We start from the raw sequence: 55,486 nt of genomic DNA, 5'->3' as shown, positions 1-55,486 counted from the left end.
CGAGGGGATGCCCGACGACTTCCTCGACCGGTTCCGTGCCGCTCGGGACGCGCTCGACGCGTCGATCCGCGACCGGGAGGCGGCGTGGCTCATGCGCTCGACGGCGACGCTCGAGCTGAGCGAGTGCCTGCGGTCGTGCCGTGCGGCGACGGACCAGATCGACGCGCGGATCCGCGCGACGTACCGCCGCGACGAGGCGATCCTGCGCACGTGGAGAGAGGTGAAGCGCGTGGGGCGGCGCCCCGCCTCCAGGTCGGATCAGCTCGCCCGGATGTAGAGCGCCTGCTTCATCTGCTGGGCGCGGAGCACCGCGAAGACGCCGGAGGGTTGCAGGATCACGCCGGGAACGAGCCAGCGCTTGGCCTGCTCCTGCGCGACGGCCTCGGAGACCCGGTCCGCGTCCACGATCAGCGCCACCAGGTCCTGCAGGGCCACGTCGCACGCCAACGCCACGCCGCCGCGCTGGATGAAGTTGGGCAGGGACGAGGCTTGCATCACCGGCGGGAGTCCGTCGGTGTCGGTCATGAGGACCGGATTGCGGTCCGTCGGCGCGCCGGTCACCGGGTGCGTGACCGCGCGCGACTTGCCGATGCCGTACTTGTCCCAGAAGCCCTGCTGCATGGCGAGCACGATCGCGTTGTGCCGCAGCACGAGCGCGGTGGAGAGTTCGCTCGCGGCCATCCCGAGCACCGCCTGGTACTGCCGCGCCCAGACGGAGGCGCGCCAGACGCCGTAGCCGCTCTCGATCTCGGGCACGTCGAACACGGTGCGCACCGTGCCGGTGAGGCGTTCGTGCCAGCGCACGTCCCACGCACCCTGCGCGACGTCGCGGCGCAGGTCGGCGGGGACCGCATGGGCAGCGCCCCGCGGCGTCGGGAGCGTCCCGAGCGCGGGGAGCGTGGCGAGTGCCGACGCGCCGAGGGCGAGCGAGTCGAGGAAATCACGGCGGCTGGTGGTCATGTCTGGTCTCCGTGGGTGGGAGTCGGTCGGGCGAGGGATCGCCAGGGGACCGAACGCACCAAGTTGCATCGGCACGCCGTGTTCGGCGAGGCCGCCGATGCCCCGGGGTCGCGGACGATCGACGAGGTGAATCTGCCCGCGCGCCTGTTGTCCCGGTTTTCGTCGCGCCGCCGTTCGGCTAGATTGCGCATCATGGAACGAGTGATCCGTGTCTTTCCCTCACACGACGCAGCGGACCAGGCGGAGCACGACGAACTGGCCGCGATGTCGCCGCAGGAGCGCCTGGATCGGGCGCTGGCGCTGCAGACCCGCTACCGCGAGGCCCACGGTGATCCTGGACAAGGACTTGCGCGAGTTGCTCGCGTTGTTGAACGCCGCCGGGGTTGAGTTCCTCGTCGTCGGCGGTCACGCCGTCGCGTTCCACGGAAGGCCGCGCCTGACGGAGGACCTCGATCTCTTCGTGCGCCCCGAGCTCGCCAACGGTGAGCGGATCATGCGTGCCCTGCAGGCGTTCGGGTTCGGATCCCTCGGGATCACCGCCGCCGACTTCAGAGCCGACGACCGGGTGATCCAGCTCGGCCGTGCCCCGAACCGCGTGGATCTGCTGACCAAGCTCTATGGCGTGGACTTCGCCGACGCGTGGAGTCGCCGTGTGGCGGCGCGCCTCGATGATGCGGACGTCTGGATGATCTCGCGCGAGGATCTCATCCGCAACAAGCGCGAGACGGGGCGCACGCAGGATCTCGCGGACGCGGAGTTCCTCGAACGGTTCGGCAGCTGAACGCACCGAGGCCGACGCCTCTCCGGCGACGGCGCAGGACCGCTCCCTCGTCATCCGTATCGACCACGGCACTCGACCAGCCGCGCCTCCGGATGACCCCGGGGCGATCCAGACACTCGACCCTTCGAGGTGACCATGCGACGCGCGATGTCCGTGCTCATGCTCGCGATGCTCGGCCTGCAGGCCGCTCCGTGGAGCGCGGTCGGAGCGCAACGCACGACCGAACGGTCGGTCAGTGACTCGCTCCGGTGTCCTCGGTGCCGGATCGAGCGCACCGTCGAGGCGCGGCTGCATTCAACGGCGCTCGAAGGCGAGATCGATGAGATGCCGCTCGGCGTCCGGCGCAGTGCCCGCGGCGAGATCTGGGTGCTGTCCCAAGGACTCGGTCCGCGGACCTATGATCCACGAGGTGCCTTCACGCGCGCGATCGGGCGGACCGGACGCGGTCCGGGCGAGTACAGCGCAGTCGATGATGTGGTGTGGCTCCCGGGCGATTCGGTGCTGGTCGTCGACGGCATCAATCGACGCGCGACGGTGATCGCGCAGGATGGTCGCGTGCGGCGCACGATCCAGATGCCGACGACCGTCCTCAACCTCTTCGTGCTCGAGTGGCCCTCCCGCCTCTTCGGGTCGGCGACGCTCGCGACGCCGGACGCGGCGGGACATGGACTGCACCTGATGAACCTCGCCGGCGCCAGCGCACGGATCACGCGTTCCTTCTCACCGGGAGCGGGCGCCCAACGAGCGAGTGACCGCGTGACCACCTACCACTACGTCGCGGGGGCCGCGGGTGGTGGGATCCTGAGCGCGACACCCCATGCGTTCGCCGTGTACTCGTGGTCACCCACGGGCCAACTGAGGTCCGCCCTCGTTCGCCGCGGCCCGTCGATCCCGGACCGGGTGCCGGATCAGGATGTCGGCACCCCGAACGTGCCGCCGTCGGCGGCGGTGACCGGGTTGATGGTCGACGAGGAGGGGCTCATCTGGCTCTTCATCCGTGTCCCGGCGACCACCTGGCGCCAGGCGTGGGCTGCGCTGCCCCCGGGATCGAATGAAGCGTCGCGTCGCCAGATCGACTGGTCGCGACTCTTCAATACGCGCATCGAGGTGATCGATCCGGCGCGGGCCGAGCTGCTCGCACGCCTCGATCTCCCAGGTCTTGTGATCTCGACTCTCGGCTCTGCGCGCGTCGCGGTGTTCGGAACGTCCCCGCTCGGTGATCCCGAGGTGCGCATCGATCGGCTTCGGTTGCACAGGCCCACTGGCCGATAGGTAGCCCGGGGAACCGATCGGACCACTTCCTCCATACGACTACGCTCAGCCCGCCACCCGCGCATCCGCGAACACCGGCGCCATGAGCCCCGCCAGCGACCGACCATGCGGATCCTGCTTGGCGCGGATGTCGTTCACCATCTGCAACGCGGTCCGGTCGCACGGCGGCAACGCCGCGTCGCTGGTCCCCAGCGGCGTCGTGCGCGCGCCCCACTTCACGAGCAGCGAGCAGTAGGTGAGCCCGCCGCCGAACGCCGGCATCAGGATCCAGCTGTCCGGCTGCACGCGACCCAGCTCGAGCGCTTCCACGAGCGCCACCGGCACCGTCGCGGCGCTCATGTTGCCGTACTTCTGCACCGTCACGATCACCTTCTCCATGGGGATGCCAGCGTACTTCGCCACCGACTCGATGATCCGCAGGTTGGCCTGGTGCGGGATCACGAGGCTCACGTCCGCCGCGGTCACGCCGTGGTCGGCGAGCACCTTGGTGGACGCGCTCGACATCGCACCCACCGCGCGCTTGAAGATCGACTGGCCGTCGAAGTCCCACAGCGTGTCGCCGAGGGTCACGCCCACGCCGGAGTAGCCGCAGCCGAAGCCGCGCACGCGCAGCGTCTGCCGCGCCTCGGCGTCGCACCCCATCACCGCGCCGAGCATCCCTTCCTCGTGATCGGTCGCCTGGAGCACCACTGCCGCCGCCCCGTCGCCGAAGAGCACCGCGACGTTGCGGTTGCTCCAGTCCATGTAGCGGCTGATGAGCTCCACGCCGATCACGACGGCATTGCGGATGAGTCCGGTGCGGATCATCGCCGTCGCCGTCGCGAGGCCGTAGCAGAAGCTCGTGCAGGCGGTGTTGAGGTCGATCGCCGCCGCCTTCGTCGCCCCCAGCGAGAGTTGTACGCCGCTCGCGCTGTTGGGGCAGAGCTCCTCGTTGCTCACGCCGCCGTAGATGACGAGATCGAGGTCCTTCGCGTCGAGCCCGGCGCAGGCGAGCGCGCGGCGCGCGGCGACGGTCGAGAGCTCCACGGCGGAGACGTGCGAGACGCGGCGTTCCTTCATGCCGGTGCGCGACGTGATCCACTCGTCGGAGGTCTCGAGGAAGGTCGAGAGGTCCTCGTTGGTGAGGACCGCCGGGGGCATGCAGGAGCCCCAACCGGTGATGGCGGCGTAGGTCATGGCGGAGTAAAGTGCGGCGGCCGGGTCGCGGCCGCGAGGGGCGTGGCGCAAGTTCCCGGCTCAAGTTCCCGGCTCAAGGTCCCGGGCTCAAGTTCCCCGACGACCGGCCGATACTCTCGCCAGCATGCCCCATCCTCTCGGCACGACCCTGACGTGAACATCATCCTTGCGCTGTCGACGATCTCGCTGTCGTTCCAGGTCGCGGCCACGCTCGCGGCCCTCGCGATCGCGCGCGCGCCGGGCTGGCGGCGCGTGCGCATCGTCGCGGCGCTCGCCTTCACCGCGGGCCTCTACAGCCTCTTCGACCTGCTCGGCGCGCTCTACACGCGTGGCCTGGCGGCCCTCGCGTGGGTCACCAGCGCCAACCTCACGGTCGCCGCCGCCCACGTCGGCGTCTGGACCTGGTTCTCGTTCTCCGATCACGAGGGGAGTTGGCGGAGCGTCCCGCGGCGGCTGCGCCTCTTCGTGATCGTGCACGTCGCGCTGACCGCGACGCTCGCGCTCGCCGGCGGCGCGATCGACGACAGCCGCACCGACCTCGTGAGCGTGCCGGCGTTCCACGTGGAGTTCGCGCAACCGTACCTCACGCCCCTCGCCAGTCTCTCCGCGGCGGTCACGCTCGGCCTCGTGATGTTGAGCTTCGTGGCCCAGGTGCGCCAGGCGAGGGAGGGCGTGCGCGGCGCGAACTGGATCGCCGTCGGCTTCGTCATCTTCATCGCGTTCGGACTCCTCGAGGTCGCGATCGCCATGGGGCTCCTCGACTTCATCTACGTCGCGGAGCTCGGCTACCTCGCGCTCGTCATCCCGGTCCTCGCCCAGTTCGTCCGGCGCTTCACCGACGACGCCCATCGGCTGCAGGAGCTCACCGGACGCCTCGGCGAGGAGGTCTCGCGCAAGACGGCCGAGCTCGACACGGCGCGCGAGACGCTCGCGACCGAGGCGCGGTTCACCGCGCTCGGGCGCATGGCCGGCGGCGTCGCGCACGAGATCAACAATCCGCTGCAGGTGCTCACCGTGCGACTCGAGGAACTCGCCGAGGAGTTGCCGCCGGGGGCGTCGGAGGCGCGCGACGCCGTGGAACAGTCCATCGCCGCCACGGCGCGCATCGAGCGCATCGTCGAAGGGATGCGCGCCTACGCCCGACCGCCGGCGGGCGCCGCCGAGCGCGTCGCGCCTGCCGAGCTGGTGCGCGCCGCGATGGAGCGGGTGAGACCGCAGGCCGATCCGTCGCTCGAAGTGCGGTTCGCCCTCGACACCGCTCCCTATGTCCTCGTCGACCGCGACCGCGTCGTCGGCGCGATCGTGCATGCGGTGCTCAATGCCACCGTCGCAGTGACCCGCGCGGGCGCGTCGGGGCGCCGCGTCGACCTCGTGACGCGACGGGCGGGCAACGGCGATGCGCTGATCGAGATCCGCGACACCGGTCCCGGCTTCCCGCCCGACCTGTTGCCGCGCCTCGGCGAGCCGTTCCTCACCACGCGGCCCACGCAGCGCAGCGCCGGGCTCGGGCTCTTCATCATGCGCGGGGTGATCGACGCGCAGGGAGGATCGCTCGAACTCGAGAACGCGCCCGAGGGGGGCGCGGTCGTGCGGATCAGGCTCTCCCCCGCGATCGGCTGAGCCGCGGCCGCGCAGGGCACCGCCGCTCAGGGCACGACGGCCGTCGCCTCGATCTCCACCACCGCGCCCGGCTCCATCAACGCCGTCACCTCCACCGCGCTCATCGCCGGGAAGTGCTTCCCCAGCACCTCGCGATACGCCGCGCCGAGCGCGGGGCCGGCGGCGAGATACTCGGCCTTGCTCGTGACGTACCAGGTGAGCCGCACGAGATGCTCGGCGCGCGCGCCATCGCACGCCAGCACCGCGACGATGTTCTCGAGGGCCTGCCGCGCCTGCGCGACGAAGCCGCCGGGCACGATCCGCTGCTGCGCGTCCCACCCCACCTGACCGGCGACGAAGATCAACCGTCCCGCGGCGCTCACGCCGTTGGCGTAGCCGCGCGGCCGGGGCCACCCGTCGGGTTGCAGCGTGCGCTGGGTCATGTCGTCTCCTTGAGCCGGAAGCGTTGGAGCTTCCCGGTGTCGGTCTTGGGGAGCGCGGCGACGAACTCCACCACGCGGGGATACTTGTACGGCGCGATCGTCGCCTTCACGAAGTCCTGGATGCCGTGCACCAGCGCGGCGTCGCCCGTCGCACCGGGCTTGAGCACGACGAACGCCTTCACGGCCTGCCCGCGGTCCGCATCGGGCACGCCGACCACCGCGCACTCCGCGACGTCGGGGTGCTGCAGCACCGCCGCCTCGACCTCCGGTGCGCCGATGTTGTAACCGGACGAGAGGATGAGGTCGTCGGTGCGCGCCTTGAAGAAGACGTATCCATCGGCGTCCATAGTCGCGGCATCACCGGTCAGGTTCCATCCGCCCTGGACGTAGTCGCGCTGACGCGGGTCGTCCATGTAGCGGCAGCCGGTGGGACCACGCACCGCGAGGCGCCCGACCTCGCCCACCGGCAACGGGCGCAGCGCCTCGTCGAGGATCGCGACCTCGTAGCCGGGCACCGCGCGTCCGATCGCCCCCGGTCGCACCTCCGCCCCGGCGGCGGCGATGAAGATGTGGATCATCTCCGTCGCCCCGATCCCGTCGAGCATCTCGATCCCCGTGGTCTCGCGCCAGAGCGTGCGCGTCGCATCGGGCAGCGCCTCGCCGGCCGAGACCGACGCGCGCAGCGAGCGCGTGACGAAGCGCGCAGGCTCCTTCTGCATGGCGAGCGCCATCGCGCGATAGAAGGTGGGGGCGGTCCAGCTCACCGTCGCCTGCGTCGCCGCGATCGCCTCGAGGAGCGAGTCGGGCGTCGCCTTCTCCACGAGCACCGTGCTCGCGCGTGCCGCGAGCGGGAAGGTGAGCAGGCCGCCGAGCCCGAAGGTGAACGCGAGCGGGGGCGTCCCGATGCACCGGTCGTCGGCGCGCAGGCCGAGCACCTGCGACGCGAAGCCGTCGCTCATCGCCAGCACGTCGCGGTGGAAGTGCATGCATCCCTTGGGGACGCCGGTGGTCCCCGACGTGAACGCGATCAGGCAGACGTCATCGCTCGACGTCGCCACGGCCCCGAACGGCGCCGCGCGCTCGGCGGTGCGCCATTCGAGGGAGTCCTCGCCGCGATGCCCCCAGCAGCGGATCGCGTCGGCGCGGAGCGGGCCGTGCACCGCCTGCCGGAGCTCGTCCACGAGGCGCACGTCGCAGAGCGCCGCCGAGACCTGTGCGCGCTCGATGATCACGCCGAGCTCCTTGGCCCGCAGGAGCGGCATGGTGGTCACCGCGACGAGCCCGGCCTTGAGCGTCGCGAGCCAGGCCGCGGCCATCCAGCGGCCGTTGAAGCCGCGGAGCAGCACGCGGTTGCCCGGGACGAGGCCGAGGTCCTGCACCAGCACCTGCGCGAGCGCGTCCACCTGATGCAGCAACTCGCCGTACGTCACGTGCTCCCATCCGCCGTGCCCGTCGGCCACGACGAGCGCGATGCGGTCGCCATGGCCTTCGGCGATCGCGTCGTCGAGCAGGCGGGTCACGGCGTTGAGCCGCGGCGGATAGACGTACGGCGGTTCGGCGCGCATGACCGGCCACTCGGCGAGCGGCGGGAGCTGCTGGCGCGGCCAGAGGTCGAGATGCGCACTCGGCAGGAGGGACGCGTGCATCGCGTGATCCTCGCGGTCAGGCGGTGGCGGCGGCGTCCTTCGCCGCCTTGAGGGCCTCACGGCCGACGAGCAGCCGCTGCACTTCGGTGGCGCCCTCGTAGATCCGCAGGGCGCGGATGTCGCGATAGAGGCGTTCGACCACCTCGCCCACGCGCACGCCGCGTCCACCGTGCAGCTGGACCGCGTGATCGATCACCCGCTGCGCGAGCTCGGTGGCGCCGAGCTTGGCCATCGCCGCGACGCCGGTGGTGCGGCCGTCCTGCGTGTCGCGCTGCCAGGCCGCGCGGTAGGTGAGCAGGGCGGCGGCATCGAGGTCGGTCGCCATGTCGCCGATGATCGCCTGGGCGAGCGGCTGCGCGCCGAGCGTCGCGCCGAACATCCCGCGCGCCTGCGCGTGCGCGAGCGTCTCGGACATCGCGCGCCGCGCGAAGCCCACCGCGGCCGCGGCCACCGACGTGCGGAAGATGTCGAGCGTCCGCATGGCGAGCGCGAAGCCGGCGCCGGCCTCGCCGAGCAGGTGGTCGTCGGGGACGACGCAGTCGGTGAGCGTGAGCGTCGCGAGCGGATGCGGCGACATGACCTCGATCCGCGCGCTCGCGTCGAGTCCCGGCGTGGTGGCCGGCACGACGAAGCCGCTGATCCCCTTGGAGCCGCTGAGCGCGGCGTCGCTGCGCGCGAAGATGCAGTAGAAGTCGGCGATGCCGCCGTTGGAGATCCAGGTCTTCACGCCGTTCAGTCGCCATCCGCCGGCCACGCGCTCGGCGCGGCAGCTCAGTGCGCCGGCGTCGGAGCCCGCCTCCGGCTCGGAGAGCGCGAACGCGGCGATCGCCTCGCCGGCGGCGACGCGCGGGAGCCAATGCCGGCGCATGGCGTCGCTCCCGCCCAGCGTGATGGCGCCGGAGCCGAGTCCCTGCATGGCGAAGGCGAAGTCGGCGAGGCCGTCGTGCGCCGCGAGCGCCTCGCGCAGCACGCAGAGGGCGCGGGAGTCGAGGGCGTCGAGTTCGCCGCCCCACGCCTTGGGGACGGTGTAGCGGAGGAAGCCCGCGTCGCCGAGGGCGCGCACCCAGACGCGGCAGGCGGCATCGGTGTCGGTGTGCGCGATGTGCTGCGCGTGCGACCAGCGCGTCGCCGCGGCCGCGAGGTCGCGATGGGCGTCGTCGAAGAAGGGCCAGCGCAGGTGCGCGGGCGTGGCGGTGGCGGCCATCAGTTGCCCTCGAACGACGGGGTCCGCTTGGCGGCGAAGGCCTCGAAGGCGCGCCGGAAGTCCTGCGTGCCCATGCAGAGGGCCTGCGCCTGGGCCTCCATCTCGATCGCCTGTTCGACGGAGACGCTCCATTCCTGCTCGAGCATCCGCTTGGTCATGGCGTGCGCGAAGGCGGGGCCGTTGGCGAGGTCGCCGGCGCGCCGCGTCGCCTCGGCGAGCAGCGCGTCGGGTTCGACGACCGCGTTGTAGAAGCCCCACCGCTCGGCCTCGGCGGCGTCCATCGAACGGCCGGTGTAGAGCAGCTCGGCCGCGCGTCCCTGGCCGATGATCCGCGGGAGCATGGCGCAGGCGCCCATGTCGCATCCGGCGAGCCCCACGCGCGTGAAGAGGAAGGCCGTGCGGGTGCGCGGCGTGGCGAGGCGCAGGTCCGAGGCCATCGCGAGGATCGCCCCTGCGCCGGCCGCGACGCCGTCCACCGCCGCGATGATCGGCTGCGGGCACTGGCGCATCGCCTTCACGAGGTCGCCGGTCATCCGCGTGAACGCGAGCAGTTCCGGCACCGCCATCCGCGTGAGGGGCTCGATGATCTCGAAGACGTCGCCGCCCGAGCAGAAGTTGCCCCCCGCGCCGGTGAGCACGATCGCGCGCACGTCGGTGGCATAGGGCAGATCGCGGAAGAGGTCGCGCAGCTCGGCGTACGAGTCGAAGGTGAGCGGGTTCTTCCGCTCGGGGCGCGTGAGCGTGATGATGCCCACGCGTCCGTCCTCGGTGGTGGTCCAGTCGAAGTGCGCCGGCGTGCGGCCCGCCATCGGGCGGCGCATCGCGGTCATCGGGTCGGTGGGCATCAGGCGGTCCTCTCCAGTCTGAGATGCTGCTTCACGGAACCCAGCAGGGTGTGCATCGCCTTCCGCTCGGTGGCGGTCAGCGTCCCGAACAGATGCGCGACGGTGGCCTCGTGCTGCCGGGCCATCGCCTCGAAATGCCGTCGGCCGTTGGCGGTGAGGCGCACCACCGTCGCGCGCCGGTCGTCGGGCGCGGTGCGTCGCGTGACGTGCCCCTCGCCCTCGAGCGCCGCGACGAGCCAGGTGACGTTGCCGTTGGTCGTGAGCGTCGCCGCCGAGAGCTCGCCCATGCGCAGGCCCTCCGGCGCGCGATCGAGCTGCGCGAGGACGTCGAAGCGCGCGAGCGACGAGCCGAACTCGCGCTTGAGCATCTGGTCGATCGTCCGCTCCACCATGGTCGTGCAGGTGAAGAGGCGCAACCAGAGGCGCAGCGCCTCGTGGTCGTCGCCCTGCAGGCGCGTCTCCGGGTCGAGGACCGCCACGGTCATGCGAGTTCGCCCATCACCATCGTGTGCTCGCCCGTGACGGCGCAGTCGGGTACCGCGTAGTGCAGCACCGCCGCGGCGACCTCGTCCACCGTGGCGAGCCGCTTCTGCCCCGAGTCGCGGATGATCGTCGCGAGCGCCTGCTCGGCGGTGAGCTGCGTCTTCGCGACGAGCTTCGCGACCGCGTCGCGCACCATGTCGGTGTCCACATAGCCGGGGCAGACGGCGTTGACCTTCACGCCCTTGGGCGCGAACTCGATCGCCAGTGCGCGCGTGAGGCCCATCTCGGCGTGCTTCGCCGCGCTGTAGGCCGTGATGTACGGCCCGCCGGCGAGGCCGGCGATGCTCGCGACGTTCACGATCCGTCCGCCGCCGCGCGCGACCATCCCGGGGAGCACCGTCTGGATCGCGTGCAGGGGCGCGAAGAGGTGCACGGCGAGCATCCGCTGGAAGAGCGCGTCGTCGCTCTTGAGGAACGGCATCGTCTCGGCGGTGCCGGCGTTGTTCACCAGCGCCTGCACCGGCCCGAGCGCCGCCTCGGCCTCGGCGATCGCGAGCCGCAGCGCGGCGGCATCGGTCACGTCCGCCCCGACCACGCCGGCGCGGACGCCCATCGCCTGCACCTCGTGCACGAGCGCCATCGCATTCGCCGGCGTGCGCACGAGGAGCGTGACGTCGGCGCCTGCCTTGGCGAGTCGCCGGACGATCGCCGCGCCGATCCCGCGATTGGCGCCCGTGACGAGGGCATGCTGTCCTTGCATCGGCTTCACGTGAGTTCTCCCTTGGGCGGGGCGCCGGACGCGGCGGCGTTCGCCGCGCGTTCGCGCTCCATCAGTCGATCGAGTTGCACCTTCGCGGCGCGGTACTGCGCGGGCCAGAGCGGCGCCGTCCCCACGTAGCCGAGCTTCGCCGACTCGGCGAGCAGCCACGCCGGGTTGGCGAGGTGCGGCCGGCCGATCGCGACGAGGTCCGCGCGTCCCGACGCGATGATCCCGTTCGCCTGGTCCGCGTCGGTGATCGCGCCGACGGCGATCGTGGGGACCTCGCCCTCCTGGCGGACACGGTCGGCGAACGGCGTCTGCCACATGCGACCGAACACGGGGCGCTCGGCCTTCACCACCTGGCCGGCGGAGACATCGACGAGGTCGGCACCGGCCGCGTGGAAGATGCGGGCGATCCCGACGGCATCGTCGTCGGTGTTGCCCCCCTCGTGCCAATCGTGCGCCGAGATGCGCACCGACATCGGCCGGTCGGCGGGCCAGGCGGCGCGCATCGCGGTGAAGACCTCCAGCGGAAAGCGCGCGCGTCGCTCGACGTCGCCGCCGTAGGCATCGGTGCGGCGATTGGTGAGCGGCGAGAGGAACGCCGAGAGGAGGTAGCCGTGGGCGCAATGCAACTCGAGCCAGTCGAAGCCGGCATCCGCGGCGAGCCGCGTCGCGTGGACGAACTCGTCCCGCACGCGATCCATGTCGGCGCGGGTCATCTCGCGCGCGCGCTGCGAGATGCCGGCGAGGTACTCGGTCTCGGAGGGCGCGATGAGCGGCCAGTTGCCGTCGGGCAGCGGCTGGTCGATCCCCTCCCACATCCGGCGCGTCGAGCCCTTCGCGCCCGCATGTCCCAGCTGGATGCCGATCCGCGCCGGCGACCACTCGTGCACGAAGCGGACGATGCGAGCCCAGGCGTCGCGGTGCGACGCGGTCCACAGTCCGGGGCACCAGGGCGTGATGCGCGCGTCCGGCGCGGGGCAGGTCATCTCCGTCATCACGAGTCCCGCGCCACCGGTCGCGCGCGCGCCGAGGTGCACCAGGTGCCAGTCGCTCGGCGTGCCGTCGGGGTGCGCGCTGTACTGCGCCATGGGCGAGACGACGACGCGGTTGGGGAGCGTGACGCCGCGCACCTTGTACGGGGTCAACAACGGCGGGACCGGGGGATCCTCGCCGCCTGACCGGCCGACCGGGTGCGCGGCGCGGGCGTGCCTGCGCCGCCTCCTGCGCGGCGCGCTGCGCGAACCACCGCTCGAAGGCGCGCACGTACCCCGCGTCGCGCTCCCGCAGGTTCTCGTGCGAGATGCGCTGCGAGCGCGTGAGCAGCGAGTAAGCGAACTGTTCCGGCGCCAGCGATGCGTAGCGCGCGACCGACTCGAACCACTCCGTCGAGTTGCGCGCCGCATTGGTGAGCTTGAGCACCTCCACGCTGCGCTCGGCCTGGTAGCGCTCGAGCGCGCGGGGCGTGATGCCCCCTTCGGCGGCGAGGATCCGGTCGAGGGCGATCGCATCCTCGAGCGCGAGCTTGCTCCCCGACCCGATGGAGAAGTGCGCGGTGTGCGCCGCATCGCCGAGCAGCACCACGGGGACGCCGGCGCGGGCGGCCCCATCGGTGGCGATCCAGTGCACCCAGCTCTCGCAGGTCACGCGCGGGAAACGGATCCACGACGCCGAGCCGCGCAGGTGCCGCGCGTTGCTGAGCAGCGGCGCGCCGTCGAGCGTGCGGGCGAAGAGGCGCTCGCAGTACGCGATCGACTCCTCGGCGCTCATCTGATCGAGTCCGGCCTTCTCCCACACCTCGTACGGCGTCTCGACGATGAAGGTGCTCATCCCCTCGTCGAACTGGTACGCGTGCGCCTGGAACCAGCCGTGCTCCGTCTCGGCGAAATCGAAGGTGAAGGCGTCGAACCGGCGCGGCGTGCCGAGCCAGGTGTAGCGGCAGCGGCGGAGGTCGATCGCCGGCTTGAAGGCGCTGGCGTAGCGCTCTCGGATGCGGCCGTTGATCCCGTCCGACGCGATGACCAGGTCGAAGCGCTCGCGCGCGACGAGCGCCTCGAGGTCGGGCTCGATCTCGTGCTCGAAGCGGAGCACCACCCCGAGGGCGGCGCAGCGGCGCTGGAGCAGCGTGAGCATCGCCTGGCGTCCGACGCCGCTGAAGCCGTGCCCGCCCGAGCGCATGGTCTCGCCGCGGAAGTGGACGGCGATGTCGTCCCAGTGGTGGAGCGTGCGCGCGATCTCGTCGCCCGTCTCGGGGTCGGCGTCGCGGAGGTTGGCCACCGTCTGGTCGGAGAGCACGACACCCCAGCCGAAGGTGTCGTCGGGCCGGTTGCGCTCGTGCACCTCGACATGAGCGTCGGGGTGCCGGCGCTTGAGGAGAAGCGCCGCGTACAGTCCACCAGGTCCGCCCCCGACGACCAGCACGCGCACGGGAAAGCTCCGTTAGATAAGGGCAGGTTGGACCTGCCATTTGCTTCAAATATGAAGGAAACAAGGTGGAAGGAGGAAGGTGGAAGGCAGAAGCGCCCCGATCGCGGGCGCGTACCGGGGAATCCGACTAGATTCATGCGATGCCCGAACTCACCCTTCCCGCCCCTTCCTTATAGATGGCCACCTCCAAGCGGGGCAGCGGTCGGCGCCGTGGTGGCGCTGCGCGGCGCGGGAAGGGCGGGGGGGCGGCGAGTCGCCAGCCGCAGCTCACGTCGCAGCCGACGGGGCGCACGGCGTACGTCGAGACGCGGCGATGGCTGCTCGAGCGCCATGGCCCGGTCTGCGCCTACTGCGAGCGCACCGTCGCCGAGCGCACCATCACGCTCGACCATGTGACGCCGCGCCGCGGGCAGACCGCGTACGACCGGCGCGACAACCTCGTGCTCTGCTGCAAGGCGTGCAACGCCGCCAAGGCCGACACGCCGATCCTCGCCTTCCTGCTCCGCAACCGGGCGCGCGTGGTCGCGCTGTTCAAGTATGGGCAGCACCTGAGCCATCAGCTGGTCGAGATGGTGAAGGACCTCATCCCGCCCGACGAGTGGCCCGCGATCCCGCCGCCGCACTCGGCCAAGCATCCGCGCCGCAAGTCGTCGCGCGAGTTGTTCGGCGACGACGACGGCCCGTCGCCCTACCTCGACTGACGCGCGCGCGCCGCGCGAGGCCCGCATGTCCATCCGCACCGTGCACACCGCGGCCGCGCCGGAACCGGCCGGCCACTACTCGCAGGCGACCGTGCACCAGGGCGTCGTGTACGTGAGCGGGATGCTCCCGCTCGACCCGGTGACCCGCGCCGTGGTCCCCGGCGGCATGGAGGAGCAGCTCGTGCGCACGCTGGAGAACATCCGGGCCGTGCTCGAGGCCGCCGGCTCCGACTTCGCCCACGCGTTGCGCCTCACGGTCTACATCCCCGACATCTCGCTCTGGGGCGCGGTGAACGCGACCTACGCGCGCGTGATGGGCGACGCCCGCCCGGCGCGCGCGGTGATCCCCACGCGCGAGCTCAAGCCGGGGGTGCTCGTGGAGATCGACTGCGTCGCCGCGGTCCGTGAGTGAGCGCGTGACCGACCTCCACGCACTGCCGACGCCGAGTCTCGTCGTGGACCGCGCGCGGGTCGTGCGGAACGTCGAACGCATGGGCACGCGCATCGCCGCCCTCGGCGCGCGGCTGCGGCCGCACGTCAAGACGCACAAGGCCATCGAGGTCGGGCGGATGCAGCAGGCCGCGGGGATGCACGGCATCACGGTCTCGACGCTCGCCGAGGCGCGGGCGTTCGCCGCGCACGGCTTCGACGACATCACGTATGCGGTGCCGATCGAGCCGGGGAAGTTCGCCGCGGTCGCGGCCATCGCCGCCGCCGGCACGCGCCTCGCCGTGATCACCGATGACCTCGACGTCCCGGTCCCGCTCGCCGCCGCTGCCGCGAGCGCGGGGGTGACGCTGGACGTGTACGTGAAGGTGGACTGCGGCTACGGGCGCGCCGGCGTCGATCCGCGCGGCGCCACGCTGCCCGCGCTCGCGCAGCGCATCGGCGACCAGCGCGGGCTCCGCTTCGCGGGGATCCTCGCCCATGCCGGCCATTCGTACCAGGCCCGCGGCGCGGCGAAGATCCTCGAGGTCGCGCGCGCCGAGCGCGATGTCATGGTCGCCGCCGCGGCACGCCTCGCGGCGGCCGGGATCGCGGTGCCGACGGTGAGCATCGGGTCCACGCCCACGGCGTCGCACATCGACGACCTCACCGGGGTGCACGAGGTGCGCACGGGGAACTACTGCTTCTACGACGTGATGCAGGTCGCGATCGGGTCGTGCACGGCGGACGATGTCGCGCTGTCGGTCCTCGCGGCGGTCGTCCATCGCGATGCGCACAAGCTCATCCTCGATGCCGGCGGGATCGCGATGAGCAAGGACGCCGGCATCACCGATCCTGACGGCGTGACGCACTACGGGCGGGTCGTCACGCTCGAGGGCGAGGACCTCGGCCTTCGCGTGACGAGCCTCTCGCAGGAGCATGGCTGGGTGCCGGTGGCCGACGCGCGATTGCGCGAGCGGCTCGCCGTGGGGACGCGCGTGCGCGTGCTCGCCAATCATTCCTGCCTCACGGCGGCCCAGTTCGCCGAGTATCAGGTGCTGGACGGTACGCGCGTGACGGAGCGCTGGACGAACCATCGCGGCTGGTGAACCGGCGCCCCATGCTGAACACGCGGTCGCGCTCCTGCGTAGGACACCCGTGACCCTCCCCCTGGATCCGATGCGCGCCGTCGTCGCCGCCTGTGGCCTGATGCTCCTCCCGTGCCTCGCCTCGTCGGCGGTGGCCCAGGCCGCGGCCGTCGAGGGCGCGGTGCCCACGGCGCGAGCGGTGCGCACCAGCGCGCCCATCACGCTCGATGGCCGCGACGACGATGCGGTGTGGCGCACGGCGCCCGTCACGAGCGACTTCCGCCAGTTCACGCCGGGCGAGGCCGAGCCGGCGCGCTTCCGCACGGCGTTCCAGGTCGCGTACGACGACCGCACGCTCTACGTCTTCACGCGGATGTACGACCCGCGCCCCGACTCGCTGGTCGCCCTGCTGAGCCGTCGGGATGTGCGGACCCCGTCGGAGTGGATCAAGGTCGTGATCGACGGCTTCCACGACCGGCGGAGCGGGCTCCAGTTCATCGTCAACCCGGCCGGCGTGAAGCGCGACGCGACCATCTACTCCGATGTGCAGGAGGATGCGGCGTGGGACGGGGTGTGGGACGTCGCGGTGCAGGTGGACTCGCTCGGCTGGACGGCCGAGTTCGCGATCCCGTTCTCGCAGCTCCGCTACCAGCCGAGCGACGCGCTGACGTTCGGCTTCGGCGTGTGGCGCGATGTCGCGCGATTCGGCGAGCGCGACGCATGGCCCGTGTACCGGCCGAGTCGGCAGACCTTCGCCTCGCAGCTCGGCGATCTCGTCGGCATCGAGGGGATCGGTCGCAACCGCCGGCTCGAGCTCATGCCGTACGCGGTCTCGAAGAACTCCACGTTGCCCGCCGGCGCCGGTCGGTGGGAGCATCCGCAAGCGCAGAGCTTCGGCCTCGACCTGAAGGCAGGGCTCACGAGCAACATCACGGTCGACGCCACGATCAATCCCGACTTCGGTCAGGTCGAGGCGGATCCCGCGGTGCTCAACCTCAGTGCGTTCGAGGTGCGGTTCGACGAGCGGCGGCCGTTCTTCCAGGAGGGGATCAACCTCTTCCGGTGTCAGGGGCCCTGCGAGGGCATCTTCTACACGCGGCGCATGGGCCGCGCGCCGCAGCTCGCGACAAGCCCGCGCGACCCGCGCAGCAGCACCATCCAGGCCGCGGCGAAGGTCACCGGGCGCTTCGAGGGCGGGATGCAGTTCGGGCTCGTCGCGGTGCAGTCGGCGCGCGAGGAGGGGCAGGCCGGCCAGACGATCGAGCCGGCGACCACCACGCTCGTGGGCCGGCTCGTGCAGGACTTCCGCGGCGGCCGCTCGCAGCTCGGCACCATGCTCACCGGCTTCCGGCGCGATCTCGATCCGGGCACGGCGCCGCTGCTGCGTCGCGAGTCGTACACGGCGCTGCTCCAGGGCTATCACCGCTTCGCCGACCGCTGGGAGGTGAGCGGGTACGCCGGTCGTTCGACCGCGCGCGGCACGCCGGAGTCGATCGCGCGGACGCAGCTCTCGAGCGTCCACTACTTCCAGCGCCCCGACCATGAGCGCACCTACGATCCCACGCGCACCAGCATGGCCGGCGGCGTCACGTCGCTCTCGCTCAAGCGCTACGCGGGCCGCGTCCGGTGGGAGACGATGACGCGCTACGCCGAGGCGGGGACCGAGATGAACGATCTCGGCTTCGTCGTGCTGGTGAACGACGCACAGATTCGGAACCAGCTCTCGATCACGGCGACGCGCCCGACCTCGTGGTATCGCCGAGCGAACGCGGTGGTGAGCAGCGAGAACCACTGGACCACCGGCGGGGATCCCACGGGATCCGTGGCGCTCGCGCACGCTGCGGCGGAGTTCACGAACTTCTGGAGCGCGTCCTTCACCTACAGCGCGTCCGCTCTCGGCAACATGCTCTGCGTGAGCTGCGCTCGCGGCGGCCCGATGCTCCGCGTCTCGCCCTATCATCGTCTTTCGCTCACCTTCGACGGCGACGCGCGCCGGGCGCTCAAGCCGGGCATCGACGTGCGGGTCGCGACCGGCGACGAGGGCCGTTCGTGGGCGGCGCAGGGTGCCATCGGACTCGAGGGCCGCATCGGGACACGGACCTCGCTCGAACTCGGCGCCAGCTATGAGCGCCGCTCCGACGACACGCAGTGGGTGCGCAACTTCGGCGCGACCTTCAGCGACACGACGCACTTCACCTTCGCGGCGCTCGCCCAGGACATCCTCGGCATCAACCTGCGCGCGAACATGACCGTCACGCCGGCCCTCAGCCTGCAGCTCTACGCCCAGCCGTTCATCGCGAGCGGGGCCTTCACCGATTGGCGCGAGATGGTGGACCCGCGCAACCGGTCGTACGCGGCACGGTACGCCCCGTACGGCGGCGGCGCCGATCCCGCGGGCTTCAACCAGAAGCAGTTCAACTCCAACGCCGTGCTCCGCTGGGAGTACCGCCCGGGGTCGGTGCTGTTCGTGGTCTGGCAGCAGGGACGGTTCGACCAGCGCGATCCGGCGACCTTCGAGGCCGGTCGCGACCTCCGGAACCTCTTCTTCACGCATCCGGACAACACGCTCCTCGTGAAGCTGTCGTACTGGTTCAACCCGTAGGCGCGGGGCATATTCCGCCCCCATGCCCCTCCTCCAGGACACCACACGCGAAGCCCGCAAGGTCATCGTCGCCTCCTCGCTCGGCACGGTGTTCGAGTGGTATGACTTCTACCTGTACGGGTCGCTCGCGGGGATCATCAGCAAGCAGTTCTTCTCCGGGGTCAACCCGACGGCGGCGTTCATCTTCGCGCTGCTCGCCTTCGCTGCGGGGTTCGCGGTGCGCCCCTTCGGGGCGCTCGTGTTCGGCCGGCTCGGCGACCTCGTCGGACGCAAGCATACCTTCCTGATCACGATCCTCATCATGGGCGTCTCGACCTTCGTGGTCGGCGTCCTGCCGTCGTACGCGTCGATCGGGATCGCGGCGCCGGTGCTGCTGGTGCTGATGCGCCTCCTGCAGGGGCTCGCGCTCGGCGGTGAGTACGGCGGGGCGGCGACCTACGTCGCCGAGCACGCGCCGCCGGGCGCGCGGGGCGCGTACACCTCGTGGATCCAGACGACCGCGACGATGGGGCTCTTCCTCTCGCTCCTCGTCATCCTCGCCTGCCGCGTCACGCTCGGCACGGAAGCCTTCGAATCGTGGGGATGGCGGATCCCGTTCCTCGTCTCGCTGCTGCTGCTCGGGATCTCGGTGTGGATCCGGCTGGCGCTCGATGAATCGCCGGTCTTCAAGGCGATGAAGGCCGAGGGGACGCGGTCCAAGGCGCCGCTCACCGAGTCGTTCGCCGAGTGGGGGAACCTGAAGATCGTGCTGCTCGCGCTCTTCGGCCTGACCGCGGGTCAGGCGGTCGTCTGGTACACCGGGCAGTTCTACACGCTCTTCTTCCTCACGCAGACGCTCAAGGTCGAGACCTCGACCGCGAACATCCTCGTGGCGGTCTCGCTGCTCCTGGGTACGCCGTTCTTCGTGGTGTTCGGCACCCTCTCCGACCGGATCGGCCGCAAGCCGATCATCCTGCTCGGCTGCGCGCTCGCGGCGCTCACCTACTTCCCGCTGTTCCGGGCCCTCACGCACTACGCCAACCCCGCGCTCGAGGCGGCTCAGCTGAGCGCCCCGGTGGTCGTGACCGCCGATCCCGCCGAGTGCTCGGTGCAGTTCAATCCGGTGGGGACGAGCAAGTTCACCTCGAGCTGCGACGTCGCGAAGGCCGCGCTGGTGGCGCGCGGCGTCCCGTACACCAACGGCCCCGACGCGAGCGGTCCGGCGGTGATCCGCGTCGGCGAGGTCGCGATCCCCGCGTTCGATGCGGTCGCGCAGTCGGGCGAGAAGCCGCGGTTCGACGCCGCGCTCAAGGCCGCACTCGATGCCGCCGGCTACCCTGCCACCGCCGATCCCGCGGCGATCGACAAGCCGATGGTCGTCCTCGTCCTCTGGGTCCTCGTCCTCTACGTCACGCTGGTCTACGGGCCGATCGCCGCGATGCTCGTCGAGATGTTCCCCACGCGCATCCGCTACACGTCGATGTCGTTGCCCTATCACATCGGCAACGGGTGGTTCGGCGGATTCCTCCCCACCACGGCCTTCGCGATCGTCGCCGCACGCGGGGACATCTACTCCGGGCTGTGGTACCCGGTCATCATCGCGAGCATGACGTTCGTGGTGGGGGCGCTCTTCCTGCGTGAGACGAAGGACGTGGACATCCTCGATACCGGCCGAAGTGCGCGCCCCGTGCAGGGGTGACGGTGCGCGGACGGTGGACGGCGGGTCGCACGGCGTTCGGTGTGGTGCTCGCCATGACGGCGCTCCTGTTCGACGCCGCCACCGCGGGCGCGCAGTCCGAGCGACTCGACCCGCGCAATGGCGCGCTCGAGTTCTGGGGCGCGCTCAGCGGGCGGTCGCCGCAGTGGGGGATCCTCGGCGAGACCCCGCACATGCGCTTCGGCCAGCTCGCCGTGCGGCTCTCGCGCCCCATCGGCGCGCGCGCCGCGGAGGGCGAGTTCCCGACGCTCGAGTGGACGATCGACGTCATCCCGCTCGCGCGGCTGAGTCCGCCGCTCGTGAGCCTGCGCGGTGCCGGCGTGCCATGCCCGACCGCGGCGCTCTGCGTTCTGCCGCCCGATCCGGCGGACGGGAGCGGCCTCTTCCCGCCGGGTGCGCCGCTCGGCGCCGGTATCGCGCCGCTGGGACTCGTGCGCCGCTTCCATCGTCGCGGACCCGTCTCGCCCTGGATCGGCGTGTCGGGCGGGGCGTTGCTCTTCAGCGAACGCGTGCCCACCACGCAGGCCGCACAGTTCAACTTCACGGCGAGCGCGGAGGTGGGGTTGCGCTTCGGCCCGCCGACCGAGCGTGGCATCACGCTCGCCTACCGCTTCCATCACATCTCGAACGCGGGCACGGCCGGCGAGAATCCCGGCGTCGCCTCGCATCTCCTCATGGTCGGGATGCACCGCCCGCGGCGCTGAAGTCCGCGGCGCGATGCGTGACGCGCCCGCCCATCATCGTGAGGACCGGCTTCGCGCGCAGCAGCGCGGTGGGCGCCGTCCCGATGATCTCCTCCGAGAGCACGACGAGATCGGCGAGCATCCCCGGCGCGAGCGTTCCGAGCTCCTGCTCGCGGAAGGCCGCGTAGGCCGATCCGTGCGTGTAGTGCCGGAGCGCCGCCTCCACGTCGATCCGATGCTGCGGCTGCCAACCGCCCGCCGGTGAGCCGTCGGGCAGCTGGCGCGTCACCGCGATCCAGGTGCCGAGGAGCGGGTCCATGGGGAAGACGGGGTAGTCGCTGCCGAACGCCTGCATCGCGCCCGCGTCGTCGAGGGCCTTGAACGGCATCGCGTGCGTCTCGCGGACGGGCCCGAGCATCGGGACGTAGTTGGTCATCGTCGTCGCGTCCGGCGTGGCGAAGATCGCCTGCGTGGACGCGATCACGCCCAGCTCGCGGAAGCGCGGGAGGTCGGCGGGGTCGGGCACCTCGAGGTGCTCCACGCGGTGCCGACGGTCGCGCGGCCCGTTGCGCGCGGCCGCCGCGCCGAACGCATCGAGCGCCATCCGCACCGCGCGATCGCCGATCGCGTGCAGCTCCACCTGGATCCCCGCGCTGTCGTAGCGCGTCACGGCATCGGCGAGGTCGGCGTCGCTCCAGCGCGGGAGTCCGGTCTGCCCGCCGATCGCGTAGGGGGCGAGCATCGCCGCCGTCGCCGCATCGACGGTCCCGTCGAGCATCCCCTTCGCGATCCCCGTGCGCAGCAGCGGTCCCGACCACCGCTCCCCCAGCGCGCGCCAGGCCGCGAAGGCGGAATCGCCGGGGACCTGGATGAATGGCAACGCCACGCGGAACCGCACGAGCAGCGAGTCCTCCGTGCGCGCGCGATCGAAGGCCGCCTGCTCGGCGTCCCCGAGCGCGTTCGCCACCTGCAGCGCCGTCAGGCCGAGCGACGCGGCGCGATGCATCTCGTAGCGCAGCGCGGCATAGACCTCGTTCGCGTCGGGGTCGGGGAGCTCCTTGCGGACGAGTTGGCTCGCCGTCTCCTGCAGCAGTCCGGTCGGCGCGCCGCCCACATCGCGGATGATCGCGCCGCCCGCCGGCTCCGGCGTCTCGATCCCCACGCCGGCGATCGCGAGCGCGCGCTGGTTGGCGAGGGTCTGATGCCCATCGCGATCGGTGAGGAGGACCGGTCGGTCGGGGAACGCGGTGTCGAGGTACCGTCGATGCGCGGTGTTCCGCGGGAACATGTCCGGCGTCCACCCGCGCCCCGTGAGCCAGGCGTCGGCGGGGACGGAGTCGGCGAAGGCCCTGAGTCGCGCGATGATCTCCTCCGGATCCTTCGCGCCGACCAGGTCGGCGGAGCGCCGCGTGGGCAGGTGCCAGTGCGCATCGTGGAAGCCGGGGATCACGCGCCGGCCATCGAGATCGATCGCGGTGGTCCCGTCTCCGGCGAGTCGTCGCACGTCGGCATCGCGACCGATGGCGAGGATCCGGTCTCCCTTCACCGCGATCGCCGTCGCATCGGCGATCGTCGAGTCGCCGCTCCAGATACGGCCGTTGAACAGGATGACATCGGGGACCGTCTCGCGGCCGCAGGCGGCGGTGAGCAGGATCGCGCCGAGGATGACGCGGCGACGGAGGGCAGGGAGGTGGAGGCGCATCGGTGACAGGTAGCCCATGCCGGCGCAGGTCGCAAGCCGAGCATTTCCACGCGCGCGCCCACGCTGTATCGTCAGGGGACCCTCACCGACTCGCCATGCGTCCGCTCCGTCATCTCGCGTTCCCGCTCGTCGCGCTCGTCGCGCTCGTCGTCGTCGGTTGTGCCCGCGCCGCGGGCGCGGATGCGCAGGGCGGTCCGGCCTCGCCGCAGCCGGCGAGCCGGGAGGACGTCGTCCGCGCACAGACGTTCACGAGCGGCCTCGTGCACCCGTGGGCACTCGCGTTCATGCCCGACGGACGGTTGCTCGTGACGGAGCGGCCGGGGCGGCTGCGGATCGTGGGCGCCGACGGGATGCTCTCGGCGCCCCTCGCCGGCGTGCCGACCGTCTACGCCGAGGGACAGGGCGGGCTGCTCGATGTCGCACTCGACCCGCAGTTCGCGACGAATCGCACGATCTATCTGTCGTACGCCGAGCCGGAGGGCGGACTCGCGGGCACGGCGGTCGCCCGCGCGACGCTCGGTGACGCGGGACTCTCCGATGTGCGGGTGATCTATCGTCAGCGCCCCAAGCTCCGCGGGGCGGGGCACTTCGGTTCACGCCTCGTCTTTGCCGCCGACGGCAAGCTCTTCATCACGCAGGGCGACCGGCAGGGCTATCGCGATCGCGCGCAGGACCTGACGCAGGGGATGGGCAAGTTCATGCGCATCAACCCAGACGGGACGATCCCGCCGGACAATCCGTTCGTCGGCCGCGACGACGCACAGCCGGAGATCTGGTCCTACGGGCATCGCAATGCGCAGGCGGCGGCGCTCGATCCCGCGACCGGTCGGCTGTGGACCATCGAGCACGGCGCGCGCGGCGGCGATGAGCTCAATCATCCCGAGCGCGGCCGGAACTACGGCTGGCCGGTGATCACCTATGGTCGGGACTACTCCGGTGCGCGGATCGGGGAGGGCACGGCGAAGGAAGGGCTCGAGCAACCCGTCTACTATTGGGACCCGGTCATCGCGCCGTCGGGTCTCGCGTTCTACTCGGCCGATGCGATCCCCGGGTGGAAGGGGAGCCTGCTGATCGGCTCGATGACGCCGGGCGGGCTCGTCCGCCTCGAGCTCGATGGCGAGCGCGTGGTGAAGGAGGAGCGCTACCTCGGCGACCTTCGCGAACGGTTCCGCGACGTCGCGGTCGGTCCCGACGGCATGGTCTACGTCGTGACCGACAGTCCCAACGGGCGCGTCCTGCGCATCACTCCCATCACGCGCTGAGGCGCGCCGTTCCCTGCCTCGTCCGCCGCTCCCCCCGCGGCTCCTGGCCCCCCGGGCGCGCCCCCCCCGCGGCCCGCGCCCCCGTCCCCCCCCCCCGCGGGCGCCCGGCCGCCCCGCCCCGGGCCCGCGGCCCCCCCGCCCCCCGCCGGCGGCCCCGGGCCCGGCGGGGCCCGGGGCGGCCGGGGCCCCGGCCGGCCCGGGCGGGCGCGCGGCGCGGCGCGCCCCCCGGGCGGGGCGGGCCGGGCCGCCCCGCGCCGCCGGGCCCCCCGTCCCCCGGGGTGCCCCCTTGGGCGCGCGGGCGTGCCGGGGGTGGCGGGGGCCTCCGCCGGGGCTGGACCCCCCGCGGCCGCCTGCTCGGCCGCCCCGCGCGCCCTGAACGCGGCGCGACGCCTCACGTCAGGAAGACCGTCGCCAGCCCGAGGAACACGCCCATGCTCGCGACGTCGGTGGCGGTCGTGAGGAAGATGCTCGACGCCGTCGCCGGGTCGGCCCCCACCCGGCGCAGCGTGAGCGGGATGAGCGCCCCTGAGATCCCGCTCACCACGCAGCTGACCGTCATCGCGAGCGCGACGATCAGCGAGAGCCCGAGGCGGTCCGGGTTCCCCTGGACCGTGGCGACGATGAACATCCCCGTGCCCGCGGTGACGCCGACCAGCGCGCCGTTGAAGAAGCCGAGGAGCGCCTCCTTCGCGACGAGCATCCGCTCGGTCCCCGCCTTCAGCTCGCCGAGCGTGAGGCCGCGCAACGTGACCGCGAGCGCCTGACAGCCCGTGTTCCCCGACTGGCCGGCGAGCACGGGAAGGAAGAGCGCGAGGATGACCATGTTGTCGAGCGTCTGCTGGAAGAGGCCGACCACGCCCGCGGCGATGAACGCCGTGAGCAGGTTGAGCTGCAGCCAGGGATGCCGGAACTTGAGGCTGCGCGTCCACGGCGTGAGCAGCCGCTCCTCCTCGGCGACACCGACCATGCGGCCGGGCTGCGCGCTGATCTCGATCGCCTGCTCCTCGAACATCGCGCTGCCGCGCACCTGCCCCAGCAGCTTGCCGCCGGCGTCGGTCACCGGGTAGACCGGATAGTGCCGGTGCACCACGAGCTTCATCGCATCGGCGAGCGGCACGGCGGGCTGGAGCGCGAAGACGTCGCGCAGCATGAGCGACTCGAGTCGCGCGTCGTCATCCTCCGCCACCACGAGGTCGCGCATGGTGACCACGCCCACGAGCACGCCCTGCGCATCGACCACGAACAGGTAGGTGAGCATCACGCGCTTGGCGACCTCGCGCACCCGCTGCGTCGCCTCGCGGACCGTCTCGTGCGTGCGGAAGGTCGCCGGCGGCGGCTCCATCAACCGGCCGATGGTGTCGTCCTCGAACGAGAGATTGCGCGACCACTGCTGCGTGACGTCGTGGGGCACCTGGTTCATCACCGAGGTGCGACGGCCCGGCTCGAGCTGCGGGATGATGTCGCCCGCCCACGCCGGGTTGATCCGCTGCAGCACGTCGGCGACGATCGCATCGCTGTGGCGCTCGAGCGCGTCGGCGGCCTCGGCGGGGCCCAGCTTCACGATCTGCGAGGCAAGGGTCTCGGCCTCGCTGGCATGGTCGGACGGCGCCGGCGGGCGCGGCTTCCCTTCGGTCACGGACGGGCTCCAGGCGTGGGTCTTTCGCAGTCCTCAAGATGCCCTGCGCCGTGGGCGCACGACAGGGGACGCGTGCGGTCCGGCGGATGTCCGCTCCCACTCGCGGAGGGGCCCGGACGCGCCGAGATTCCTGCCATGCGTCCCGTCGGCAGGACCCTCCTCGTGGTGCTCGCGTCCGGTCTCGCCGCCGCGCTCGCCTACCTCGCGCTCTGGCCGGTGCCCGTCGACCCGGTCGCGTGGGCCGCGCCGCCGGACACGGGCTTCACCGGTCCGTTCGCCGCGAATACGCGCTTGGCCGACCTCGACACGATCCCGCTCGGCGCGCACGAGGGTCCGGAAGGCGTGGCGCAGGATGCGCAGGGACGCGTCTATGTGTCCACCCGGCACGGCGTGATCCTCCGCTTCACCGCCGACGGCACCGATCCCGTCGCGTGGGCCGATACGCAGGGCCGTCCGCTCGGCCTCGACTTCGACACGGCGGGAACGCTCTTCGTCGCCGACGGAGAGCGCGGGCTGCTCGCGATCGACACCGCCGGGACGGTGCGCCTGCTCGCCGACTCGGCCGACGGCACGCGCATCGAGTTCGCTGACGACCTCGCGGTGGCGGCCGACGGGATGGTCTACCTCTCCGATGCGTCGACCAAGTTCGGTGTGCGCGCGCAGAGTGACGAGCAGGCGAGCGTGCTCGACGTGATCGAGCATGGTGGGCACGGACGCCTCATCGGGTGGGATCCGCGCACCGGCCGCGCGTCGGTCGTCGCGCGGGGACTCCAGTTCGCCAACGGCGTCGCGATGACGCCCGACGAGCAGGCGGTGTTCGTCTGCGAGACCGGCGCGTACCGCATCGTGCGCGTCGCGGTGACCGGGGCCGCGCGCGGCCGCGTGACCCCGGTCCTCGAGGGGCTGCCCGGCTTTCCCGACAACATCTCGCGCGGCCTCGATGGGCGATACTGGGTCGCGCTCTTCGCGCCGCGCAACGCGCTGCTCGACGCGCTCTCGGCGCGTCCGTTCCTGCGGAAGGTCATCGTCCGCATCCCCATGGCCCTGCGCCCGCGCGCGGCGGAGTACGGGCACATCTTCGCGATGGACGCCGGAGGGCGTGTGCTCGACGACCGGCAGGACCCGAGCGGCGGGTTCCCCAAGATGACCGACGTCCTCGAGACGGAGCGCTGGCTCTTCATCGGGTCGCTGCAGGGCGGCACGCTCGCGCGGGTGGCCCGGTGACCCAGCCCGACACCGCGCGCTACGACGACGGATTCTACGCCGACCAGGTGGACGGCTCGGCGCGCGCCGCCGCCGTGGTGCTGCCGCTCGTGATGGGGCATCTCGCCGTGGAGCGCGTGATCGATGTGGGGTGCGGCCAGGGTGCCTGGCTCGCGGCCGCCGAGTCGCTGGGCGCGCGCGTGCTCACGGGGCTCGATGGTCCGTGGGTGGATCGCGCGAAGCTGCGGAGCGCGCGGATCGTGTTCCATCCGACCGACCTCGCGCAACCGCTCCCCGACCATGGTCGCCATGATCTCGCCATCTCGGTCGAGGTCGCCGAGCACCTGCCCGCGGCGCGCGCCGACGGTTTCGTCGCGGACCTCTGCCGCGCCGCGGACGTGGTCCTGTTCAGCGCGGCCGTGCCGCATCAGGGGGGCACCGAGCACGTGAACGAGGAGCGCGCGTCGCGCTGGATCGCGCGGTTCGCGGCGCAGGGCCACGACTGCTTCGACCTGGTGCGCGGCGCCGTGTGGGACGATGCGCGCGTGGCGTGGTGGTATCGCCAGAACCTCTTCGTCTTCGTCTCGCGCCGCTCCTCGCTCCATGCGCGGTTCGCGGGGGCGCCGTTGCCGCCGGCGCCGCGCGACGTGGTGCACCCCGAGGCGTTCGAGGCGAAGGTCGGCTGGCTCGAGGGTGAGCGGCAGCGCCTGCAGCGATGGACCGACCATCCGACGTTGGGGCAGGCGCTCCGGGTGCTCTGGCGCGCGCTCACCGGCGGTCGGCGCTAGACTTCGCCCGTCCTCCCCCGGATCCCCATGCCTCCCATCGCGCGCTCGTTCCTCTCCATCGTCGGCGGCATGGCCGTCGCGGTGCTCGTCGTCATCCTGATGGACAAGCTCGGGGCGATGATCCATCCGCTGCCGGCGGGCTTCGATCCGCGGGTGACGGCGCAGGTGAATGCGCACATCGCGACCGCGCCGTTCGGGGCGATGCTCGTGATGGTCAGCGGCTGGGTGCTCGCGCCGTTCTCCGGGGGGCTCGTCGCGACGAAGCTCTCCGGTCGCCCCGGCACGATGTACGTGTGGGCGATCATGCTGCTGTTCCTGTCGACGACGCTCGTGAACCTGGGGACCTACGTGCATCCGCCGTGGATGTGGCTGGTCGCGACCGCGGGGATCCCGGGCGCCGGGTGGCTCGCCGCGCGGCTCGTGTCGGGACCCGCGCCCGCCGCCTGAGTCAGGGCGCGGCGCGTCGCGGGTCGAGCCACGCGTCCAGTGCGGCGAACACGGGCGCGGCATCGCGCTCGTTCAGGATCTCGTGATACAGCCCCTCGAAGCACTGCGCGGTGACCACGCTGCGCGGTGCCGCCGCGGCGAAGGCGGCACTCCCCTTGGGCGACACGAGGTGATCGCTGCCCGCCCACATGAGCAGCGTGGGGACCGACCAACGCGGGGCGTGCGCGAGCACGGCCGCGCCGCCATCGACGAGCGCCTTGGCGAGTCGCGCCGTCACGCGGTCGTGCACCAGCGGATCGGTCTGGTAGCGCCGGACGACGTCGGGGTCATGCGAGATCCTCGTCGCATCGAGCTGGTTCCCCATCGGCAGGTCGGGGACGAGCGCCAGACCGATCGCGAGCTGGAGGCGTTGCGCGAACCCGAGCCCCGGATCGAGGGCCGGCGAGGTGATGACGAGCGCATCGACCGGCCGCCGCGACTCGGCGACGAACTGCGCCGCGAGGAGGCCGCCCATGCTGTGTCCGAGGAGCACGAACGGGACAGGCGCGGACGTCCGCGTGGCATCGACCACCGCGTCGAGGTCCGCGAGGAGGTCACCGTCCGCGCCGAGCACGCCCCGCTTGCCCGGGGCACCGCCGTGTCCCCGCTGATCGTACCCGACGACGTCCCAGCCGCGGGCGACGAGGTAGTCGGCCACATGCGCATACCGGCCGATGTGTTCGCCGAGTCCGTGCACGAGCAGGATCCGGCCGCGCGGCGCGGCACAGGGCCAGTGCCGGAGCGGGAGGTCGAGGCCGTCGCGGGTGCGCACGGTGGCCGGCGGAGCGGCGAGGAGGGGCATGCGAGTGATGGCTGGCGCCGCAGGGAGGAGATGATGAGCTTCCGGGGTATGATGGAACATGGTGCGGCACCGGTCCGTACCGACAGGTCGGGGGGCGCTCGCCCCCGACCGTTCACTGCCCCAGGAGACCGCGCGTGATCACGTATGAAGTCACCGCCAGCGTGCGCGACGACCTCCGGGGTCGCTACGAGGTCTATCTGCGCGAGCGGCACATCCCCGATGTGCTCCTGACAGGCCTCTTCGAGGGCGCGGATCTGCTGCGGGACGATGATGGGCGCTTCCGCGTCCGGTACGAGATGGCGGATCGCGAGACGCTCGAGCGTTACCTCGTCACCCACGCGCCGCGCCTGCGGGCCGACGTCGCGGCGCACTTCCCGGACGGGATCGTCTTCGAACGCGCGGTGTGGAGCGCGCTGATGGCATGGCCGCACTGACCGTCGTCCGGCGAAGCCTCCTCGCGCTCGGCTTCGTCCTCGCCGCCGCCTCGCCGCGCGTGGCGGCGGCGCAGGCCGATTCGCTCGCGCCGCGCGAGCTCGTCGTCGTCGCGCACGGCATGGGCCGCTCGCCCATGTCGATGTGGCCGATCAAGAAGGCGCTCGAGGCGGAAGGGTACGAGGTCCTCAACTTCGGCTACTCGAGCTACTGCTGCAGCATCGCCGAGATCGGCGAGAAGCTGCGCGCCGAGCTGGCGCGCACCGTCGGGCCGCAGCACACGCAGGTGCACTTCGTCGGGCACAGCCTCGGCAACATCGTCATCCGGTACGTGCTCACGCGCGACACGCTCCCGCCGCGCGTGGGGCGCGTGGTGATGCTCGCGCCGCCCAACCAGGGGGCGCATGCCGCGAACACCTTCGCGCCGTTCGCCGGCTGGCTGCTGCGGCCGGTCAGCGAGCTTCGCGCCGACACCGCGGCGACGGTGCGGAAGCTCCCACGCGTGCGCGACGTGCAGATCGGCGTGATCGCGGCGCGCGACGACCGGACGGTGAAGCTCCCCGAGACGCATCTCGCGGAGGAGACCGCGCACGTGGTGGTCGGCGGCGGCCACTCGTTCATCATGCGCCGCGAGGACGTGAAGCGGCAGCTCGTGGCCTTCCTGCGCAGCGGCCGCTTCGTGGCGGAGCACGAGGTCGTGGCCTCGCCGTGAGCGCGGGCCCGATCCTCCTGTACGACGGCGACTGCGCCTTCTGCGCACGTTCGGTGCAGTTCCTCCTGGCGCACGACCGGCGTCGGGGTGACGCGCGCTTCGCGGCACGGGAGGGGGCGGCCGGCCGACGGCTGCTCGCCGCGCATCCGCGCGCGGCCGCGGTCGATTCGCTCGTGTGGATCGACACCGAGGGCGGTGTGGAGCGCGCCGAGGTGCGGTATGCGGCGGTCCTCTCGATCGCGCGCTACCTCGGCGGGCTCTGGGCGCTGCTCGCCGGGTTCGGCTGGTTCCTCCCGCGCCCGGTGGGCGATGCCGCGTACGACTGGGTCGCGCGGCGCCGGCGGCGCCTGGCCGGCGGGGCGGATGCGTGCGTGGTCTTCACGCCGGCCGAGCGGGAGCGGGTGCTGGACTGAGGGTGGTCGGACGGGGTGGCGTGTCGGGACTTCCTTGACCCGACGCGACCCGTCTTGACGAGCGTTGTACCGGGCGGGAAGTTCGCGGCGTCCGAGCACCCCACCCGGCCATCATCCCGAGGTCCGCATGCGCTCGTCCGCCATCCTGTTGCTCGCCGTGCTCCTCTCCGCCCCGGTGCAGTCGCAGGCACGACTCGGCGCGGTGGAGCGTCGTCCGCGTCTCGCCGCCGACGCCGACACCAACGACGCCAACGCCTACTTCGCCCATGGCGCGCGGATCCTCGAGGAGAAGCCCGCCGAGGCGGCACAGGCGTTCTACTGGGCCGCGCGGCTCGATCCGAGCTCGGCGGATGCGCTCGACGGGCGTCGTGCCGCGATGATCATGCGGCGGCCGGCGACGCTCAAGATGCACATCGAGGGCGGACGCCGCGCGCGCGAGTCGAAGGAGCTCAAGGCGCTCGACTCGCTCGCCCTGCGTGCCCTCCGGCTCGATCCGCTCTACTACCGGAAGTACGACCACACGATGCTCATGACGTACTACCGGACCCTCATGCGCGCCGACTATCCGACCGCCTCGCCGATGGAGATCGATCGCGTGATCCGCGACTATCTCTATAGCGGGTCGGCGTACATGCGCGCGTGGGTGGCGTACGGCGAAGGGCGATTCCAGCCCGCCCTCGCCGACTACGAGCTCGCGATGAAGCAGAGCCGCACGCCCGGCTACATCCGGCTCGAGCGCGGTCGCGTGTACGCCCTGCAGGGGATGTTCCCGGCGGCCATCGCGGAGTTCCGGCTCGCGAGCGAGGCCCTCGCCAAGCGCGAGAACGACCGTGACGAGGACGTCGTGTTCTACAACTCGCGCGCGATGGTGGAGCACAGCCTGGCCCTCTCCTATGGGAAGAGCGGGCAGCTCGACTCGGCGCGCGCCGCGCTCGGGCGATCCATCGGCGAGGACCTGTCGTACTTCATGGCGCACGTCGAGCTGGGTCGCCTCGCGCTGGCAGCCAACGACACCGTGACGGCGGTGAGTGAGCTCGCGCTCGCCGCGGACCTCGCGGTCGATGAACCGTACGTCCACTACCTCCATGGGAGCGTGCTGCTCTCCGCGGGGCAGGCGGCCGACGCGATCGCGCCGCTGCGGAAGGCGATCGAGCTCGAGCCGCTGCACGCGGCCTCGCACTTCGAGCTCGCCCAGGCGCTGGAGCGTTCCGGCGACAAGGCGGAGGCGCGCGCGAGCTACCAGCGGTTCCTGACGATGGCCGCGCGGCGCGACGTCGCCCGGCGGAACCAGGCGACCGAACGCGTCGCCGGGCTCCAGCCATGAGCCGCGTCACCGGTCGCCGGGCGTACCCGCGGGGTGCGCGCCCGCTGCCTGCGGCGGCACTGGTCGTCGCGCTGACGGCCGCCGTCCCGTCGCTGGCCGCGCAGCAGCGCCTTCCGGCCGACACGGTGAAGGCGGCGCCGGCGATGACGCGGCCGCGCACCGTCGCCGAGGACCTGCAGCTCTTCTCGCAGGTCTTCAACCAGATCCGCGTCAACCATCCCGACTCGCTCGACTCGCATCGACTGTTCCTCTCCGCGATCCAGGCGATGGTGCAGGCCACCGACCCGCATTCGTACGTGATCCCGGCCGTCCGGCTCTCGCCGGGGAAGGAGGCGGAACTGCGCGCGGGGAAGCTCCATCCCGTGCCGGTCGACTTCACGATGTCGGGCGGTGCCGCGGTCGTCGCGCGCGTCGCGGCCGGGACGCAGGCGGCGCGGCAGGACATCCTGCCGGGTGACGAGCTCCTCGCGATCGACGGACATCCGATGCGCGCCGAGAGTCCCACCGAACTGGAGATCGAGCTCGCGGGGCCGCGCGGCACCACGGTCTCGCTCACGCTCGAACGTCGGCGCCCCGACGGGACGTACGCCACGCTCACTCGCGTGGTGAAGCGCGAACGGTTCGACGGGGAGACGGCGGTCCCCGCGGCGCTGTTGCTCGATGCGACCACGGGCTACATCCGCATCACGACCTTCGCGGCCGAGAACGTCGCGGCCGATCTCCGTGCGGCCGTGGACCGCCTCGAGAAGGCCGGGATGCGTCGACTGGTCCTTGACCTGCGCGACAACGGCGGTGGCAGCGTGGCCGAGGCGTCCGCGGTCGCGGGCGAGTTCCTTCCCGAACGGACCATCGTGTACACGTCGGAGGGACGTCGAGCGGCGGCCGTCGACACGGGGCGGGTCCGTCGATCGTTCTTCCGTGGCGACCGGAACTACCCGATCGTGGTGATGATCGACGCCGGCACGGCGAGCGCCTCCGAGCTCGTCGCCGGCGCGTTGCAGGACCATGATCGCGCGGTCATCCACGGGCAGCCGAGCTTCGGGAAGTCGCTCATGATGCAGGGCTTCCCGCTCTCGGATGGCTCCGTCATCGTGCTCGTGATCGGCCAGGTCCGGACGCCCTGCGGGCGCGCGGTGCAGCGGCAGTACCGGGACCTCACGAGCCGCGAGTACTATCGCGCGGCACGGGCGGAGCGCGACACGATCGGACGTCCGACGTGCAAGTCGGCGAGCGGACGGACGCTGTACGGCGGTGGGGGCATCTACCCCGACGTGCGCACGCCGCGTCCGGCGGACCCGCCGTCGTGGGTCGCGCGCGCCGCCGAGCTCGACCTGCCGATCAAATGGGCGAACACGTACGTCTCGTCGGCGGGCGCATCGCTCACGACCGCGGACGCGCTCGCCGCGGCCGGGCTCCCGGCCACGGCCTTCGCGTCGTTCCGCTCCCTCGCACGGGAGAGCGGCCTCAGCATCCCGGATGGTGCGGACGCGGACGCCCTGTTGCAGACGCGGCTGATGGAGGTGGTCGCGTACGTGCGATTCGGGAACGCGGGGCTCTATCTCGTGGAGGCGCGGACCGATCCCGCCGTGCAGGATGCGATGCAGCAGTTCGGGCGGTTCTCGGGTCGCCCCTGAGCGGGCGCGAACGGCGCGACCGACGAGGGGTAGATTGCGTCATGGGCCGCGTCGCTCGCCGGGTGCTCCTCGCAGGGTCGGCGATGCTCGCGTCAGCGAGCGTCGCCGGTGCGCAGACGCCGGCGCGCGAACGTCCCCCCGCCGCGCCCGACTCGATCCTCGCGCCCGGGCCCGCCGGGGGCGGCTTCCTCGAGTGGCGCACCTCGATCGCCGCGCGCGGGCGCACCGGCGCCTCGTATCTCGTGGACGGCGAGCGGTACCAGATCCTCGTGCTCACGCCGATGGCGGTGGACGCGCTCGCGCAGGATTCCTTGATCGTGAAGGCCACGCGGGGGTGTCAGCGCGCGCTCGCCCTGTCCGATGCGCAGGTCGCGTCGACCGACACGATCGATCCATGGGCCGCCTTCGACTCGGCAGCGCGGGCCCGGCCGCTGGTGGCCATCGCGATCTACCCGAAGGAGCAGCGGCGCTTCGACTGTCACGCGGGCGTCCTCGCGCGATTCGCGGCGCTCTCGCGCGGGGCCCTCTACGGCGCCTTCGGGCCCGTGCGCGCGTTCGAACAGGTCGCCAGCGCCGAGATGCGACGTGATGGGCTCGTCGAGCCGACGCCGCTCACGGGGCGCGCACCGGTCACGAAGGTGACGCGCACGCAACTCGTCGTCGACGGGAGCGAGCAGGTGCGCGTCTGGATCGACCCGCTCGCGTTCTCCCCCGATGCCGAGGGGCGCGTGCCGCGGCTCGAGGTGCACGTCTACAATCCGGTCGATCCCGAACCGGATGTGCTCCCGCTCCCCGATCGGCTCATCCGCGCGGTCTGGCAGCAGATGCTCCCCTGGCACGCGCGGACGCTCGACGCCGCGGACGCGTCGCTCGCCCTGCCGCCAGTCGAGTTCGCCGCACCGACCGACTCGTCGCTGCGCGTCGCGCACGAGGCCTTCACCCGCGGCGCGCTGGGTCTCGCGGCCTCGGAGGCGCTGACGCGGCTCATGTTCCAGCCGCGGCCGCCGCAGCACGAGATCCGCGATGCGATGCTCGCGTCGGCGGTCGCCTTCTCGCTGCGCGACCGGGATCCCGAGGCGCTCTCGCTCATCGCCGACGTGATGGACGTGTACCCCTGCCTGACGCTCGCCCCCGAGGCGCCGGCCTCGCTCCGCGACATGGCGGATGCCTCGCGGAAGCCGGCGCGCTGCACGTCGATCCCGCTGCCGGTGATCGCGCTCCGGTCGGTGATCCCGGGCTATGGGCAGGCGACCGGGCCGCTGCGTCGTCGGCTCGCGCTCACCGTGTTCGCGTCCACGGCGCTCACGTACACCGCGGCGGAGGGTGCGCGAGGATTCGCGCGGAAGTCGTACCGCGAGTACCAGGCGTACCAGGGCGGGGACTTCCCCGACGCGGTGACGCGCTACAAGCGGGCCCAGAACGCGCGCACCGCGGGGAACGCGCTCACCGTCGCGGCGGCGGGACTATGGATCGGGGCCGGCATGGAGGCCGTGTGGAACGAGTGGCAGCACGCGCGACGCCTCGCCGACGTGCGCGAGGTCGGACGGCCGCGCACGCGGCGCGTGGAGGTCCTCCCGGCGCTCACGACCGGCCACCTCGGTCTCCGGGTGCGGTTCTGATGCCGAGGTCCTCGCGCGCGTTCGCCTGGGTCGCCGTCGCGACGGTCCTCCTCGGGTGCCATCTCGAGGAGCCGTTCGTCCGCGACAATCACTGGGACCCCGATGCGTCGGCGACGAAGACGCTCATCGCGCCCGATTCGACCTTCTCGATCGGGGAGCGATTCACCGTGACGCTGCTCACCGATCCACCGCTGCCGGCGGGGCAATCCGGGATCGTGTGGACCTCCAACGGCCTCGCCAATCCCGAGACGCAGGTGTTCGCCGGGGGCTACGCCGAGTTCGTGGTCACCAAGGCGCACGCGGGTTACCTGCCGGTGGCCGTCTCCGCCCGCTTCGGCGACGTCATCGTCTCGACGACGGTCATGGTCGGACAGAAGCTCGCCACCTTCGACCTCTTCTGCGGGAGTGCCGCGGCACCCGTGGCCTGCGATGCAACGCCGCTCGCCGTCGGCGCCACGCGCGTGGTGAGGAGCCTCATGCGCGACGCGAACACCAACGACCTCGTGCACCGCGAGTTCCTCATGCAACGCGCGGTGACCGTCTCGCGCGACCCCGCGGTGCTCTCGTTCGCGCCCACCGCGGCCAACGCCAATGGCGCGTGGACCGTCCTCGGCGTCGAGCCGGGTGCCACCTGGCTCGTCGTCACCGCCGACGGCGTGCGCGACTCGGTGCGCGTGGTCGTCGGGCCCTGAGGCCTGTCAGCGGGTGAGCGCCGCGTAGTCCTCGGGCGTGTCGATGTCGCGCAGCGCGGGTTCGGGCCACTGGTGCACGCGTGCCTCGTGCAGGTGCGCCCGCACGACCGCCTTGCCACATCCCTCGCCGTGCCACGCGAGGAGTTCGGGCCAGAGGGCGCGCGGGAAGAGCAGCGGTGGCGCGAGCACCTCGCCGTAGCGCGAGACCTCGAGCGGCGTCCCCGCCGCGCGCCACGATGCGACGAGTGCATGGAGCATCGGCGTCGTCACATGCACCATGTCGGCGAGCAGCACCATCGTGGCCGCCACGTCGTCGTCGAGCGCCGCGAGCCCGGCGTGGAGTGACGCGCTCGTGGGTCCGGTGGGGTCCGGACTGGTGGTGAATCGCACGTCGAGCCCCTCCAGCGCACCGCGCACCGCCTCGGCCTCGTGTCCGAGCACGACGATCACCGGGGCGAGGCCGGCGTCGAGCGCCCGACGGGCGGCGCGGCGGACCATCGGCTCGCCGTCCACCGCGAGGAGCTGCTTGGGACGTCCCATGCGACGCGACGCACCGGCGGCGAGCAGCACCGCTCCCACGCGCGCGTCGGTCCGTGCCTCGCGCACCTTCTCGAGGTGCGCCGCGTCGTCACTCACCCGGCGCGTGGATCGGTGCCGCCCGTTCGCGGAGCGACCGGGGCCGGCGTCCGCTCCGCACCGCGAGCAGCTCCGCCACCACCGCGAGCGCGACCTGCTCGGCGCCATCGGTCCCGATGTCGAGTCCCACCGGCCCGAAGATCCGCGCCTCGTCCAGCGGTCCCTCGGCCCGCAGGATGCCGAGGATCCGATCGGTGCGTTGCCTCGGCCCGAGCACGCCGAGATACCGCACCGGACTCTGCAGCAGCGCGCGCAGGTAGTCGGTGTCGTCGGCGAAGTGGTGCGTCATCACGACCGCGAAGCTCTCCGCGTCGAGCACCACGCGCTCGCCGAGGCGTGCGGCGTCGGTCTCCACGAGGCGCACGGTCGCGGGGAACCGCTCGCGGGCGAGCAGCCCGGGACGCCGGTCGGCGACGACCACGCGGAAACCCACCGCATCGGCGAGACGCGCGAGATGTCGCGCGTCGTCACCTCCGCTCACCACCAGCAGTCGCGGTGGCGGCGTGAGCACGTCGACGAACCACTCGCGCCCATCGCGCGTCTCGAGGCGCGAGGTGCTGTCACCCATCCAGTCGCGCGCCTCCGCGCCGACGAGCACGCGCCCGGCCGCGGCATGCGCGGTCCCCGTGCGCGCCTCGAGCGCGGCAGCGACATCGGTGAGGACGACGAACGGCTCCTCGTCGCGCATCACCGCGTCGATCCCCGCGTGGCGCGCGGAGACGGGCTCGATGAGCAGCTCGACCTCGCCCTCGCAGCCGACCCCGAGGTCCCACGCGGCGATCTCGTCCCCGCCGCCGCAGTACGAGCGTCGCTCGGCGACACCGGTCGCGATCACGCGTCGGGCCACCTCGCGCACGTCCTCCTCGAGGCAGCCGCCGCTCACGTTCCCCGTGATCGCGTCGTCCGCCCCCACGACGAGCTTCGCGCCCTCGTGCCGGTACGCCGAGCCCCGCACGCGGATGACCGAGGCGAGCGCCGCGCGCGCGCCGCCGCCAGCGGCGTCACGCGCGGCGATCGCCTCGAACACCTGGCGCGACTCGAGCCACTGCTTCACGCCTCAGCTCCAGCTGAGGTCGTGGCGCGAGAGCGGCAGCGAGCGCACGCGCTTCCCCGTCGCGGCGAAGATCGCATTGGTGACCGCGGGGATCACCGGCGGCAGCGCCGGCTCGCCCATCCCGGTCGGCGGGTTGTCCGTGATGTGGAAGTGCACCTCGACCGGCGGCGCCTCGGTGATGCGCAGCAGCTCGAAGTCATCGAAGTTGCTCTGCACCGTCCGGCCACCCTCGATGGTGATCTCCTGCTTGAAGGCCTCGGCGAGGCCGTCGAGCACCGACCCTTGCACCTGCGCCATCGCGCCGCTCGGGTTGATGATCTGGCTCCCCACGTCGCCGGCGACCCAGACCTTCACGACCTTCACCTCGCCGCTCCGGCTCACCGTCACCTCCGCGACCTCCGCGAAGTAGCCGCGGTGGCTGTAGTGCATCCCGACGCCCATGCCGCTCCCCTTGGGCAGCGTGCGCTTGCCCCAGCCCGACTTCTCGGCGACGAGTTGCAGGACACCGCGCATGCGCTCGGCGTTCACCGCGGCCGGCGGCGTGCCCGCGACCGCCGGGATGGTCGCCGCCTGGGCGAGCAGGTCGAGCCGGAACTGGACGGGATCCTTCCCGGCCGCGAGCGCGAGTTCGTCGATGAACGACTGGTAGACGAAGGCGATGGCGTTGCTCGTCGGCGCGCGAAGGAATCCCGTCGGCACGCCGAGGGGCATCTTCGAGACGCCGAACCGGAGATTGGGGATGAAGGCGACGGGGAACTCGGTCGGCCCGATGCTCGCTGCCGGCGCGAAGCCCTGCCCCTCGCCGAACGTGACGAAGTGGTTCTCCCACGCGACGAGCTTGCCCGCGGCGTCCACGCCGCCCTTGAGGCCGTGCCAGCCCGCCGGACGATAGAAGTCGTGCTGCATGTCGTCCTCGCGCGTCCACGTGAGCTTCACGGGGACACCCACCTGCTTGGCGATCGCCGCCGCCTCGACCATGTAATCGTTGTTGAGCCGGCGCCCGAAGCCGCCGCCCCCGCGCATCATGTGGATGCTGATGTCCTCGGCCGCGATGCCGAGCGCCTGGGCGACGAGCCCGCGTCCACCGGCCGGCGCCTGCGACGGCGCCCAGATCTCCATCTTGCCGTTGGCGAAGTGCGCCGTGCAGTTCTGCGGCTCGAGCGGCGCGTGCGCGATGAAGGGGTACTCGTAGGTCGCGGTGACGGTCTTCGCCGCGCCGGCGATCGCCGCGGTGCAGTCGCCGTCGTTGCGCACGACCTGCTGCGGTGCCGCGGCGAGGAGCTCGGCGGCCTTGGCCGAGAAGGCCGCGCTGGACTGCTGCGCGGTGGGATGGTCGGCCCACGTCACGCGGAGGCGACGGCGCGCCGAGCGCGCGTGCCAGAAGGTGTCGGCGACGATCGCGACGCCGGGGAGGAGCCCCGCGAGGTTGGTCCCGCCCTCGACGATGAACGCGTGCTTCACGCCGGGGAGCGCCTTGAGCTGCTCGACGTTCGCGCTCGCGACCTTCGCCCCGAACACCGGCGCCTTCTCGTAGACCGCGTGCAGCATCCCCGGCAGCTGCACGTCGATGCCGAACAGCGGCTGGCCGGTGACGATCTTCCGGTTGTCGATCCCGCGCGTGAACTTGCCGATGATCTTGTAGTCCTTGGGGTCCTTCACCGGCACGCTCGCCGGCGCGGGCACCGGCATGGTCGCCGCCTTCTCCGCGAGTGATGCATACGTCGCGCGTCGGTTCGACGCGCGATGATGCACGACGCCCACGTCGGTGGTGCACTCGCCCGCCGGCACGTTCCAGGTCGCGGCCGCGGCCGCGATGAGCATCTGCCGCCCGGCGGCGCCCGCCCGGCGCAGCGGCTCCCAGTTGGTGGGCGTCGCGGTGCTGCCACCGGCGACCTGCCGCCCGTACTTCGCCTCGTCGGCCATCGCGAGTTCGATCGTGATCGACTCCCACGGCACGTCGAGCTCCTCGGCGATGAGCATCGGCAGCATGGTGCGGATGCCCTGACCCACCTCGGGGTTCTTCGAGATGATGGTGATCGTGCCGCTCGACGCGATGCGGATGAACGCGTTGGGCGTGAACTCGCCCGCCGCGGCCGTCGCCGCTCCGACGATCCCTGTCCCCTCGGTCGCGCCGAGCAGGGCAGGGTGGGTGAGGTCGAGCAGGGTGCCGAGCAGGAATCCGCCACCGGCGACGGAGCTGACGCGGAGGAAGTCGCGGCGGTCGAGGCCCTTCGCCGTGGTGTCGCGGGGTTCGGTCGTCATGCGCCTCACTCCCGGTTGCCGTTGGCCGCGGCGATGGCCGCGGCGCGATGGATGCCGTCGCGGATGCGATGGTAGGTCGCGCATCGACAGAGGTTGCCGTACATCGCGGCGTCGATGTCCTCGTCGGTGGGCTTCGGGTTCTTCGCGAGGAGGTCGGCTGCCTGCATGATCTGGCCGGCCTGGCAGTAGCCGCACTGCGGGACGTCGAGCTCCTCCCATGCCTTCTGGAGCGGGTGCGCGGCGTTGGCGGCGAGTCCTTCGATGGTGGTCACGCGGCGGCCGCCGAGCGCGCTGGCGGGGATCTGACAGGCGCGCTGCGCCTCGCCGTTCACGTGGACGGTGCAGGCGCCGCAGAGCGACTCGCCACACCCGTACTTGGTGCCCTTCAGGTCGAGGACGTCGCGCAGCACCCAGAGGAGGGGCATGTCGGACGGGACGTCGACCGTCCGCGGGGTGCCATTGACCGTGAACGTGACCTGCATTGCGCGCGGCTCCTTGAGGGGTCTGGCCTCAAGTTCGCGCCTGCGGCGATGCGCCGCAACGCGGGAGACCGGCCGATCAGGGGCGGGTGCGTCGGTACAGCCCCTCGGTCACCGGCGGGTCCTGGTAGAACACCATCGGTTCCTCCGTCCGGATGTTCGAGAGGTCCACCGGGACGACGAGGAAGGCGCGCGTCCGGACCGTCGACGTGAAGACGTAGCCCGAGTCCGAGGTGGTCCAGGTGCCGACGTCGATCACCGTCTCGGCACGGTCGAGGACGCCGGTGACGAAGATCCGGAGCCAGTACCGCTGCTCGTAGCTGCCGTCGACGTTCACGCTGAGCCAGCCCGAGTCGGCGACGGACCGCTCCTGCGTCACGCCGATGATCCGCGTGGAGACGGTCGAGCCGAGGACGCTGTCGTTGAGGGTATTGAGGAACCACTGTCCCGACCCGAGCGGGATGCTTGTCGGGGCGACCGGCGCGAGTCCCGAGTCATCGCAGGAGGCGATCGTGGCGGCCGAGGCCAGCACGACGGCGATTCGCTTGAAGGCGTGGAGGCGCATGCTCGGGTCCCAGGGGTCGCGCGGCAGGGCGCGCGAAGGATGGGTGGACGACGGGCCCGGAGTGGACCCTCGCATGAATCTATGACGATCCGCGGCCCCGCGGGTCTCGCCTCGCGGGCCGTCCGCCCCCGTGACGCCCATTACATTCCCAAGCGTATGGCCCCCGCGACCTCCCGATGCTCTCGTCGCTGCTGAACGGCCTCCCCGGCTGGTGGCCCTATGCGGCCGGTGCGCTCATCGCGGTCGCCAACCTGGTCGCGAGCGCGCATGTGGTCACGCGCAAGCGCGACGTGCGCTCGGCGATCGGGTGGGTCGGCCTCATCTGGTTCGCGCCGGGCATCGGGCCGCTGTTGTACGCCGCGTTCGGGCTCAACCGGATCCAGCGCCGGGCGGGCCAACTGCATCGGGAGCGCCGCCGGTTGCAGCTGTCGACGCCGAGCGCCCTCAGCATCGCCCGCACCGGCACCGACTCGTCGGTGGCTCCCGAGCTGACGCAGCTCGCGCGCGTCGGCGAGCTGCTGTCAGGGCGGCCGCTCCTGCGAGGCAATCAGGTGCGGGTCCTGGCGAATGGTGACGAGGCATACCCGGCGATGATCGAGGCGATCGATGCCGCTCGGCGCACGGTCGCCCTGTCGTCCTACATCTTCGGGTCCGATGCGGCGGGGACGCGGTTCGTCACCGCACTCGCCGCCGCGGTGCAGCGTGGGGTGGAGGTCCGGGTCCTGGTCGACGGGTTCGGGGCGCGGTACACGTGGCCTCCGGTGCACCACGCGCTGGCGCGCGCGGGCGTGCCGGTGCGGCTCTTCCTGCCGCGCGTGCACGAGGCCGGACTCGCCTTCTTCAACCTGCGCAATCACCGGAAGATCCTCACGGTCGACGGTCGCATCGGCTTCACCGGCGGCATGAACATCCAGGCGCGGAACGTCCACGCCGATCGGCCGGCCCGGATGGTGCGCGACCTCCACTTCCGCATCGAGGGGCCCCTCGTCGGGCAGATGCAGGAGGCGTTCGCGGAGGACTGGGCCTTCGCGACGCGCGAGATCCTCGACGGTCCCGGCTGGTTCCCCGCGCTCGCCGAGATCGGGACGACCACTGCGCGCGTCCTCACCGACGGCCCCGACGGCGACCTGGAGGTCACGCGCACGGTGATCCTCGCCGCGATCGCCTCCGCGCGCGAGTCGATCCGCATCGTCACGCCCTACTTCCTGCCCGACGCCGGACTGATCGCGGCCCTGGGCGTCGCCGCGCTCCGCGGCGTGCGCGTGGACGTCGTGCTGCCCTCCGAGGTGAATATCCCGGTCGTGCAGTGGGCGGCGACGGCGCAACTCTGGCAGGTCCTGCGCCCCGGCTGCCGCGTCCATCTCACTCCCATGCCGTTCGACCACAGCAAGGTGCTGGTCGTCGACCGCAAATGGGCGCTCGTCGGCTCGTCCAACTGGGATCCACGCAGCCTGCGCCTCAACTTCGAGCTCGATGTGGAGCTCTACTGCAGCGCGTGCGCCGCGGCGCTCGACGATCTCGTCGGCGCGCGCATCGCGTCGGCACGGGAGGTCTCGCTCGAGGAAGTGGACTCGCGCACGCTCCCGGTGAAGATCCTGCACGGGCTCGCACGGCTGCTCTCGCCGTACCTCTAGGAGCGCCGACGCTCGATCGGCGCCCGGTCAGAGCGCCGAGACGACCACGATCACCGCGACGACGACGCCGATGCCGACCTTCGCGCCGGCGGCGAGGACACGGCCGATCAACGCCCCCCACGCGACGCGCCCTGCCAGCTCATGCTCGCCGTGGACGGTGTACTCCATCGCGAGCGCGCCGAGGAACGCCCCCGCGAACGACCCGACGATCGATCCCACCACGGGGATCGGCACGCCCACGACTGCGCCGACGAGTCCACCGAGCAACGCGCCCCAGCCTGCGCGCCGCGACCCGCCGTACTTGGACGCATACCGCGTGGCGAGCATCCACTCGAGCGCCTCGGCGACGAGCGCGAGGGCGACGCCGACGAGCGTCGCGGTCCACGAGACCGATGCGGTGGGGTCGACCGACTTCCAGATCCCGACGCCGGCGAGGAACGCCCAGGTGCCGGGCAACCCGACCGCGGTGAGCGGCAGCGACACCAGCGCACCGACGGCGAGGAGGATGATCGGGAGCATGCGGAAGATGTAGCGGCTCGTTCGGCGCCGCGCCATCTACCCTCTGCCCGCCGCCGCGCATACTCTTGACCCATGTCCCAACGGTTCCGGGAGAATCTCGTCCGCGTCATCGCGATCCAGGTCGTGACCCTCGTGGTGCTCTGGCTCCTCCAGCAGCGCTACGCGGCCTGACGGATGCACTGGATCAACTGGGTCATCGTCGCGGGCTATCTCTCGTGGGTCGTCGGCGACGGCCTCCGGCGCGCGAGGGGCGCGACCAACATCGAGGCGTACTTCCTCGCCAATCGCTCGCTCCCTTGGTGGGCGGTCGGGCTCTCGGTGATGGCCACGCAGCTCTCGGCGATCACCCTCATCGGCACCACCGGTCAGGGCGCGACCGACGGGCTCAAGTTCGTCCAGTTCTACTTCGGCCTGCCGATCGCGATGGTGATCCTCGGGGTCACGCTCGTCCCGTTCCTGCACGGGGCCAAGGTCTACACCGCGTACGAGTACCTCGAACGCCGCTTCGACGCGCGCACGCGGTCGCTCACGAGCCTGCTCTTCCTGCTCTCCCGCGGCATGTCCGCCGGCGCGATCATCTCGGCCCCCGCCGTCGTGCTCTCGGCGATCTTCGGGTGGCCCCTCACGTGGTGCGTCGCGCTCATCGGCGTGCCGACGGTCGTCTACACGGTGCTCGGCGGCGTCCAGGCCGTCACCTGGGCCGACGTCAAGCAGATGTTCGTCATCGTCGCGGCGGTGCTCGCGATGGTCACCGTCCTCGTGATGCGCATGCCGGTGCCGCTGGACGACGCCTTCGCGATCGCCGGCGCGGCCGGGCGGATGCAGGTCTTCGACTTCTCGTTCTCGCTCACCAACCAGTACACCTTCTGGTCGGGGATCATCGGCGGGACGTTCCTCATGCTCTCGTACTTCGGCACGGACCAGAGCCAGGTCCAGCGCTATCTCACGGCGAAGTCGGTGGACGAGGCGCGCAGCTCGCTGCTCATGAGCGCGTACTGGAAGATCCCGCTCCAGGCGATGATCCTGCTGCTCGGTGTGCTGGTGTTCCTCTACTACACCTTCTCGCCCGCGCCGCTCTACTACAATCCGGCGCACCAGCAGGCGATGGCCGCCGCGTCGCCGGGCACGCTCGACTCGCTCACGGCGCGCTATGGCGCGGTGACGACGGCCCGTGCCGACGCGGCGCGCGCCGCCGCCGCGGCCCGTGCCACGGGTGACGCCGCCGCGACCGCGGCCGCGCTCGACGCGTACCGCGCGCAGGAGCGCGAGGCCGGCGCCGTCCGCGCCGTCGCGCTCGCCGCCGCCGGGAAGGTCACCGGGCAACCGACGCGCGACGTCAACTACATCATCCCGCGCTTCGTCATCGACCACCTGCCGCTGGGCTTCGCCGGCGTCTTCCTCGCCGCGGTCCTTGCGGCGGCGATGAGCTCGATCGCCGCCGAGCTGAACTCGCTCTCCACGGCGACGGTCGTCGACTTCTACCAGCGCCGGTTCAAGACCGACGGCGACGATGCGCACTACCTCGCCGTCTCCAAGTGGGCCACCGCGCTCTGGGGCGCCTTCGCCTGCGTCGTCGCGACGTACGCGGCGAGCCTCGGCTCGCTCATCGAGGTCGTGAACCGGTTCGGCTCGTTCTTCTATGGATCGATCCTCGGCGTCTTCCTCCTCGCGATGATCCCGCGCGCGCGCGCGCTCGGCGCCTTCGTCGGGCTCATCGCCGGCATGGCCACCGTGGGCCTGATCAGCTGGCAGGTGCCGAGCATCGCCTTCCTCTGGCACAACGTGACCGGCGCGGTCACGGTCGTGACCGTCGGGATGCTCTTCAGCCTCATGGCCCCCGCGCCGGAGCCCGCCCGCGCGGACTGAGCGGGCCGCCGGGGGGTGGGAGGATATGCTCGCCCCCGCGCATACGGCCTGCATCCGGTGCATGAGCATGCGCGCCCCTTCCCACCGCGCCGCGCCGGGTTAGCGTCAGGCCCATGACCTCCGTCCGCATCATCGGCGTCCCCATGGACCTCGGCGCCTCGCGCCGCGGCGTGGACATGGGCCCGTCCGCCGTCCGCTACACCGACCTCCGCGACCGCATCGAGAAGCTGGGCATCCAGGTCGCCGACACCGGCAACGTGAGCGTGCCCTTCCGCGAGGACGCGGCGAAGGGGGCGCAGCGCGGCGCCCGCTACCTCGGCGCGATCACCGACGTCTGCACCGACATCGCGTCGCGCACGCGCACCGCGCTCGAGGCGGGCGACTTCCCCGTCGTGCTCGGCGGCGACCATGCGCTCGCCGCCGGCTCCATCGCCGGGGCGGCCGCGTACCTCGCGCGCAAGGAACAGCGCCTGGGCGTGCTCTGGGTCGATGCCCACGGCGACCTCAACACCCCCGCGTCGTCGCGATCGGGCAACGTGCACGGCATGCCGCTCGCGGCCCTGCTCGGCCACGGCGACAAGGCGATGACGACCATCGCCGGCGAGCGCGCGGCGCTGCAGGCGAGCGATGTCGCCCTCATCGGGCTGCGCGACCTCGACGCCGCGGAGCGCACGCACATCAAGAAGTGGAACCTCTCGGCGTTCACGATGCGCGCGCTCGACGAGCGCGGCATCCGGGCCGTGCTCGAGGAGGCGATCGCCGTGGCGGCGCGCGACACCGGCGGCATCTGGGTCTCCTTCGACATGGACGTGATCGATCCCGACGAGGCCCCCGGCGTCGGCACCGCGGTCCCGGGCGGGATGACCTATCGCGAGGCCCACCTCGCGATGGAGATGCTCGCCGACAGCGGCAAGCTCATCGGCCTCGACATGGTCGAGGTGAATCCCGTCCTCGACGAGCGCAACCGCACCGCCGAGATCGCTTGCGAGCTGATCCTGAGCGCCCTCGGCCGCCGCATCCTCTGACCCCGGTCGCGCGGCCCACCGCGCGTCCCCGAGCACCATCCATGCCCGAGACGATCCGCTACGTCCCGCCCGACCTCACGCGCGCCGACCTCGTCGCCGCGCCCGCGGCGCGCACCCAGGTCGCCGACCGCGACGGCGTGCTCCCCGATGGCTTCTTCGCGACCACCAACCTCCCGACCTACGTGAAGGGGGCGGACGGTCGCTGGACGATGCCGCGCGAGCCGCGGATGGACGGCGTGCTCGTCCGCGGCGCGGACGGCACCTGGTGTGTGCGCGAGGGGCGTCGCGTGAAGCGCGGTGACGAGATCGTGTTGGGGAGCGCCGAGGACGGGAGCGAGGGCGTGCTGGTGCACGCGTCGGGATTCGCGGGCGAGGCGGGGGCGCACGGCGACTTCCACTTCATGAGCAGCCAGGTCTCGCGCGAGAAGCCCATCGACTACCGACAGATCGCGCGGATGCTGGTCGAGGAGAAGCGCCGCGGCGGCTACGTGCTGTGGGTGACGGGGCCCGCGCTCGTCCACTCGCGCGCGCGCGACAACCTCGTCTGGTTCATCCGCAACGGCTACGCGCAGGCGCTGCTCGCGGGGAACGCGGTCGCGGTGCACGACATCGAGGCGAACATCGTCGGCACGACGCTGGGGATGACGAGCGAGGGCGACCCGACGGTGGGCGGGCACGCGGCCCACATGCGGGCGATCAACGCCGTCCGCCGCGCCGGGTCGATCGAGGCCGCGGTCGCCGACGAGATCATCACGGGCGGCATCATGCACGCCTGCGTGGTGGAGGGGGTGCCCTACGTCCTCGGCGGATCGATCCGCGACGACGGTCCGCTGCCGGGTGTGTTCACCGACAACGTCGAGGCGCAGAACGCGACGCGCCAGCACACGATCAAGGCGACGATGGCGGTGATGATCGCGACGGCGCTCCACTCGATCGCGGTGGGGAACATGCTCCCAGCGTACTACGAGGATGCGACCGGCGAGCTGCGCGAACTGCCGACGATCTGCGTCGATGCGAGCGAGTTCCTCGTGAGCAAGCTCAAGGACCGCGGCACGCACCAGGCAGTGGGGGTGGTGACCAATGCGCAGGACTTCATGAGCATCCTGCGCACGGCGGTGGAGAAGGAGGTCGCCGGCACCGCGGACTGACCGCGTGCCGGCGACCCCTCCCGCTCAGGCGACCTTCACCCCGGCGGCGGCCCAGCCGGCCGCGTCGCGTTCGATGTCGATCGCGGTCGTCGTGTCGACCACGACCTTCCCGCCCTCGAGCCGGACCGGGTAGCGGTCGAGGCTCCGCGGCGACTTCCCCTGGATGCGCGTGCCTTCCGGCTGGAAGGTGCTCTTGTGCTTGGGGCAGTAGAAGCGGTTGTTCGCCGCCTCCCACTGCACCATGGTGCCGCGGTGCGGGCACTCGAGGCCGAACGCGTGCACCATGCCGCGATACCGGACGAGGATGAGCTTGTTCGCGCGGTCGATCGTCGCGCCGTCGGCGGCGGGGACGGCGAAGGTGACGGTCCCGAGCGCGGCGAGGCCGGACGCGTAGTCGCGCGCCATCGCGTGGAGGGGAGCCGCGCCGCCGGCGATCGCGGTCAGCGCCGCCACCGCCATGAGCCCGTCGCGCAGGAAGCCGCGGCGGCCGGTGTCGTGGTCGCAGTCATGTCCGCAGGCGTCAGGCGCCGCGGCCGAGGTCGTGTGCGAGTGCGCTTCGTGCCGGTCCGACATTCACGCTCCGTGTTCCGGTTGCATATTGGACGCCGTCCACCACCAGACGTTACCCCAGCACCGACCCGCCGTGCCACGCCGCGCCGCCCTCGCCTTCATCTTCGTGTCGCTGGTGCTGGACATCGTGGCCTTCGGGATCGTCATCCCGGTGCTCCCGCAGCTCATCAAGGGCTTCCTCGGTGGCGACACGGCGCGCGCCGCGGAGTGGTACGGGATCTTCGGGACCACCTGGGCCGGGATGCAGTTCGTGTGCTCGCCGCTCCTCGGCGCACTGTCGGATCGCTTCGGTCGGCGGCCGGTGCTGCTGCTGTCCATCCTCGGCCTCGGCCTCGACTATTTCCTCATGGCGCTCGCGCCGAGCCTGCTGTGGCTCTTCGTGGGCCGGGTGCTGAGCGGGATGACCGCGGCCGGGTTCGCGACCGCGACGGCGTACATCGCGGACGTGACCCCGCCGGAGAAGCGCGCCGGGGCCTTCGGGATGGTGGGCGCGGCGTGGGGATTCGGGTTCATCGTGGGGCCGGCGGTGGGCGGACTCCTCGGCGCCCAGGATCCGCGCCTCCCGTTCTACGTCGCGGGGGCCCTCGCGATCGTGAACGCGCTCTACGGCTTCTTCGTGCTGCCGGAGTCGCTCCCCCCGGAGAAGCGCGCGCCGTTCGACCTCGGTCGCGCCAACCCGGTGGGCTCGCTGCAGCTGCTCAAGGGACACCCCGAGCTGCTCGGCCTCGCGACGACGAGCTTCCTGTACAGCCTGGGGCACACCGTCTTCCCGAGCGTCTTCGTGCTCTGGGCGGGACACGTGCTCCAGTGGGACGCCAAGCAGGTCGGCTACGCGCTCGCGCTCGTGGGGGTCGCGAACGTCATCGTGCAGGGGGGACTGGTGCGTCCCTTCGTGAAGCGGCTGGGCGAGCGCCGCGCGCTCGCGATCGGCGCGACCTTCGGCACGCTCGGGTTCTTCCTCTATGGCATCGCCGGCACGGTGCCGGTGTTCTGGCTGGGGGCGGTCTGCTACGCGCCGGCGGGGTTCTTCAACCCGTCGCTCCTCGGCCTGATCTCGCAGCGCGTGGGCCCGTCGGAGCAGGGACGGGTGCAGGGCGCGAACAGCAGCCTGATGGGGATCGCCGGGATGCTCGGACCGGGGCTCTTCACGGCGGCGTTCGCGTGGGCCATCCGCGATGGTGCGCGCTGGCACCTGCCCGGCCTGCCGTTCCTCATCGCGTCGGTGCTCTTCGCCACGGCCGGCGCGCTCGCCATGCGCACGACGCGTCCGGGACGCACTGGCGCGGCGGTCACGGCGCAGGCATCGTAGCAGGGCGGGGCGCAGCACCCACAATCCAGGAGGCGCGATGACGTTCACGGTGGAGGCCCAGTCGATCTGGGACCAGGTCCCGGAGGCGACACGCGCCAAGCTGCTCGACAGCGGCTTCTGCGCGCACTGTCTCACCACGCGGCACTTCGAGCTCCTGGAGGGTGAGATCCGCGGCAAGGACCTCGCGCTCATCGGCAAGTGCGGCACCTGCGGGCATCGCGTGGTGCGGCTCATCGAGATCTGACCCTCTTCCCCTCGGCCCATGCGGAACCTGCTTCGGACCCTCGCGCTGGTGTGGTCGCTCGCTCTCGTCTCGACGCGCGCGGAGGCGCAGCGGTGGCGGGAGATCGGGACGACGTCGGATGGGAACAAGGTGTACGTGAATCCGGCGACGATCGTGCGGACGGACTCGGTGGTGTCGGCGACGGTGCGGGTGGTCTATGCGACGCCGAAGGCGACGCCGAAGGGGCCGATCACGGGGTCGCGCGCGGTGGCGATGTTCCGGTGCCGGGAGCGGCAGGTGGCGGTGAAGGAGACGATCATCTGGCATGATGAGGCGAAGGGGACGGTCTTCGAGAAGCGGACGCCGCGGGTGCCGGGGTATGGGCCGGTCTTCAACTCGAACTTCTCCGGTGTTGCGCTTCGGTATCTGTGTGAGGCGCCGGCTTCTCGGCCGTGATGCGAGGGGAGGGATGCGGGGTGCGGGGTGCGGGATGCGGGAGATGCGATACGTAGTGCGGGAAGCGGGGCGGGGCGCCTTGGCGCCTCGCCCCGCTTCGGTCATTTGCATCCGTGTTCTGCTTTCCACTTTCCACCTTCCACCTTCTGCGCTCCGTCTCAGAACCTCAAGAACCGCTCCAGCCGCCCGACCTCCTTGGCGTTCACGTACTTGCCGATCTCGCGGCGGAAGTGTTCCGGGCCGGTCCAGGGGCGGTACTCCTTGAACTCGCGGAGCATGCGCGGGCCGAACGAGGGGATCGTCATGAGGTCCTCGTCGCTGGCGGTCGTCGGGTCCATCGGGACGAAGGTGTACTGCTCGAGGCGCGCGACCTCGTCGGCGTTCACGTACTTGCCGATCTCGCGGCGGAAGACGCCCATGTTCGCGTAGGGGCGGTACTCGAGGAACTCGCGGATCATGCGCGGGCCCATGCCCGGGATGAGGGCGATCTCCTCGCGGGAGGCGCCGTTGAGGTCGATGTGGACCCAGAGCTTCGGATAGAGTTCCGCGCGCTGTTCCTTCGTCAGCTTCGGGGCGAGGAAGGCGTCGAACGCGGTCATGCTCGCGAAGGGGCGCGCGGCGACGAGTTCCTTCGCGAGCGCCGGCGTGACGTGCGGCATCGTCGCGAGGTCGGCCTCGGCGGCGGTGTTCGCGTCCTTGATCGTGACCGGCTTGCCCACCTGCGCGAGGAGGGGCGCGGCGGAGAGGACGAGGGCGCTGAGCGCGAGGCGCGCGCGGGAACGGAAGGTGTGCATCTCAAGGGTCCTTGGAGGAGAGGGCGGGGTGCTTGTAGGCGTAGAGCAGGCCGAGGAGTCCGAACTGGACGAGGGTGCCGGGCGCGAGTGTCGGCGCCTCGCCGCGGATGACCGCGAGCCACAGGTCGAGGCCGAGCAGGCTCGGGTCGAACTCGCGTTCCATCTCGAAGTTGCCGCGGAGATGGAGGAACATGCCGATGGGGCCGGCGGCGACGAGCAGCAGCATGACGGCCTGCAGGGCGCGCAGGCTGGTGCGCGAGCCGGAGACCCAATGCCACGTGGTGACGACGAGCGTGAGCGTGAGGAGCCCGAAGGGGACGAACTGCGGGGTGTCCTCGTAGTGCTCGAGCAGCACGAGCTCGCCGATGAGGCCGGCGGCCCCGATCATCAACAGCACGAGGAGACCGCGGCGGAGGAGCGAGAGCGATTCCTGTGCGTTCACGAAGAGTGGGGCTCGAGGACCTGACTGGGGGTTGGACGCTGCATAAGCTTGAACGTAAGCCGAACGGCCCGCCACTTCACGCCGGAGCCGATCCCGGTGCACTCCCCCCGAACACCGGAGCCGCCATGGGCCACGTCCCCGTCCTGTCCGATCTCGAGATCCAGCGCCGACTCTCCGCCCTGACCGGATGGCAGCGTCAGGGAAATGCCCTCCGGCGCGTCTTCACCTTCGCCGGCTTCCCCGAGGCGGTCGCGTTCGCCCAGACCCTCGTGATTCCGGCCGAGTCGCTCGGACACCATCCGGACCTGGATATCCGATTCAACCGCGTGATCGTCCTCCTCTCGACGCACGATTCGGGGGGTATCACCGAACTGGACTTCGCGCTGGCGGAACGGATCGTCGGCTGAGGGTGCGCGGCTCTCATCATTCAGGGGGATGGATGTCGGTGCAGCGATCGAACGAGCGACGGCGGATCGGGGCGTGGTCCGCGCTGGCGGGTCTCGTGTTGTGGGCGAGTGCCTGCAGCGATGCGACGGGGACGCCCGGCCCGGCGACGCAGATCACGCTGAACGCGGGGGACGCGCAGGCGGTCGTCGCCGGCGCCGCAGTGCCCACGCTCCCGTCGGTGCGCGTGACCGATGCTTCCGGGCGCGGCGTGAACGGCGTGACCGTGACCTTCGCGGTCGCGAGCGGTGGCGGCGCCGTCACCGGCGCGACGCCAACGACCTCGGGGGACGGCGTCGCCGCGGTCGGGAGCTGGACGCTCGGCGGCACCCCCGGGGAGAACACGCTCACCGCGACCGTCGCCGGTCTGACCGGCAGCCCGGTCACCTTCACCGCCACGGGCGCCGGTGTCGCATTCCGCGTCGCGAACGGGGTGGCGACCGGGACCGGTGCGAGCGTCGTGCTGCCCGCGGTGAGCATCGCGGGCGCGAACCGCCTGCTGATGTGCGTGCTCTCGGTCGAACCGTTCGACTCGCCGATCGTGGCCACGAGCATCGCGCTCGATGACGGCGCCGGCGGCGGCGCGCAGGCGCTCGCGGCGCTCGGCACGCACTACAACGCGCCGTCGGACGGCCGCCACTGGGTGACGTACTCGCTCGTCGCCCCGACGGTCGGCACGCGCCGCCTCATCGCGACGCTCTCCGCGAGCGCGAACTGGACCGTCGCCTGCGCGAGCTATGCGGGCGTGGACCAGGTCGCGCCGTTCGGCATCGCGACGACGAGCGCGGGGTCCGCCGGATCGGCCTCGCTCACGGTGACGTCGAACGCCGCGGGCTCGCTGCCGTGGGCGCATCTCTTCTCCACCAACAGCGGCTTCGCCGCGGGTGTCGGGGCGACATCACGGCAGGCGACGGCGACCGGTGCCTTCTCGGCCATGGTGGACGGCGACGTCCGCATCGGCGTCGCCGGGTCGCACACGTTCAACTGGACGTATGCGGGGCAATACGGAGGACAGGCCGTGATGCTGCGGCCGGCCGCAGTGCCGTGATCGCGCGCGAAGGCCCGGCCATCGGCCGGGCCTTCGCCGTCGCGGCATCCGCTACGGGGCGGTGCCGTCCGCGCCCAGCTTCCGGAGCGCCACCTCGCCGTTGATCGAGAACGCGTGCACCACGCGCGTCCCGGCGCCGATCCGTCCGGTGATCTTCTTCGCCTCCGTCTTCACGCCGGCCGGCGCGAACGCGCTCGACGCGCTCCCGTTCGCGACGCCGAGGTCGAGGACCGCATCGTCGAGCGACGGCAGGTAGATGAACGCGTTGCCGTTGAGCGTCTTCGCGAAGATCGAGTCGGTGTTCGCGAGCGACGACATGCGGATGTCGACGCTGCCGTTGAGCGTCTCGCCCTGCACGGGGCCCACGGCGGTGACGACGCGGATGTCACCGTTCATCGTCGAGGCCTGGACGGGCGCGGTCGCGGCGGCGACGATGTCACCGGAGATGTTCTGCAGGTCGAGGCGCACCCCGGCGGGGACATCGACGGTGAAGAAGACCTTGGCGTCGTTGCCGTCGAGCTCGAGCTTGGCCGAGTAGTCCTGGACGGTGCACTTGCCCTCTCCCCAGACCGCGCAGATGAGCGCGCCCGTCGGGACGGTCGCGCCGGAGAGATGCAGCGACTTGTCGGGATCCCCGCCGCGCCACTCGAGGCGCGCGACCACGCGGACGGTGTCGTCGGCGCTCGGCCGGACCTCGATGTCGCCGGCGAAGTCGCGGATGGTGACCGTCTGGCCGGCCGGGACCACACCCTCCCACACGAGGGCATTCTGGCGGACCTGCAACGGTCCCTTCGGCTCGTCGTCGCACCCCGCGACGACGAGGGCGGCGACGACGAGCGACGACAGGCGGGACGCGACGAACGGACGACGGTTCATGCGAGGCTCCGGTGGCGGATGCCCCAATCTACGGCCCGCGCGAGGATGGGGTTTCCGCGCGGGCCGTCGCGGACTACGGCTTCCGCAGCCGGATGCTGCCGTTGACGGTGCCGGCGCGGATCATCGGGCCACCGGTCCCGATCTTGGCGCGGATGCGGCGGGGATTGATCTGGCCGTCGAGGGTGAGCGGGAAGTCGGTCTGGATGCGCCCGTTCACCGTCGAGAGGTTCACGTTCGCGTTCGTCCCCTCGGCCAGTTCGATGGTGATCGAGCCGTTGACGGTGCTGTACTCGAGGTCGCTCGTGTTGCGGGCGGTGGTGCGCACGGTGATGCTGCCGTTCACCGTCTTCGCCTCCACGCGTCCGGCGGTCGAGCGCGCCTCGACGTTGCCGTTGACGGTGTTCGCCTCGATGTCGCCGCTCGTGCCGTCGACGGTCATCCCGCCGTTCACGGTGGAGGCGTTGACGCGTGCGTCGGCGGGGATGCGGACGGTGAAGTGCACCGAGACGTCGTTGTTGCGGTCCCAGCTGCGTTCGCCGTCCCGGTTGCCGTGATAGCCATCCTCGTCGCAGGTGGAGCGCTCGCCCCACAGCGCGCAGATGATGATGTCGCCGTTGCCACCGCCGGTCTGCCGCGCCTCGATGCGCACGTCATCCGGGTCGCCGCGCCGCCACCGCTTCTCGGCGACGACCTCCACCGTGCGGCCGGTGCCCTGCTCGAAGGTCACCTCGCCGTTCACGTTGCGCAGGTACACGGTGCGGCCGCTGCCGAGCTGGCCGCTCCACTTCCATTCCTTCGACTCCTGGGCGTCGGCGCCGAGCGCGGCGAGGGCGAGCAGGGCACCTGCGAGGATCGGTCGGGTCATGGGGTCATTCCTCCGGGCCGCGCATCAAGGCGCGACGGATGGCGATGTCGCCGCTGAAGGTCTCGGCCGAGAGGCGGGCGCCGCCCCGGCCCACGTTGAACTGCATCCGACGGTTGCGGCCGGTCATCTCCCCCGGCTGCAGGGTGAGCGGGAAATCGCTCGAGATGTTGCCGCTCCAGGTCTCCAGCTCGAGCGAGGCGCCGCCGTTGGCGGGGATGGCGATGCGCACATCGCCCGAGTGCGAGTTGAAGCGATAGTCGCCGGTCGCGTCGAAGCTGCCCTCGTACGTGAGGTCGCCGGAGACGGACTCGGTGCGAAGGCCGCGCAGCTTCCCGCCGCGCACGGCGATGGTGCCGCTCACCGACTCGGCCTCGAGGTCACCGGCGGCGTCGTCCGCATCCACCTCGCCGCTCACGGTGCTGATCTCGATCCGGCCCGCGATCTTGCGCAGCTCGATGTCGCCGGAGACGGTGCCGACCTCGACGATGCCGCTCGCGTCCTCGATCCGGACGCCGCCGCTGACCGTGTGCGCCTCCACCTCGGTGCCGGTCCCGCGGATGCTGATCTCGCCAGAGACGGCGTTGGCGTCGACGCGTGTGCCGACCGGGACGGTGAGCTCGTAGCGCGTGGCGCCCATGCGCCCGTTGACGCTGCGCGCCTCGATCGAGACGCGGCTGCGCGTGAGCGATGTCTCGAGGCGCCCGCGCTCGATGGTGGCGAGGATGCGGATCTCGTTCCCCGTGCCCGTGACGACGCGGATGGTGCCGCTGACGAGGCCGAGGTGGACGAACCCTCCGCGCTCGAAGGCGAAGGTGGTGTCGACGCGCTGCCGTTCGACCTGCGCTCGGAGCGCGACCGGCAGGAGCAGGGCGCCGAGAAGGGCGCGGGAGAGGAGTCGGATGCGAGACATGGTGCGGTCCGGGTTCAGGTGCCCACCGGCATCGTTGCCGTGGAGCGGAGCAGGGTGAGCTTGGTGGAGTACGACCGCGCGAGTTGCGCGGCGAGGAACTGGCTGGCGGGGTCCTTCGCGAGGGCCGCACGGCTCTCGGTGATGGCCTGGTCGATGAGCGTCATGCTCCGCTCGAGCACCTCGATGGTCTGCGGCTCGAGTTGCGCGCGACGCTCGTCCAGCAGCGTCTGCAGCGCCCGGATCTCGAGGTCCATCGAGGTGAAGGCCTCTGCATTCCCCACGGGGACGAGCATCGGGTCGCCGGAGACGGTTGCGGCGGCCGCGGCGGCCGCGGCGGCCGAGTCGCTCGCGCCGACGGCGACATTCGCGTCGTCGCGCTGGCGCTCGCCGGTGGCGATGCGCCACGTGACGCCGGCGGTCACCATCATGAGCAGTCCCGCCGCCGCGGCGAACCGCATAGTCGACTGGGCGAACCAGCGCTGACCGGCGCGGATCCGCGCCGGGGACGCCGCTGTGGTCGCGCCGAGTGTGGCCGGCACAGCCGCAGCGGAGGGCGCATCGAGACGCGCTTCGATGCCGGCCCAGAGATCGCGGCTCGGCGTCAGCGTCGGCAGGGCGCGCGCGTCGGCACTGATCGCCTCGAGCTCGGCCCAGGTGGCCGTGCACTCGGCGCAGCGTTCGCGATGCGCATCGTTGGTGAGATCGTGGTCGGTCATCGGGTCAACATCCTCCTCAAGAGCATCCGGGCGCGGTGGAGCTGCGCCTTGGAACCGCCGGAGGTGATGCCGAACTGCTCGGCGATCTCCTCGTGGGTGTAGCCTTCGACATCGTGCAGCACGAACACCTTCTTCGCGCCCGGCG

Annotated in this window: 55 protein-coding genes and 1 pseudogene (2 of these 56 only partly in view); 30 read left to right on the top strand and 26 right to left on the bottom strand. The window is 71.7% G+C overall.

Translation table 11 applies throughout. The features are described 5' to 3' along the window. Positions 1-277 carry the 3' portion of a hypothetical protein gene (locus IPJ78_14295; GenBank protein MBK7907716.1) on the top strand. It extends 395 nt beyond the left edge of the window, so 277 of the gene's 672 nt are visible here — the last part of the coding sequence; the start codon falls outside the window, past its left edge; it ends in the stop codon at positions 275-277. On the opposite strand, the gene IPJ78_14290 is transcribed toward IPJ78_14295, so the two are convergent. Continuing rightward, positions 259-960, bottom strand: coding sequence for a hypothetical protein (locus tag IPJ78_14290; GenBank protein MBK7907715.1), 702 nt, complete (start codon positions 958-960; stop codon positions 259-261). The genes IPJ78_14295 and IPJ78_14290 overlap by 19 nt on opposite strands. A 328-nt stretch (positions 961-1,288) precedes the next feature. Here IPJ78_14290 and IPJ78_14285 point away from each other — a divergent pair, with 328 nt between their 5' ends. Then, entirely contained in the window at positions 1,289-1,741 is a 453-nt protein-coding gene (locus IPJ78_14285; GenBank protein ID MBK7907714.1) for a nucleotidyltransferase, read from the top strand. Positions 1,742-1,876: 135 nt separating this feature from the next. Then, positions 1,877-3,013 carry a hypothetical protein gene (locus tag IPJ78_14280; GenBank protein ID MBK7907713.1) on the top strand — a complete coding sequence of 379 codons (1,137 nt, stop codon included), beginning with the start codon at positions 1,877-1,879 and terminating at the stop codon, positions 3,011-3,013. A gap of 45 nt (positions 3,014-3,058) precedes the next feature. Here IPJ78_14280 and IPJ78_14275 read toward each other — a convergent pair whose 3' ends face one another. Further along, positions 3,059-4,189 (bottom strand): ketoacyl-ACP synthase III, encoded by a 1,131-nt coding sequence (locus IPJ78_14275; GenBank protein MBK7907712.1) that lies wholly within the window; start codon positions 4,187-4,189, stop codon positions 3,059-3,061. Positions 4,190-4,342: 153 nt separating this feature from the next. On the opposite strand from IPJ78_14275, the gene IPJ78_14270 reads away from it, so the two are divergent. Beyond that, entirely contained in the window at positions 4,343-5,809 is a 1,467-nt protein-coding gene (locus IPJ78_14270) for a hypothetical protein (GenBank protein ID MBK7907711.1), read from the top strand. Between the two features lie 26 nt (positions 5,810-5,835). Here IPJ78_14270 and IPJ78_14265 read toward each other — a convergent pair whose 3' ends face one another. The 7 genes and pseudogenes from IPJ78_14265 to IPJ78_14235 form a co-directional block, all read right to left on the bottom strand. Further along, positions 5,836-6,231 carry a RidA family protein gene (locus IPJ78_14265; GenBank protein ID MBK7907710.1) on the bottom strand — a complete coding sequence of 132 codons (396 nt, stop codon included), beginning with the start codon at positions 6,229-6,231 and terminating at the stop codon, positions 5,836-5,838. Beyond that, positions 6,228-7,877 (bottom strand): AMP-binding protein, encoded by a 1,650-nt coding sequence (locus IPJ78_14260; GenBank protein MBK7907709.1) that lies wholly within the window; start codon positions 7,875-7,877, stop codon positions 6,228-6,230. The genes IPJ78_14265 and IPJ78_14260 overlap by 4 nt, the downstream gene beginning before the upstream one ends. Before the next feature lie 16 nt (positions 7,878-7,893). Continuing rightward, positions 7,894-9,081 (bottom strand): acyl-CoA dehydrogenase family protein, encoded by a 1,188-nt coding sequence (locus IPJ78_14255; protein ID MBK7907708.1) that lies wholly within the window; start codon positions 9,079-9,081, stop codon positions 7,894-7,896. Further along, positions 9,081-9,926 carry an enoyl-CoA hydratase family protein gene (locus IPJ78_14250; GenBank protein ID MBK7907707.1) on the bottom strand — a complete coding sequence of 282 codons (846 nt, stop codon included), beginning with the start codon at positions 9,924-9,926 and terminating at the stop codon, positions 9,081-9,083. The genes IPJ78_14255 and IPJ78_14250 overlap by 1 nt, the downstream gene beginning before the upstream one ends. After that, positions 9,926-10,411: a MarR family transcriptional regulator gene (locus IPJ78_14245; GenBank protein MBK7907706.1), complete on the bottom strand. Its 486-nt coding sequence runs from the start codon at positions 10,409-10,411 to the stop codon at positions 9,926-9,928. The genes IPJ78_14250 and IPJ78_14245 overlap by 1 nt, the downstream gene beginning before the upstream one ends. Continuing rightward, complete coding sequence (locus IPJ78_14240) at positions 10,408-11,178, bottom strand: SDR family oxidoreductase (protein ID MBK7907705.1); 771 nt, start codon at positions 11,176-11,178, stop codon at positions 10,408-10,410. Before IPJ78_14240 ends, IPJ78_14245 begins: the two co-directional genes overlap by 4 nt. Further along, positions 11,175-13,599: pseudogene (locus IPJ78_14235) on the bottom strand (bifunctional salicylyl-CoA 5-hydroxylase/oxidoreductase). Before IPJ78_14235 ends, IPJ78_14240 begins: the two are co-directional and overlap by 4 nt. A 176-nt stretch (positions 13,600-13,775) precedes the next feature. Here IPJ78_14235 and IPJ78_14230 point away from each other — a divergent pair. The 6 genes from IPJ78_14230 to IPJ78_14205 are packed head-to-tail and all read left to right on the top strand — an operon-like array spanning position 13,776 to position 20,816. Next, a complete protein-coding gene (locus tag IPJ78_14230) occupies positions 13,776-14,300 on the top strand; it encodes an HNH endonuclease (GenBank protein ID MBK7907704.1) in 525 nt (174 codons plus the stop codon). Positions 14,301-14,325: 25 nt separating this feature from the next. Further along, entirely contained in the window at positions 14,326-14,712 is a 387-nt protein-coding gene (locus IPJ78_14225) for a RidA family protein (GenBank protein MBK7907703.1), read from the top strand. A gap of 4 nt (positions 14,713-14,716) precedes the next feature. After that, on the top strand, positions 14,717-15,835 hold the full coding sequence (locus tag IPJ78_14220; GenBank protein MBK7907702.1) for an alanine racemase: 1,119 nt from the start codon (positions 14,717-14,719) through the stop codon (positions 15,833-15,835). A 49-nt stretch (positions 15,836-15,884) separates the two neighbouring features. Further along, positions 15,885-18,416 (top strand): carbohydrate binding family 9 domain-containing protein, encoded by a 2,532-nt coding sequence (locus IPJ78_14215; GenBank protein ID MBK7907701.1) that lies wholly within the window; start codon positions 15,885-15,887, stop codon positions 18,414-18,416. Between the two features lie 22 nt (positions 18,417-18,438). Further along, positions 18,439-20,094, top strand: coding sequence for an MFS transporter (locus tag IPJ78_14210; GenBank protein MBK7907700.1), 1,656 nt, complete (start codon positions 18,439-18,441; stop codon positions 20,092-20,094). Continuing rightward, positions 20,091-20,816, top strand: a complete 726-nt coding sequence (locus IPJ78_14205) for an acyloxyacyl hydrolase (GenBank protein MBK7907699.1) — start codon at positions 20,091-20,093, stop codon at positions 20,814-20,816. Before IPJ78_14210 ends, IPJ78_14205 begins: the two co-directional genes overlap by 4 nt. Here IPJ78_14205 and IPJ78_14200 read toward each other — a convergent pair. Further along, positions 20,785-22,497 carry an amidohydrolase gene (locus IPJ78_14200; protein ID MBK7907698.1) on the bottom strand — a complete coding sequence of 571 codons (1,713 nt, stop codon included), beginning with the start codon at positions 22,495-22,497 and terminating at the stop codon, positions 20,785-20,787. The two genes, IPJ78_14205 and IPJ78_14200, sit on opposite strands and share 32 nt — an antisense overlap. Before the next feature lie 95 nt (positions 22,498-22,592). On the opposite strand from IPJ78_14200, the gene IPJ78_14195 reads away from it, so the two are divergent. Continuing rightward, on the top strand, positions 22,593-23,759 hold the full coding sequence (locus tag IPJ78_14195) for a PQQ-dependent sugar dehydrogenase (protein ID MBK7907697.1): 1,167 nt from the start codon (positions 22,593-22,595) through the stop codon (positions 23,757-23,759). A 391-nt stretch (positions 23,760-24,150) separates the two neighbouring features. Here the strand turns inward: IPJ78_14195 and IPJ78_14190 are convergent, their stop codons facing one another. Next, entirely contained in the window at positions 24,151-25,179 is a 1,029-nt protein-coding gene (locus IPJ78_14190) for a magnesium transporter (GenBank protein ID MBK7907696.1), read from the bottom strand. Positions 25,180-25,530: 351 nt separating this feature from the next. On the opposite strand from IPJ78_14190, the gene IPJ78_14185 reads away from it, so the two are divergent. From IPJ78_14185 to IPJ78_14175, 3 genes are read left to right on the top strand one after another with little or no spacing between them, the layout of a single operon-like run. Beyond that, the gene (locus IPJ78_14185) at positions 25,531-26,619 is read left to right on the top strand and encodes an SMP-30/gluconolactonase/LRE family protein (protein MBK7907695.1); all 1,089 of its coding nucleotides are present in this window, start codon (positions 25,531-25,533) and stop codon (positions 26,617-26,619) included. Beyond that, positions 26,616-27,386 (top strand): class I SAM-dependent methyltransferase, encoded by a 771-nt coding sequence (locus tag IPJ78_14180; protein MBK7907694.1) that lies wholly within the window; start codon positions 26,616-26,618, stop codon positions 27,384-27,386. Before IPJ78_14185 ends, IPJ78_14180 begins: the two co-directional genes overlap by 4 nt. Positions 27,387-27,413: 27 nt before the next feature. After that, positions 27,414-27,833 carry a hypothetical protein gene (locus IPJ78_14175; protein MBK7907693.1) on the top strand — a complete coding sequence of 140 codons (420 nt, stop codon included), beginning with the start codon at positions 27,414-27,416 and terminating at the stop codon, positions 27,831-27,833. Between the two features lies 1 nt (position 27,834). Here the strand turns inward: IPJ78_14175 and IPJ78_14170 are convergent, their stop codons facing one another. Then, positions 27,835-28,674 carry an alpha/beta hydrolase gene (locus tag IPJ78_14170; protein MBK7907692.1) on the bottom strand — a complete coding sequence of 280 codons (840 nt, stop codon included), beginning with the start codon at positions 28,672-28,674 and terminating at the stop codon, positions 27,835-27,837. A 134-nt stretch (positions 28,675-28,808) separates the two neighbouring features. Here IPJ78_14170 and IPJ78_14165 point away from each other — a divergent pair, with 134 nt between their 5' ends. The 7 genes from IPJ78_14165 to IPJ78_14135 all read left to right on the top strand — a co-directional run bounded on the left by IPJ78_14165 (position 28,809) and on the right by IPJ78_14135 (position 35,500). Continuing rightward, the gene (locus IPJ78_14165) at positions 28,809-29,108 is read left to right on the top strand and encodes a DUF4286 family protein (protein ID MBK7907691.1); all 300 of its coding nucleotides are present in this window, start codon (positions 28,809-28,811) and stop codon (positions 29,106-29,108) included. After that, complete coding sequence (locus IPJ78_14160; protein ID MBK7907690.1) at positions 29,096-29,818, top strand: hypothetical protein; 723 nt, start codon at positions 29,096-29,098, stop codon at positions 29,816-29,818. Before IPJ78_14165 ends, IPJ78_14160 begins: the two co-directional genes overlap by 13 nt. Then, on the top strand, positions 29,815-30,231 hold the full coding sequence (locus tag IPJ78_14155) for a DUF393 domain-containing protein (GenBank protein MBK7907689.1): 417 nt from the start codon (positions 29,815-29,817) through the stop codon (positions 30,229-30,231). The genes IPJ78_14160 and IPJ78_14155 overlap by 4 nt, the downstream gene beginning before the upstream one ends. A 127-nt stretch (positions 30,232-30,358) precedes the next feature. Then, positions 30,359-31,555 (top strand): tetratricopeptide repeat protein, encoded by a 1,197-nt coding sequence (locus tag IPJ78_14150; GenBank protein MBK7907688.1) that lies wholly within the window; start codon positions 30,359-30,361, stop codon positions 31,553-31,555. After that, positions 31,552-33,189: a PDZ domain-containing protein gene (locus tag IPJ78_14145; GenBank protein MBK7907687.1), complete on the top strand. Its 1,638-nt coding sequence runs from the start codon at positions 31,552-31,554 to the stop codon at positions 33,187-33,189. The genes IPJ78_14150 and IPJ78_14145 overlap by 4 nt, the downstream gene beginning before the upstream one ends. Before the next feature lie 41 nt (positions 33,190-33,230). Continuing rightward, positions 33,231-34,808, top strand: a complete 1,578-nt coding sequence (locus IPJ78_14140; GenBank protein MBK7907686.1) for a hypothetical protein — start codon at positions 33,231-33,233, stop codon at positions 34,806-34,808. Then, positions 34,808-35,500, top strand: a complete 693-nt coding sequence (locus IPJ78_14135) for a hypothetical protein (protein ID MBK7907685.1) — start codon at positions 34,808-34,810, stop codon at positions 35,498-35,500. The genes IPJ78_14140 and IPJ78_14135 overlap by 1 nt, the downstream gene beginning before the upstream one ends. 6 nt (positions 35,501-35,506) lie before the next feature. Here the strand turns inward: IPJ78_14135 and IPJ78_14130 are convergent, their stop codons facing one another. From IPJ78_14130 to IPJ78_14110, 5 genes are all read right to left on the bottom strand, one after another. Then, on the bottom strand, positions 35,507-36,136 hold the full coding sequence (locus IPJ78_14130; protein ID MBK7907684.1) for a nucleotidyltransferase family protein: 630 nt from the start codon (positions 36,134-36,136) through the stop codon (positions 35,507-35,509). After that, a complete protein-coding gene (locus IPJ78_14125; protein ID MBK7907683.1) occupies positions 36,129-37,190 on the bottom strand; it encodes an XdhC family protein in 1,062 nt (353 codons plus the stop codon). The genes IPJ78_14130 and IPJ78_14125 overlap by 8 nt, the downstream gene beginning before the upstream one ends. 3 nt (positions 37,191-37,193) lie before the next feature. Then, complete coding sequence (locus IPJ78_14120) at positions 37,194-39,452, bottom strand: xanthine dehydrogenase family protein molybdopterin-binding subunit (protein MBK7907682.1); 2,259 nt, start codon at positions 39,450-39,452, stop codon at positions 37,194-37,196. A 5-nt stretch (positions 39,453-39,457) separates the two neighbouring features. Beyond that, on the bottom strand, positions 39,458-39,934 hold the full coding sequence (locus IPJ78_14115; protein MBK7907681.1) for a (2Fe-2S)-binding protein: 477 nt from the start codon (positions 39,932-39,934) through the stop codon (positions 39,458-39,460). A 76-nt stretch (positions 39,935-40,010) separates the two neighbouring features. Next, entirely contained in the window at positions 40,011-40,496 is a 486-nt protein-coding gene (locus IPJ78_14110) for a hypothetical protein (GenBank protein MBK7907680.1), read from the bottom strand. Between the two features lie 176 nt (positions 40,497-40,672). Between IPJ78_14110 and IPJ78_14105 the strand changes: the two genes are divergently transcribed. Next, positions 40,673-42,130, top strand: coding sequence for a PLDc N-terminal domain-containing protein (locus tag IPJ78_14105; GenBank protein ID MBK7907679.1), 1,458 nt, complete (start codon positions 40,673-40,675; stop codon positions 42,128-42,130). A 27-nt stretch (positions 42,131-42,157) separates the two neighbouring features. Here IPJ78_14105 and IPJ78_14100 read toward each other — a convergent pair whose 3' ends face one another. Continuing rightward, positions 42,158-42,649 carry a DUF456 domain-containing protein gene (locus IPJ78_14100; protein MBK7907678.1) on the bottom strand — a complete coding sequence of 164 codons (492 nt, stop codon included), beginning with the start codon at positions 42,647-42,649 and terminating at the stop codon, positions 42,158-42,160. Between the two features lie 174 nt (positions 42,650-42,823). Here IPJ78_14100 and IPJ78_14095 point away from each other — a divergent pair, with 174 nt between their 5' ends. The 3 genes from IPJ78_14095 (at position 42,824) to IPJ78_14085 (ending at position 46,688) form a co-directional block, all read left to right on the top strand. After that, positions 42,824-44,515, top strand: a complete 1,692-nt coding sequence (locus IPJ78_14095) for a sodium:solute symporter (protein MBK7907677.1) — start codon at positions 42,824-42,826, stop codon at positions 44,513-44,515. A 113-nt stretch (positions 44,516-44,628) separates the two neighbouring features. Next, positions 44,629-45,540 carry an arginase gene (gene rocF / locus IPJ78_14090; protein ID MBK7907676.1) on the top strand — a complete coding sequence of 304 codons (912 nt, stop codon included), beginning with the start codon at positions 44,629-44,631 and terminating at the stop codon, positions 45,538-45,540. Positions 45,541-45,593: 53 nt separating this feature from the next. Further along, entirely contained in the window at positions 45,594-46,688 is a 1,095-nt protein-coding gene (locus IPJ78_14085; GenBank protein ID MBK7907675.1) for a hypothetical protein, read from the top strand. Between the two features lie 24 nt (positions 46,689-46,712). Here the strand turns inward: IPJ78_14085 and IPJ78_14080 are convergent, their stop codons facing one another. Continuing rightward, entirely contained in the window at positions 46,713-47,147 is a 435-nt protein-coding gene (locus tag IPJ78_14080; GenBank protein MBK7907674.1) for a Rieske (2Fe-2S) protein, read from the bottom strand. On the opposite strand from IPJ78_14080, the gene IPJ78_14075 reads away from it, so the two are divergent. The 3 genes from IPJ78_14075 to IPJ78_14065 are packed head-to-tail and all read left to right on the top strand — an operon-like array spanning position 47,146 to position 49,246. Then, positions 47,146-48,567 (top strand): TCR/Tet family MFS transporter, encoded by a 1,422-nt coding sequence (locus IPJ78_14075; protein MBK7907673.1) that lies wholly within the window; start codon positions 47,146-47,148, stop codon positions 48,565-48,567. The two genes, IPJ78_14080 and IPJ78_14075, sit on opposite strands and share 2 nt — an antisense overlap. A gap of 37 nt (positions 48,568-48,604) precedes the next feature. Further along, on the top strand, positions 48,605-48,811 hold the full coding sequence (locus tag IPJ78_14070) for a hypothetical protein (protein ID MBK7907672.1): 207 nt from the start codon (positions 48,605-48,607) through the stop codon (positions 48,809-48,811). An 18-nt stretch (positions 48,812-48,829) separates the two neighbouring features. Continuing rightward, entirely contained in the window at positions 48,830-49,246 is a 417-nt protein-coding gene (locus IPJ78_14065) for a hypothetical protein (protein MBK7907671.1), read from the top strand. 158 nt (positions 49,247-49,404) lie between these two features. On the opposite strand, the gene IPJ78_14060 is transcribed toward IPJ78_14065, so the two are convergent. Together IPJ78_14060 and IPJ78_14055 are read right to left on the bottom strand one after the other, a co-directional pair. Beyond that, the gene (locus IPJ78_14060; GenBank protein ID MBK7907670.1) at positions 49,405-50,040 is read right to left on the bottom strand and encodes a hypothetical protein; all 636 of its coding nucleotides are present in this window, start codon (positions 50,038-50,040) and stop codon (positions 49,405-49,407) included. A gap of 1 nt (position 50,041) precedes the next feature. Beyond that, positions 50,042-50,482 (bottom strand): hypothetical protein, encoded by a 441-nt coding sequence (locus tag IPJ78_14055; protein MBK7907669.1) that lies wholly within the window; start codon positions 50,480-50,482, stop codon positions 50,042-50,044. 125 nt (positions 50,483-50,607) lie between these two features. Between IPJ78_14055 and IPJ78_14050 the strand changes: the two genes are divergently transcribed. Both IPJ78_14050 and IPJ78_14045 read left to right on the top strand, forming a co-directional pair. Next, positions 50,608-50,889 (top strand): 4a-hydroxytetrahydrobiopterin dehydratase, encoded by a 282-nt coding sequence (locus IPJ78_14050; protein MBK7907668.1) that lies wholly within the window; start codon positions 50,608-50,610, stop codon positions 50,887-50,889. Between the two features lie 32 nt (positions 50,890-50,921). Beyond that, positions 50,922-51,974 carry a hypothetical protein gene (locus IPJ78_14045; protein ID MBK7907667.1) on the top strand — a complete coding sequence of 351 codons (1,053 nt, stop codon included), beginning with the start codon at positions 50,922-50,924 and terminating at the stop codon, positions 51,972-51,974. 51 nt (positions 51,975-52,025) lie between these two features. Here the strand turns inward: IPJ78_14045 and IPJ78_14040 are convergent, their stop codons facing one another. The 5 genes from IPJ78_14040 to IPJ78_14020 all read right to left on the bottom strand — a co-directional run. Continuing rightward, positions 52,026-52,850, bottom strand: coding sequence for a hypothetical protein (locus tag IPJ78_14040; protein MBK7907666.1), 825 nt, complete (start codon positions 52,848-52,850; stop codon positions 52,026-52,028). A gap of 73 nt (positions 52,851-52,923) precedes the next feature. Continuing rightward, positions 52,924-53,715, bottom strand: a complete 792-nt coding sequence (locus IPJ78_14035) for a DUF4097 family beta strand repeat protein (GenBank protein MBK7907665.1) — start codon at positions 53,713-53,715, stop codon at positions 52,924-52,926. 4 nt (positions 53,716-53,719) lie between these two features. After that, positions 53,720-54,625: a DUF4097 family beta strand repeat protein gene (locus tag IPJ78_14030; protein MBK7907664.1), complete on the bottom strand. Its 906-nt coding sequence runs from the start codon at positions 54,623-54,625 to the stop codon at positions 53,720-53,722. A 14-nt stretch (positions 54,626-54,639) separates the two neighbouring features. Next, positions 54,640-55,341 (bottom strand): hypothetical protein, encoded by a 702-nt coding sequence (locus IPJ78_14025; GenBank protein MBK7907663.1) that lies wholly within the window; start codon positions 55,339-55,341, stop codon positions 54,640-54,642. Further along, positions 55,338-55,486, bottom strand: partial view of an RNA polymerase sigma factor gene (locus IPJ78_14020; protein ID MBK7907662.1) — the 3' portion only. Its footprint extends 412 nt past the window's final position; only the last 149 of its 561 coding nucleotides appear in the window; the start codon falls outside the window, past its right edge — the gene reads right to left on this strand; its stop codon occupies positions 55,338-55,340. The genes IPJ78_14025 and IPJ78_14020 overlap by 4 nt, the downstream gene beginning before the upstream one ends.

The sequence above is a fragment of the Gemmatimonadota bacterium genome, from assembly GCA_016714015.1.
Classification (GTDB): Bacteria; Gemmatimonadota; Gemmatimonadetes; order Gemmatimonadales; family Gemmatimonadaceae; genus Pseudogemmatithrix.
This window is presented reverse-complemented; position numbering and strand designations above follow the sequence as displayed.

Excerpts from the sequence above, each read along its gene's own strand:
- IPJ78_14290 (MBK7907715.1), bottom strand. The coding sequence starts at position 960 with ATGACCACCAGCCGCCGTGATTTCCTCGACTCGCTCGCCCTCGGCGCG.
- IPJ78_14280 (MBK7907713.1), top strand. The coding sequence starts at position 1,877 with ATGCGACGCGCGATGTCCGTGCTCATGCTCGCGATGCTCGGCCTGCAG.
- IPJ78_14275 (MBK7907712.1), bottom strand. The coding sequence starts at position 4,189 with ATGACCTACGCCGCCATCACCGGTTGGGGCTCCTGCATGCCCCCGGCG.
- IPJ78_14265 (MBK7907710.1), bottom strand. The coding sequence starts at position 6,231 with ATGACCCAGCGCACGCTGCAACCCGACGGGTGGCCCCGGCCGCGCGGC.
- IPJ78_14260 (MBK7907709.1), bottom strand. The coding sequence starts at position 7,877 with ATGCACGCGTCCCTCCTGCCGAGTGCGCATCTCGACCTCTGGCCGCGC.
- IPJ78_14255 (MBK7907708.1), bottom strand. The coding sequence starts at position 9,081 with ATGGCCGCCACCGCCACGCCCGCGCACCTGCGCTGGCCCTTCTTCGAC.
- IPJ78_14250 (MBK7907707.1), bottom strand. The coding sequence starts at position 9,926 with ATGCCCACCGACCCGATGACCGCGATGCGCCGCCCGATGGCGGGCCGC.
- IPJ78_14245 (MBK7907706.1), bottom strand. The coding sequence starts at position 10,411 with ATGACCGTGGCGGTCCTCGACCCGGAGACGCGCCTGCAGGGCGACGAC.
- IPJ78_14230 (MBK7907704.1), top strand. The coding sequence starts at position 13,776 with ATGGCCACCTCCAAGCGGGGCAGCGGTCGGCGCCGTGGTGGCGCTGCG.
- IPJ78_14225 (MBK7907703.1), top strand. The coding sequence starts at position 14,326 with ATGTCCATCCGCACCGTGCACACCGCGGCCGCGCCGGAACCGGCCGGC.
- IPJ78_14210 (MBK7907700.1), top strand. The coding sequence starts at position 18,439 with ATGCCCCTCCTCCAGGACACCACACGCGAAGCCCGCAAGGTCATCGTC.
- IPJ78_14200 (MBK7907698.1), bottom strand. The coding sequence starts at position 22,497 with ATGCGCCTCCACCTCCCTGCCCTCCGTCGCCGCGTCATCCTCGGCGCG.
- IPJ78_14195 (MBK7907697.1), top strand. The coding sequence starts at position 22,593 with ATGCGTCCGCTCCGTCATCTCGCGTTCCCGCTCGTCGCGCTCGTCGCG.
- IPJ78_14190 (MBK7907696.1), bottom strand. The coding sequence starts at position 25,179 with ATGAACCAGGTGCCCCACGACGTCACGCAGCAGTGGTCGCGCAATCTC.
- IPJ78_14185 (MBK7907695.1), top strand. The coding sequence starts at position 25,531 with ATGCGTCCCGTCGGCAGGACCCTCCTCGTGGTGCTCGCGTCCGGTCTC.
- IPJ78_14175 (MBK7907693.1), top strand. The coding sequence starts at position 27,414 with ATGCCTCCCATCGCGCGCTCGTTCCTCTCCATCGTCGGCGGCATGGCC.
- IPJ78_14170 (MBK7907692.1), bottom strand. The coding sequence starts at position 28,674 with ATGCCCCTCCTCGCCGCTCCGCCGGCCACCGTGCGCACCCGCGACGGC.
- IPJ78_14160 (MBK7907690.1), top strand. The coding sequence starts at position 29,096 with ATGGCCGCACTGACCGTCGTCCGGCGAAGCCTCCTCGCGCTCGGCTTC.
- IPJ78_14150 (MBK7907688.1), top strand. The coding sequence starts at position 30,359 with ATGCGCTCGTCCGCCATCCTGTTGCTCGCCGTGCTCCTCTCCGCCCCG.
- IPJ78_14145 (MBK7907687.1), top strand. The coding sequence starts at position 31,552 with ATGAGCCGCGTCACCGGTCGCCGGGCGTACCCGCGGGGTGCGCGCCCG.
- IPJ78_14140 (MBK7907686.1), top strand. The coding sequence starts at position 33,231 with ATGGGCCGCGTCGCTCGCCGGGTGCTCCTCGCAGGGTCGGCGATGCTC.
- IPJ78_14135 (MBK7907685.1), top strand. The coding sequence starts at position 34,808 with ATGCCGAGGTCCTCGCGCGCGTTCGCCTGGGTCGCCGTCGCGACGGTC.
- IPJ78_14120 (MBK7907682.1), bottom strand. The coding sequence starts at position 39,452 with ATGACGACCGAACCCCGCGACACCACGGCGAAGGGCCTCGACCGCCGC.
- IPJ78_14115 (MBK7907681.1), bottom strand. The coding sequence starts at position 39,934 with ATGCAGGTCACGTTCACGGTCAATGGCACCCCGCGGACGGTCGACGTC.
- IPJ78_14110 (MBK7907680.1), bottom strand. The coding sequence starts at position 40,496 with ATGCGCCTCCACGCCTTCAAGCGAATCGCCGTCGTGCTGGCCTCGGCC.
- IPJ78_14105 (MBK7907679.1), top strand. The coding sequence starts at position 40,673 with ATGCTCTCGTCGCTGCTGAACGGCCTCCCCGGCTGGTGGCCCTATGCG.
- IPJ78_14100 (MBK7907678.1), bottom strand. The coding sequence starts at position 42,649 with ATGCTCCCGATCATCCTCCTCGCCGTCGGTGCGCTGGTGTCGCTGCCG.
- IPJ78_14095 (MBK7907677.1), top strand. The coding sequence starts at position 42,824 with ATGCACTGGATCAACTGGGTCATCGTCGCGGGCTATCTCTCGTGGGTC.
- rocF (MBK7907676.1), top strand. The coding sequence starts at position 44,629 with ATGACCTCCGTCCGCATCATCGGCGTCCCCATGGACCTCGGCGCCTCG.
- IPJ78_14075 (MBK7907673.1), top strand. The coding sequence starts at position 47,146 with ATGAGCCCGTCGCGCAGGAAGCCGCGGCGGCCGGTGTCGTGGTCGCAG.
- IPJ78_14080 (MBK7907674.1), bottom strand. The coding sequence starts at position 47,147 with ATGGCGGTGGCGGCGCTGACCGCGATCGCCGGCGGCGCGGCTCCCCTC.
- IPJ78_14070 (MBK7907672.1), top strand. The coding sequence starts at position 48,605 with ATGACGTTCACGGTGGAGGCCCAGTCGATCTGGGACCAGGTCCCGGAG.
- IPJ78_14065 (MBK7907671.1), top strand. The coding sequence starts at position 48,830 with ATGCGGAACCTGCTTCGGACCCTCGCGCTGGTGTGGTCGCTCGCTCTC.
- IPJ78_14060 (MBK7907670.1), bottom strand. The coding sequence starts at position 50,040 with ATGCACACCTTCCGTTCCCGCGCGCGCCTCGCGCTCAGCGCCCTCGTC.
- IPJ78_14050 (MBK7907668.1), top strand. The coding sequence starts at position 50,608 with ATGGGCCACGTCCCCGTCCTGTCCGATCTCGAGATCCAGCGCCGACTC.
- IPJ78_14045 (MBK7907667.1), top strand. The coding sequence starts at position 50,922 with ATGTCGGTGCAGCGATCGAACGAGCGACGGCGGATCGGGGCGTGGTCC.
- IPJ78_14040 (MBK7907666.1), bottom strand. The coding sequence starts at position 52,850 with ATGAACCGTCGTCCGTTCGTCGCGTCCCGCCTGTCGTCGCTCGTCGTC.
- IPJ78_14035 (MBK7907665.1), bottom strand. The coding sequence starts at position 53,715 with ATGACCCGACCGATCCTCGCAGGTGCCCTGCTCGCCCTCGCCGCGCTC.
- IPJ78_14030 (MBK7907664.1), bottom strand. The coding sequence starts at position 54,625 with ATGTCTCGCATCCGACTCCTCTCCCGCGCCCTTCTCGGCGCCCTGCTC.
- IPJ78_14025 (MBK7907663.1), bottom strand. The coding sequence starts at position 55,341 with ATGACCGACCACGATCTCACCAACGATGCGCATCGCGAACGCTGCGCC.